Source organism: Nostoc sp. NMS4 (assembly GCF_017115095.1).
GTDB lineage: Bacteria > Cyanobacteriota > Cyanobacteriia > Cyanobacteriales > Nostocaceae > Nostoc.
Genome location: NZ_JABXKI010000273.1, coordinates 1 through 44,564 on the forward strand (window position 1 = coordinate 1; position 44,564 = coordinate 44,564).

At 42.3% G+C, this 44,564-nt stretch carries 36 protein-coding genes; 18 read left to right on the top strand and 18 right to left on the bottom strand.

Features of this window, described 5'->3' with window-relative positions; genetic code table 11:
* The first annotated feature begins 104 nt into the window (after positions 1 to 104).
* Positions 105 to 602, top strand: a complete 498-nt coding sequence (locus tag HWQ37_RS25355) for a hypothetical protein (RefSeq protein WP_292752505.1) — start codon at positions 105 to 107, stop codon at positions 600 to 602.
* 250 nt (positions 603 to 852) lie between these two features.
* On the opposite strand, the gene HWQ37_RS25360 is transcribed toward HWQ37_RS25355, so the two are convergent.
* The 5 genes from HWQ37_RS25360 to HWQ37_RS25380 all read right to left on the bottom strand — a co-directional run bounded on the left by HWQ37_RS25360 (position 853) and on the right by HWQ37_RS25380 (position 7,847).
* Entirely contained in the window at positions 853 to 3,366 is a 2,514-nt protein-coding gene (locus tag HWQ37_RS25360; RefSeq protein ID WP_292752507.1) for a S8 family peptidase, read from the bottom strand.
* Positions 3,367 to 3,385: 19 nt separating this feature from the next.
* Entirely contained in the window at positions 3,386 to 4,396 is a 1,011-nt protein-coding gene (locus tag HWQ37_RS25365; protein WP_292752509.1) for an AAA family ATPase, read from the bottom strand.
* A gap of 347 nt (positions 4,397 to 4,743) precedes the next feature.
* Entirely contained in the window at positions 4,744 to 5,247 is a 504-nt protein-coding gene (locus HWQ37_RS25370; protein ID WP_292752510.1) for a TniQ family protein, read from the bottom strand.
* Positions 5,247 to 6,083 (bottom strand): TniB family NTP-binding protein, encoded by an 837-nt coding sequence (locus HWQ37_RS25375; RefSeq protein WP_292752512.1) that lies wholly within the window; start codon positions 6,081 to 6,083, stop codon positions 5,247 to 5,249. The genes HWQ37_RS25370 and HWQ37_RS25375 overlap by 1 nt, the downstream gene beginning before the upstream one ends.
* Positions 6,084 to 6,086: 3 nt before the next feature.
* Complete coding sequence (locus HWQ37_RS25380; RefSeq protein WP_292752514.1) at positions 6,087 to 7,847, bottom strand: Mu transposase C-terminal domain-containing protein; 1,761 nt, start codon at positions 7,845 to 7,847, stop codon at positions 6,087 to 6,089.
* A gap of 740 nt (positions 7,848 to 8,587) precedes the next feature.
* On the opposite strand from HWQ37_RS25380, the gene HWQ37_RS25385 reads away from it, so the two are divergent.
* Entirely contained in the window at positions 8,588 to 8,767 is a 180-nt protein-coding gene (locus HWQ37_RS25385) for a DUF6364 family protein (RefSeq protein ID WP_292752516.1), read from the top strand.
* Positions 8,768 to 9,232: 465 nt separating this feature from the next.
* Here HWQ37_RS25385 and ftsH4 read toward each other — a convergent pair whose 3' ends face one another.
* Positions 9,233 to 11,101: an ATP-dependent zinc metalloprotease FtsH4 gene (ftsH4, locus tag HWQ37_RS25390; protein WP_292752518.1), complete on the bottom strand. Its 1,869-nt coding sequence runs from the start codon at positions 11,099 to 11,101 to the stop codon at positions 9,233 to 9,235.
* Between the two features lie 305 nt (positions 11,102 to 11,406).
* Positions 11,407 to 12,489, bottom strand: coding sequence for a peptidoglycan-binding domain-containing protein (locus HWQ37_RS25395; RefSeq protein ID WP_292752519.1), 1,083 nt, complete (start codon positions 12,487 to 12,489; stop codon positions 11,407 to 11,409).
* A gap of 474 nt (positions 12,490 to 12,963) precedes the next feature.
* Between HWQ37_RS25395 and HWQ37_RS25400 the strand changes: the two genes are divergently transcribed.
* Positions 12,964 to 13,569 carry a class I SAM-dependent methyltransferase gene (locus tag HWQ37_RS25400; RefSeq protein WP_292752521.1) on the top strand — a complete coding sequence of 202 codons (606 nt, stop codon included), beginning with the start codon at positions 12,964 to 12,966 and terminating at the stop codon, positions 13,567 to 13,569.
* A gap of 54 nt (positions 13,570 to 13,623) precedes the next feature.
* On the opposite strand, the gene HWQ37_RS25405 is transcribed toward HWQ37_RS25400, so the two are convergent.
* The gene (locus tag HWQ37_RS25405) at positions 13,624 to 13,962 is read right to left on the bottom strand and encodes a hypothetical protein (RefSeq protein ID WP_292752523.1); all 339 of its coding nucleotides are present in this window, start codon (positions 13,960 to 13,962) and stop codon (positions 13,624 to 13,626) included.
* 343 nt (positions 13,963 to 14,305) lie between these two features.
* Between HWQ37_RS25405 and HWQ37_RS34910 the strand changes: the two genes are divergently transcribed.
* The 5 genes from HWQ37_RS34910 to hetR all read left to right on the top strand — a co-directional run bounded on the left by HWQ37_RS34910 (position 14,306) and on the right by hetR (position 22,875).
* Positions 14,306 to 14,428 (top strand): hypothetical protein, encoded by a 123-nt coding sequence (locus HWQ37_RS34910; RefSeq protein ID WP_465249719.1) that lies wholly within the window; start codon positions 14,306 to 14,308, stop codon positions 14,426 to 14,428.
* A 55-nt stretch (positions 14,429 to 14,483) separates the two neighbouring features.
* Entirely contained in the window at positions 14,484 to 15,530 is a 1,047-nt protein-coding gene (locus HWQ37_RS25410) for a zinc-dependent dehydrogenase (RefSeq protein ID WP_292752585.1), read from the top strand.
* Positions 15,531 to 15,715: 185 nt separating this feature from the next.
* The gene (locus HWQ37_RS25415; protein ID WP_292752525.1) at positions 15,716 to 16,984 is read left to right on the top strand and encodes an inorganic phosphate transporter; all 1,269 of its coding nucleotides are present in this window, start codon (positions 15,716 to 15,718) and stop codon (positions 16,982 to 16,984) included.
* A gap of 815 nt (positions 16,985 to 17,799) precedes the next feature.
* Positions 17,800 to 20,220: an EamA family transporter gene (locus tag HWQ37_RS25420; protein WP_292752528.1), complete on the top strand. Its 2,421-nt coding sequence runs from the start codon at positions 17,800 to 17,802 to the stop codon at positions 20,218 to 20,220.
* A gap of 1,755 nt (positions 20,221 to 21,975) precedes the next feature.
* Positions 21,976 to 22,875 (top strand): heterocyst differentiation master regulator HetR, encoded by a 900-nt coding sequence (gene hetR / locus HWQ37_RS25425; protein WP_292752530.1) that lies wholly within the window; start codon positions 21,976 to 21,978, stop codon positions 22,873 to 22,875.
* A gap of 663 nt (positions 22,876 to 23,538) precedes the next feature.
* Here hetR and HWQ37_RS25430 read toward each other — a convergent pair.
* Complete coding sequence (locus tag HWQ37_RS25430; protein WP_292752533.1) at positions 23,539 to 24,189, bottom strand: hypothetical protein; 651 nt, start codon at positions 24,187 to 24,189, stop codon at positions 23,539 to 23,541.
* A 468-nt stretch (positions 24,190 to 24,657) separates the two neighbouring features.
* Between HWQ37_RS25430 and rpsD the strand changes: the two genes are divergently transcribed.
* Positions 24,658 to 25,266 (top strand): 30S ribosomal protein S4, encoded by a 609-nt coding sequence (rpsD, locus tag HWQ37_RS25435; protein WP_094349733.1) that lies wholly within the window; start codon positions 24,658 to 24,660, stop codon positions 25,264 to 25,266.
* A 59-nt stretch (positions 25,267 to 25,325) separates the two neighbouring features.
* On the opposite strand, the gene moaA is transcribed toward rpsD, so the two are convergent.
* The gene (gene moaA / locus HWQ37_RS25440) at positions 25,326 to 26,312 is read right to left on the bottom strand and encodes a GTP 3',8-cyclase MoaA (protein ID WP_292752536.1); all 987 of its coding nucleotides are present in this window, start codon (positions 26,310 to 26,312) and stop codon (positions 25,326 to 25,328) included.
* A 163-nt stretch (positions 26,313 to 26,475) separates the two neighbouring features.
* Here moaA and HWQ37_RS25445 point away from each other — a divergent pair, with 163 nt between their 5' ends.
* Complete coding sequence (locus HWQ37_RS25445; RefSeq protein WP_292752538.1) at positions 26,476 to 27,507, top strand: hypothetical protein; 1,032 nt, start codon at positions 26,476 to 26,478, stop codon at positions 27,505 to 27,507.
* A gap of 45 nt (positions 27,508 to 27,552) precedes the next feature.
* Here the strand turns inward: HWQ37_RS25445 and HWQ37_RS25450 are convergent, their stop codons facing one another.
* From HWQ37_RS25450 to HWQ37_RS25480, 7 genes are all read right to left on the bottom strand, one after another.
* Positions 27,553 to 27,783 carry a hypothetical protein gene (locus HWQ37_RS25450; RefSeq protein ID WP_292752541.1) on the bottom strand — a complete coding sequence of 77 codons (231 nt, stop codon included), beginning with the start codon at positions 27,781 to 27,783 and terminating at the stop codon, positions 27,553 to 27,555.
* Positions 27,761 to 27,898, bottom strand: coding sequence for a BrnT family toxin (locus tag HWQ37_RS34740; protein WP_363318186.1), 138 nt, complete (start codon positions 27,896 to 27,898; stop codon positions 27,761 to 27,763). The genes HWQ37_RS25450 and HWQ37_RS34740 overlap by 23 nt, the downstream gene beginning before the upstream one ends.
* 298 nt (positions 27,899 to 28,196) lie before the next feature.
* Positions 28,197 to 30,551 (bottom strand): two-partner secretion domain-containing protein, encoded by a 2,355-nt coding sequence (locus HWQ37_RS25460; protein WP_292752544.1) that lies wholly within the window; start codon positions 30,549 to 30,551, stop codon positions 28,197 to 28,199.
* Between the two features lie 358 nt (positions 30,552 to 30,909).
* Positions 30,910 to 31,230 (bottom strand): hypothetical protein, encoded by a 321-nt coding sequence (locus HWQ37_RS25465; protein ID WP_292752547.1) that lies wholly within the window; start codon positions 31,228 to 31,230, stop codon positions 30,910 to 30,912.
* A 606-nt stretch (positions 31,231 to 31,836) separates the two neighbouring features.
* Positions 31,837 to 34,299: a two-partner secretion domain-containing protein gene (locus HWQ37_RS25470; RefSeq protein ID WP_292752550.1), complete on the bottom strand. Its 2,463-nt coding sequence runs from the start codon at positions 34,297 to 34,299 to the stop codon at positions 31,837 to 31,839.
* A 168-nt stretch (positions 34,300 to 34,467) separates the two neighbouring features.
* Positions 34,468 to 34,794 carry a hypothetical protein gene (locus tag HWQ37_RS25475; RefSeq protein WP_292752553.1) on the bottom strand — a complete coding sequence of 109 codons (327 nt, stop codon included), beginning with the start codon at positions 34,792 to 34,794 and terminating at the stop codon, positions 34,468 to 34,470.
* 100 nt (positions 34,795 to 34,894) lie between these two features.
* Entirely contained in the window at positions 34,895 to 35,722 is an 828-nt protein-coding gene (locus HWQ37_RS25480) for a carbohydrate ABC transporter permease (protein WP_292752556.1), read from the bottom strand.
* Positions 35,723 to 35,903: 181 nt separating this feature from the next.
* On the opposite strand from HWQ37_RS25480, the gene HWQ37_RS25485 reads away from it, so the two are divergent.
* The 5 genes from HWQ37_RS25485 (at position 35,904) to folE (ending at position 40,733) form a co-directional block, all read left to right on the top strand.
* On the top strand, positions 35,904 to 36,602 hold the full coding sequence (locus HWQ37_RS25485; RefSeq protein WP_292752558.1) for an aldehyde oxygenase (deformylating): 699 nt from the start codon (positions 35,904 to 35,906) through the stop codon (positions 36,600 to 36,602).
* A 136-nt stretch (positions 36,603 to 36,738) separates the two neighbouring features.
* On the top strand, positions 36,739 to 37,758 hold the full coding sequence (locus HWQ37_RS25490) for a long-chain acyl-[acyl-carrier-protein] reductase (RefSeq protein ID WP_292752561.1): 1,020 nt from the start codon (positions 36,739 to 36,741) through the stop codon (positions 37,756 to 37,758).
* A 112-nt stretch (positions 37,759 to 37,870) separates the two neighbouring features.
* On the top strand, positions 37,871 to 38,851 hold the full coding sequence (locus tag HWQ37_RS25495) for an acetyl-CoA carboxylase carboxyltransferase subunit alpha (RefSeq protein ID WP_292752564.1): 981 nt from the start codon (positions 37,871 to 37,873) through the stop codon (positions 38,849 to 38,851).
* Positions 38,852 to 39,215: 364 nt separating this feature from the next.
* A complete protein-coding gene (locus HWQ37_RS25500) occupies positions 39,216 to 39,941 on the top strand; it encodes an SDR family oxidoreductase (RefSeq protein WP_292752567.1) in 726 nt (241 codons plus the stop codon).
* Between the two features lie 84 nt (positions 39,942 to 40,025).
* Entirely contained in the window at positions 40,026 to 40,733 is a 708-nt protein-coding gene (gene folE, locus HWQ37_RS25505; protein WP_292752570.1) for a GTP cyclohydrolase I FolE, read from the top strand.
* A gap of 43 nt (positions 40,734 to 40,776) precedes the next feature.
* Here folE and HWQ37_RS25510 read toward each other — a convergent pair whose 3' ends face one another.
* On the bottom strand, positions 40,777 to 41,421 hold the full coding sequence (locus tag HWQ37_RS25510; RefSeq protein WP_292752573.1) for a phosphoribosylanthranilate isomerase: 645 nt from the start codon (positions 41,419 to 41,421) through the stop codon (positions 40,777 to 40,779).
* Between the two features lie 121 nt (positions 41,422 to 41,542).
* Here HWQ37_RS25510 and psaK point away from each other — a divergent pair, with 121 nt between their 5' ends.
* The 3 genes from psaK to der all read left to right on the top strand — a co-directional run.
* On the top strand, positions 41,543 to 41,797 hold the full coding sequence (psaK, locus tag HWQ37_RS25515) for a photosystem I reaction center subunit PsaK (protein WP_292752576.1): 255 nt from the start codon (positions 41,543 to 41,545) through the stop codon (positions 41,795 to 41,797).
* 325 nt (positions 41,798 to 42,122) lie between these two features.
* Positions 42,123 to 43,319: a site-2 protease family protein gene (locus tag HWQ37_RS25520; protein WP_292752579.1), complete on the top strand. Its 1,197-nt coding sequence runs from the start codon at positions 42,123 to 42,125 to the stop codon at positions 43,317 to 43,319.
* A 329-nt stretch (positions 43,320 to 43,648) separates the two neighbouring features.
* The coding region (gene der, locus HWQ37_RS25525) for a ribosome biogenesis GTPase Der (RefSeq protein ID WP_292752582.1) at positions 43,649 to 44,564 on the top strand (916 nt) is incomplete at its 3' end.

A 44,564-nucleotide genomic window follows, 5' to 3' on the forward strand; every position in this document is an offset into this window, starting at 1 on the left:
TATTTTCAATCGACTCTACATTTATATTATGCAGCTTAAATGCCGATTAGCTTATTCTCGTAAAGTTCACCAGTAAATCGTTAGCTGTAATTGAACTGTCAATAGTGATTGAAGCTAGAAAACGACCCTCAAAACCTTTTGGTCGCCAAGCAATCACTCAACATTTACAGTCAGCAATGGTGCGGCGTTCTGCAAATTCGGCAATTTTTTTAAGTTATTCCCGTGAGGGATTAGCACAGGAAATCGGTGATTGGGCAGAGGGAGTTTCTGAGTCAGGTTATTGGATTGCAACAACTCATCCATTTTTAATCATTGCTATCCGCTTTTTGGTGATCCAGCAAAGGTTAAATAAATTGCGTAGCTTTGAATCAGAACTGGATGTGACTGCTGTTGAACAACAGATTCAGCAGATCCGCACAGCTTTAGGACGAATCAGAACTATCAAAAAATCCCTGACGGAAGTTGGTAAGGGCGTGGCTGTGATTAAAGTTGAGGCAGATGCGCTAAATGCAGATATTCAATCAGCGCTGAAATCAATTGAGCAAACCCTGAGTTTCGTTCCAACTGAAAGTATCGGCAAGCAGTATCACAAAAATATATAATTTTTCGTTACTAATAAAAGTACGTATAGCATTACTCAATGGCTAACCAATCTTTCTCTATCGCTTAAAAACTCTGGAATTACTACAACATCTACCCTGATGACTGCGTTAGCTAGAGAGAGGCGATCGCTTGATGGTGTAAAGTTTGGCTTGTCAAGTGCGATCGATCGCATCCTTAAAAACGAGTCAAGCTGTAATTACTGTGTCTTATAAAGTTATAGTACGCTGACTCCTATTACCGGATTATCAATTAAACTCTTCCTCGTAATCGTTCTTGCTCTCTATCGCTTCTCTGGTTAATCTGGAGTCTCATGCGATTGTATAAATTAACTTGAGGAGCGGAATGGCTAATGGAAGCTACTAAGGCATAACGTTGCATTTCGATTTCATCTGGATTTGCCCATTTACGGTTACAATTAACAACTAGAATCATGGGTAAATTATTATATTTTATGGCTCTGGGCGTTATTTCTACTTGTCCCCTTTGCACTGTTGCTTTCTTCCGAAGGGTGGAAGTTGGAGACAAGTTACAAACGATATTAGATCCTTTGTGTTTTTTCTTCAAGATGTCCAGTGAGATTTCGGCAAATTTATCAGGTACATCTGTTTTGCTAGCATCTACATAAGCATTCACGATACTTTCGCGATCAATTCCCTTGAAAAGGTTGAATTCCATCGTGACTCCTAAATATGAGTCTCCACGAGTGGGACGAGTTGGTGGATCAAATGCCAAGGTGATTGATAGTATGCGAGTACCTTCTACTTCAAAAAATTCAGGCGGTAATTGGGGAATTTCATAAATATGAAACTTACCTACTGGAATTAAGATATTGTCCTCTGATAGAACAACGTAATTCTCAGCAGAATACATTGCACGTTCCAAATCACTCTGCCCATAGCCATAGATTGCTAACTGGTTCTCGATTTGCTTTGTATTTTGACTCTGAGATTGTTTACTATTACATTGAAATTCAGGCGGAATTTCCTTCGGAAGAACCGCAGAGTTGACAATAAGCGCCCGAATTAGATTAGAACTAGCTTTTGGATATTTTGTAAAAAGTTGAGCAGCAAGGTTAGCAACACGAGGAGCCGCAAAGCTCGTACCACTACAGATGTGAAATAAAGAACTGTTGAAATCTTTGGATAGAGTTACAACAGAAACACCAGCTACACTATCTGGCAATACATTGACTTTAGGTAGACCTAAATTTTCTCGATAACTGAGGTCTAACACTAAATCTCCACCAAAGTCCACAACATCAGGCTTAATCATTCCATCTACGCCAAAGCCAGTTCTGGTAAATGGAGAAGGGTATCCTGATAAATTTGCGATCGCCTGACGACGAACATCAGAAGGTTCTGTAATACTACCTCGGCCAAATGATAAAGAACCTACGGTTAATGCAATTGCTGAAGTTGCTGGGTCGATAATTCGAGCGCTCTTGTTCAGCAGATAATTTGGGTACTCAGTCCGTAGTTGCTCATTTGACTGTGCCTCTTCATAAAAAGCATTACCGGCTGAAATTACAAACACAATGTTTTTATCTTGGTATTGATAAGCAATTTCATCTATTTTGGCGGCTAGCCGAAACTGCTTTAGACCATCTCGGTAAATTTGTTCATCATTACCTAGCGAGATATTGATGACTTTGCAGTTGGGATAGTGTTCAACAAAAGCACGAATGGCTTCATGAAGTTGAGTTTCTACGAGAATATCTTCATCATATTTGCCATTCTCATCTGTTACACGAGCAGAAAATAGCCAAGCCGTTGGCTCAAATGAAAGCTGTTTAATGCAGTTCTCAATATTTCCATAGATAGCAATTCCAGCGACACTTGTGCCATGTCCATGTACATCGTCAGGGCCACCTTGTATGACTTCCCGTTTCGCATCTGGGAATACTTCAGCCTCACCCAGTACCGGAGCAATCAATGGATGACCACGCAGTACGCCAGAGTCGATCACAAGAATGCCGCAATTGTCTTCAGGTGGAGGAACAACTTCGGGAAAACTAGAAATGGGCAGATTGTAATCACCTGTTCTCTCAAATCCAGGTTGGGGAGGGCGATCAATTTCCTTGACCATTTCCTCTAGCAGCAATAGTTCTAAAACTTCATGAGTGACTTTAATCCGAGCAATACATAGATATTCACCTATATATTTATCACTCATTCTCATAGGAGCAGTACCACTGGACAATTCCTCTAACACTTGGGCAATCTTGTCCAAGTAATTTTGCATTTCTTTGCGATCGCCTGTGTGCCAAAGTTCTAAATCTAAAGCGGCAACTTCACCAGCTTCTACACGCTTTATATCTAACAGATGACCAATGCGATCTTCTGGTTCGAGGGGAACTAGCTCATCGATTGCCCCTAAGTATTCATATTTTGGCCCATCTTTGATCTGACTATAATTTTCTAACCGCTTCTTGAATTCTGCTAGCTCATTGTCGGATGAGAAGACAACAATAGCTTTATTGGGTTCGCGTGCTAAAACATTTAGTCCTATTTGAGTTACCAAATTGTCTGAAAAAGTGTGTTTTTCAGCAACTTTGATCTTAAAAATCAATTTTGGGTCAAGACGGAAAGGGCTAATCTTTTGCTTAACAGGCTCAATAAGGCTAGAAATTTGACCTAATAGCTGCTTACCGTGTTCACTGACATCAGTACGTTTCGTACCACCAAAACCACCACCAGTAGCTCGTCGAGGTAATTCAATGTTTATTATTCTCGGTAATCTCAGGTGTTCAAACTGATTCCCCATTGTGATTCGACGTAAATAATTATTTGGAGTTTGCTATTATACTTTGCCTTTCTAAAAAACGCCCTATCGCAACCTCTAAATCATCAGCAGTCAAGGTACGTTCACCCCGTAAAATTACGGCTTTAATCGCATCAGAGCATATACGCTCAATATCTGCTCCAGTAGCATTCTCAAGTCGATCAGCAAACGTAGACAGATCAATAGCAGTATAACGGATAGCAGATAAGTAACGATTCAAAAGAACTGTCCGCAGTTCAACCGATGGATTATCAAAGAAAATAACTTCATCAAATCGTCGCCAAACAGCACTGTCTAGAAGTTTTTCGTGATTGGTGGCCGCGACAAATATGCTCTGATTGGTTGCATTATCGATGAGTTGTAGCAAACTATTGACTAACCGTTTAACTTCACCATGTTCATTTAAGTTATCGCGATCGCGGGCGATCGCATCAAACTCATCAAACAAAACAAGCCATTCTCCCTTTTCGATGTAAGTAAAAATTTTCTGAAGATTGGTTGCAGTTTCACCTAAGTAAGAAGAGAATACTGCTGTTAGGTTCACGTAAACCAGCGGCAGCCCCAGTGCGCTGGAGAGAACTTTTGCGGTTTGAGTTTTGCCACAGCCAGGTGGGCCACAGAATAGTAATTTGTTTTTGGGCTTGAGATTATAGGCTGCGAGTATGTCTTGCTTACGGTTTTCGAGGACGATTTCTTGCAGGGTATCAAAAATTTTTTCACTGAGGACAATGTGATCCCATGTCAGATCGAATTGTTTTACCTCAAGTAAGGCAAGCCCAGTATCCTTATCTTTAGGGGGTTCAGAAAACTGGTTCCAGGGAGCCTGGTTAGCAGCTAGGGGCTTGCTGTATCCATTGCCATTTTGGAGCAGCTTTTCCAAATCTCTAGCAAGCAGGATGTGGTTTTTATTCTTTTCTTCTTCAATAAGTTCCATAGCGGCAGCCAAAAACTCTTCTCTCTCATTGCGAGAGAAGCTTCTGAAGAGTTTTCTGAGAATTTCGCCACGTGCCATACTTTAGAACCGGAATTGGATATTTTATGTACCCTAATTTATTGTAGTAAATTTGTACTATTAAATAAAGGTTGGAAATGCAAAAGGCTATATATACTAGCACTGAAATATTACACCTGACAGAAATCATTCCTCAAGCTCTCTAATTAAGGCAGCTTTTTCTACGAGATTGCCTGCTTATTTTTGCTCCATCTTCTTTCTAGTTCACATTGCTTTCATAAGCAATGTATGCGACAAGCTGCTATGCGTCTACGCCTCATTCACCTTGCTCTTCATTTCAAGAGGCAAAGGGGGATCATGGGTGACTGACATTTGGAACAATGGTATTAGGCTTACAAGTTTGGCAGTCAATAATGCTTTTGACACTGTGCCATATCAGGAAACGTCATAAAACACCTTTGACACCAACCATCTACCCACAGTGCTGGAACCTTAAACCTAGCCCCACAGTTGGGACATTCTGAAAGCAAGCTTAACTTGTGGCGATCGCATCCCAGTGTCACCTTCAACTGCCACTCAATCTTGTGACAAGGCGACTCGGTATAACAAGCAGCACATAATCGAATAGGCTCCATTTTCATCCCCATACCAGGAGGTGGTAACATCTGCACTAACCTATCGACATCAACTCCGACTACAACAGCCAATGCTTCCAACTGCTGCCGAGAAGGAGGAGGATTAAACCGAAACTTTTCCCAACGCGCGATCGCACCCCCAAGTCCTGTGGCTTTACCTAACCCAGTAGGCGTTAAATCATTTGCGCGTCGAAAACGCCCTAAAAAGTGACTCAAACTTTCTCCCTGTAAAGGTTCTATTTGAAACAGCCAAGGTTGAATTTCTACAACTTCCATTACTTGTATTCTGCCGCAACTTCCTTCAGCGTCTCCAAATCAACTTTCTGTAATCCTTTCTTTAACGCCCGAATTGCTGATTCTCTCAAAATCATATCTAGCAAACCAATATAACCCCTCGTTGCCTCACCTAAAGTATTTAGCATCGTCTCGCTGTAAAGATTAGAAGCAACTGGCAGTTTTAAAATTTGTTTTTCCCAAATCTCCACAGTTCGCTGAAAATCTTCACCAGAAGACTTACCAAACCGATGACAGGCACGAAAACGATTGTAAACCTGTTCATCACGCTTAATAACTGCATCCAGGCGATCTGTTCCTACTAAGACAACAGATATTTCTAATTCTTCACCAATGTCCCGTACATCTCTAAACGTATTTGGTTTTAAGCGATCGGCTTCATCAATAATTAACGTCTCTACACCACAGGTTTTCATAACGCGTCTAGTTCGCTCTCGAATTTCGGCAACTGTTCCCTTTGTCATTTGATATTTCAAATGCTCAATGATTAACCTGAACAAATCCTTAGAACTACAGTCTGGATCAGCCTGGATGTAAGCAACAGGAACTATTGGGGGTTTACCCATCTGTTGTATTGGCTTATGTCTCAACCTGTAAGCATTGCAGGCCATAGTTTTACCTGTACGTGACTCTCCGATAATTCGACAACATTGACGAGCTTGACGCTTACTCTCTAGCCATTCATGCAGAATTTGCACTTGTTCTAATGGCACAAAACTTTTACGGTTTAATCGTTGAATTTCTGCTTGTAAATTGGCATCATTTTTGGGAATATCACCCAATTGTTGGGCAATTTCTTGGGCTTGTTTTGAAGTCATTCTCTACCACCCGTAATCTTCACGCATTTGTTCGTAATCAAATACCTCTGGCATCTGGTATTCTGTATCACCGTCAACAGATGCCACTTCAATTTCTTCCACTGGTTCAACAGGCACAGGTTTTTTAGCCTTTTCAACTACAGCTTGTTCTGCTTTTTGACGTTCTTTTTTAGTTTTCTTTTGAGTTTGGAATGTTTCGCGTTCCCGAACTTCTGCCAAAATTGACCGATTGCTCACAGCTTTACCCGCTTCCCGCACTTTACGGCTGCTAGCTTTTGCCTCATCTAAAGATAGTTCTTCTGTCTCCAAATCTTGAGCGTAAGCACGAGCAATAAATACCTCTTTATCCCCTTCTATGCTATAAACCAAAATCGTTGTGATGTCTCTGGGGTCATATCGCAATACTACGCTTTCTCCCGCATAACCCGCTAAATATTCACCCCGGTACATCAAGTTTTCAAATTGCAAATATCCCCCGCGTTGAATTTGCCGCCGTGCTTGCTTCATTAAGCAAATATCCAAATCCCTCTCGGAAAGTAAATCGAGGGAAGAAATTAAACCAGATTCCCAGCGTTGAAATCTTGTCTGGTCGCCCATTCGAGCATCAAGTCGCTGGTTATAGTTATCAACGATGTAACGCACCAACATTTGCTCTAACTGCCGCAACGTTAAGCAAGCTTCTTTTTCCGCTTCCTCTGGTCGCTCTTGAACGTTTGAACCTGTATATCCCTGTAAAGTTGAGAATAATTCTGTATTTAGAGTTTTAAACGGACGCTCAACACTACCACCTTCAGATGGGCGAAGCTCTTTCAGAGCCGCTTCGCTAACGCGCAAATGACAAACAAACCCTAACTGCACTCCTATTTGCTGTAAATGGTTAGAACGAAAATCTTTACCCCCATCCGTATAAAAGTGTTGCGGCAAACCAGAAGTACCCCATTCTTCATTAAGTCCATATTCTGAACCATATTGCTTGGGCAAAATTGCATGACGCAGCGCTAAAGCCACAACTTGAGAACTTGGTGCATCGTAGCCCAAGTTAATCCCCATAATGCAGCGCGAATAGCTATCAATAACCGTTGTTAACCAAGGACGACTAAGAATTTTGCCATGCTGATCTACTAATAAAACATCAACAAGGGTGTGGTCGCACTGCCAAACTTGGTTACTATGTTCTATTTGTAAATCTTTCCCATCACGGGTTTTCACTGATAAGCGGGAACCACGCCAACCCGGACTGCGAATACTTTTAGCTTGCTCAATTTTATCTATTAACGGTTGCAAAATTCGGTAAACCGTCATGTGGGAAGGAGGTTTAACTCCCAGTTCGTCTGCTCTTGCCTTCACTCTAATAAATACCTGCTGGCGAGTCATTCTTTTACTTCCCTTATTACCCTCCTTATAAGTTTTCAATACAAACTCTTGCCAGTCTTCATCAACTCGATGTTTCCCTTTATCCATCCGTTGATTTTGTACTAGGCCAACCAAACCTTCCTGTTCCCATTTATCTACCAGCCGTCGCACTGTACGTACTGATTTACCAAGCTTTTCTGCCGCTTCCTTGAGCTTTTGAGTATATGTAGTGCGTTGGCGCAGCCCGCCGTAGGCATCGCTATTTTCTAAAAGATTTTGAATCACCTCCATTTTCAGCAAAGCTTCATCTGAAAGTTTAGAAACTATAACGTTTGCTTCAGCAAGATCGTTGTTAACATCTGCGGAGCTTGCCCAAGTCGTAGAGGTTGTAGAAGATTCTGCATTTTCCATACAGTGTTTTATCAAAACATAGTTGTATTATACTATCAAATTGACAAATAATTTGTTAATTTATGAAAAGTTATGATTTTTCCAGGTTTTTGGGAAGTGACAATTAAATTGTGAAATATCTGGTATTTGACATCTAATTAGTGAATATCGGCTTAGAGGGGTATAACTGTCTTAAATAGGAAAAACCCTGACATAATCCTTGCTATGTCAGGGTTTTAGGTATTTAGAATATTTTGACAATATTTTGTTAAATTGACAAATAATTAGTGAATGTACATAATTTTCTCTCAGTTTAGATGATGAATTAGAAAAAAACAGGAGATTAGAGGCATTAAATAAAAGTAAATATAGTTTACTTAAAAATGAAGATTCCGTGAAGTACCCCTTTTTGCTTCGCTGAAAAAGGAGCTTACAATTTCAACTACAACAACGACGGTTTTATTCGTCTTTTGGGTTTCCCGTCTCATCCGCCGTTGCCTCTACTAGCCATCTAGCTTTTGGTCTTACACAGCGTCCACAGGCAGCCCCCCGCCTACCGCAGGGAGTTTGATTTTTGTTTCGTACAACACCGCTTGGATTCACGACAATAGTCAACCAGCTAACAGTATTCCTTCCCCAATCTCTGATGTTGCTGCGGCAAGTCTGACTACTTTGAAGTTAGCCTTTATGTTCCATGCAGTTGGGCGGGTCATCGACCATTTATATATTATCATAAATAGACATACGCTGTATGTCTATTTATGAAAAGTGGAAGATTGAATTTAAGGATATCTGAGAGGAGATTAGAAAAACTCAAAATCTATGCACAAAGCAAAGAAAAAACAGTTACGCAGTTGGTTGAAGACTGGATCGACAGGTTGCCTAGTCCCAAGATTGACGACTCCTTATCCACCTCACTCCCTAATCAATCTGACGATTGATATCAGTCGGGGGTGGAATCGTCGCCGTCCGCTCCCTATCCCCACCTTATGAGTACATTAAAGGTGGGGATTTCCGCGACACGTTAAATGAAAAGCAAATGGTGAGCCAGCGCGGTCTTGGGGGTTTCCCCCATGAGCGACTGGCGTTAGCGAGGAACGAGCGTCACCCGTAAGGGTCAAACTTGGGTCAATTTTGTAGAACCATGTCAAGATTTAGTCACGGATTTAATGAAATTAAGTCCCAATAAACGCAAGTATTATGAACGGGGTCTCAGGGCTATGAAGCTTATTTTATCAGTATCATAGCCTTTTTTGTCGCCCCGTCAGGTTTCAAACCTGATTTTTTTAATTACGTTAGCGTAGAGAGGCGTAGCCCATTACGAATCACGAATTACGAACTTGTACTGAGCGTACCCCTGCGGGGAAGCAAGCTACGCGTAGCGTCTCGTAGAGAAGTATTACGAATTACGAATTAGTTACGGGTTTAACCTGACTTAGCAAACTGTGCAGTTTTTCGCCTTCAATGACTTCTGTTTCTAACAATTGAGTAGCGATCGCTTCTAGCAAGTCTCGATTCTGTCTGAGAATCTCTAGGGCTTGTTCGTGGGCTGTTTCCACGATTTCCTTCACTTCGCTATCAATCGCTTTCGACGTTTCTTCACTCACTGCCCGCCGGGGATTAGCACCACCATTACCCAAGAACATTGCTTGTTGTCCTTGTTGATAAGCCAATGGCCCTAAGACTTTACTCATGCCATAAGCTGTTACCATCCGTTCTGCCAAGTCAGTTGCTCGTTGCAAATCGTTGGAAGCACCTGTGGTAATACTGTTAAACACCACCTCTTCGGCGGAACGTCCACCCAACAGAGTTGCAATCTGACCCCGCAATTCTGCTTCATTCATCAAAAAGCGGTCTTCAGTTGGTAACTGTAGAGTGTAGCCCAAAGCAGCCATCCCACGAGGGATAATCGAAATCTTTTCTACGCGACCATTTCCGGTTGTGAGCGCCCCGACCATTGCGTGACCAACTTCATGGTATGCAACAATCTTTTTCTCAGTCTCGTTCATCACGCGACTCTTTTTCTCTAAACCGGCAACTACTCGCTCAATTGCTTCGGCAAAGTCTTCTTGAGCAACCCTTTCACGGAAATTGCGCGCTGCTAATAATGCGGCTTCGTTCACCAAATTAGCCAAATCTGCGCCAGCAAAACCAGGGGTACGAGTAGCGATCGCTCTTAAATCTACATCATCTCCTAATTTTACCTTTTGAGCGTGAATCTTGAGAATTGCTTCACGACCAGATAAATCGGGACGGTCTACCAATACTTGACGGTCAAAGCGGCCTGGACGCAGCAATGCAGGGTCTAGTGTTTCAGGGCGGTTGGTAGCTGCTAACACAATCACCGTTGCATCCCCAGCCGCAAATCCGTCCATCTCAGTTAGTAATTGGTTGAGGGTTTGTTCTCGCTCATCGTTACCGCCGTAGAAGCCGTTACCACTACGAGACTTACCAATCGCATCTAATTCATCAATGAATATAATACAGGGAGCTTGTTTTTTAGCCTGTTCAAACAAATCCCGCACTCTAGAAGAACCCACACCGACAAACAATTCTACAAACTCGGAACCAGAAATACTGAAAAATGGAACTCCTGCTTCTCCTGCTACGGCTTTCGCTAACAGTGTCTTACCAGTACCAGGAGGGCCAACTAACAGCACACCTTTGGGAATCCTCGCGCCAATTTGCGTAAATCTTGCCGGAGTCTTCAGGAAATCGACAATTTCCACTAACTCAGTTTTTGCTTCTTCTACCCCGGCCACATCTGCAAAGGTGATTTTAGCAGATTCGCCTTCAACGTAAACCTTAGCTTTGCTCTTACCAATAGAGAGAGCGCCTTGAGGCCCACCGCCGCCGCCACCACGGGCGAGAAAGAACTGCCAAATACCAATAAAAATTAGTGGTGGAATTACCCAACTCAAGAGCGTTGTAAACCAAGTATTTTTAGGTGGCGGTGTAGCAGCGAACTCAACTCCCTTTTCTTCTAGCAGTTTGGGTAACTCTAAATCAAAGATGGGTGTAGTTGCAAATACCGACGGCGATTCGGCATTTTCTGCTTTTAATTGGTAAAGGATCTGGTTTTGACCAACGGAAACGCGGCTGACTTCCCCTTCCTGTACTTGATGAATAAATAAGCTATAAGGAACACCTGTAGGGCCAGAAGCAAATAAACCAGGCAAAAATAAATTTAGGAGCAGGAATAGTCCTGATACTGCCAGTAATATATTAGCAACGATCCGAAACCGAGGTGACTTAGGCTGTTCTTTAATTCCCATAGATGTTACTAATCCTTAAATAACGAAAACTAAATTGGACGTTAGAAGTGCTGAGTGCTGTTAGCGGTAGCGGGCGTTTAGCCCGTGCTGAGTGCTGAGTTAAGAGGCAGAAGTTCTTTAATTTTGAATCGCCTCTCATAATTTCTCCTCTTTAGCAATGTTTGCAGCATTTTTTTATTTATTTATGTAACTAAACTTAACAATTTAATTAATCTTTGGGAACTAACGAGCAAATACGGTTTACCGTACTCAAACAGTATGCAGAGATTGGGAGACGCAAAATATATGCGGTTACTTCTATGCTATTAATGTCCATCATTAGACCAATGGGGGCGATCGCTAGATAATTTAATCACACCGTAAGAGCGGCCAACCTGCCATAAAATAGAATTTTCATAACTCGTTCCTGGCTGATCGATACTAACTATAGTTCCATTAGCGTTTTTGATCTTTAAGGTTCCTGGCCAGGTAATTTCCCAATCAATTGCTAATCTTTGGGTATGACGAGAGGTAAGAACAGGTCGAAAAGCAATATTGTAAGCAGACACCATTTCTTTAGCAGCTTGGACAGAACCAGCATTGGTGTAATGCAGCCAATTAATATCTACATTCGGCATAGGTGGAACATCTTTGGCAGCAATTTCACCATTACTAATACGGAAAGCATAGTGCATTAAATAAGCCCGTTCTGAGGGGCGAAAAACCGAAGATATATTGATATTAGCTCCGGCATTTTTTAAGGCTTGCTCAAAAGCTTGGACTTTTTGACGGAAGGGAGAAGCTAAATCATCAATTAAGTCGCTGTCTGGGAAAAAATTAACCCAGGCTTTTCCACTCAGTCGTTGTCTTAATCTTTTGGCGTATTCAGTTATGTTGTCTAAAGCCAACTCCAAATCAATGCCAAGTTTGGTTTTTGTTGTATTAGAAAGCTGTTTAGCTAACTCGGCTCGAAAATTGATGTCTCTGATTTTATAAGTTTCAGCTAGTCCTTTTGTACTGTTGAGGCCAAAGTCACCATCAGCTACTAACGGCGGATTCAAACGAGCGATCGCTGTTAGACTTTGTTGTAAGTCTTTGACCTCATTTTCTCCAAAGTTAAGATAGGTTAAGAATTTTTTACCGGCATCGGTATAAATTGCAAAGTAAATTGCAAAACCTTGCTCTAGGGCTTTTTTATAAGTAGCATTATCGACAATTCCCGTTACTGTTAAAGCGTTACTAGTCTGATATTCACGAGTTGCTTGAGCTGTAATATTCCCAAAATCCCCATCAACAGCAGCAATGGGAAAGTCATAATCTAAAAGGAATTTCTGCCAAGCAGTTACAATCAGCCCTTCGGATTTTTTCTGGAGAGTAGGAAGTTGCAAAGCTTGAAGTTTAAAGCTCATAGTTTTTATGGAATGAAACAATTGTTTTTAGCTAATTTCTCTGTGACTCGATACACTCAGATCCCCGACTTATCAAAGAAGTCAGGGATCTTATTGTTCACAAATGATTTAGGACTGGTATAGATAGTGAAACCGAAACGGCTATTAAAAAATCTCTGGCTATGATTACCAAAAATTATACAACCATAGCGTAGGCAAAGCCCGCCGTAGGCATCGCACATCGCCCTATATTATAGATATCTCTATCTTTTTGTCATTTCTGTGATATCTTGCGGTCAGTCGCTACGCCTAATATGTTAATTAAATTCATCCTATCAGGTGAGTCTAATGGGTGAGGTATAAGAAATACAAAGTATTGTACCTTGAGGCTATAAAGGGTTATTTTACACACCATTTTATCGGCTCAAAATTAGGAAGTAGATAATGACTGTAAACCAAATTATTGGAGATTCAAAAAATTAGACTTTTGCAAACTTGTCCAAGCATTTCTTTGCCTGGATGATGGCTTCAAATAGCAGCAAACATGATAAAATTGTCAGCGACCACAAACGTTCTCTTTTTGATAATCTCCAAGGTAAAGTGTTAGAAATTAGCCCCGGAACAGGGACTAACTTGCCCTACTATCCTAAAGACATCCACTGGATAGGAATCGAGCCAAATCTACATAGGCATTCCTCTCTGCGAAAACAAGCAGAAAAACTGGGTTTAAACATCGACCTCCGCATTGGTAATGCTGAATGGTTAGATGCCGAAGATAACAGTATAGATACTGTTGTTAGTACATTGGTTTTGTGTTCAGTGCCGAATATAGATTATACATTACAGGCAATTTTAAGAGTACTTAAACCAGGTGGACGCTTCTTATTTATTGAACACGTCGCTGCACCTCAAGGAAGTTTATTACGACAAATACAAAACACAATTAGTCCAATTTGGAAAGTCATAGGTGATGGTTGTCATCCAGATCGAGAAACTTGGGCAGCATTAGGAAATGCTGGTTTTAGTAGCATCAATTATGAGCGTTTTGATGCACAATTGCCGATTGTTAGTCCTCATATTATCGGTGTAGCGACAAAGTGATAAGCTGTTTCACATTTAACTTGCATATATTGGGCGGGCGAGACGGCATTGGTGTCAAGTTAAAGCCTCAGCCCAGATGTAAAGCGACCTTGAGGCATTGCGCCGATGTCGTTGAGGAATGGCCTTGACCAAGCCTATAGAACGCTGATGTTCAACCAACCAAGGAATCAGTTGTAATTGTAAATTGTGCGATCGTGCGCGATGGAAAAAATACAAGCTGCGAAAGACCATTTCCACCGAAATACGTTCTAATACCATTTCACTAAAAGGATGATACATATAGTTAAATAGGAATAAAAAGGAAATAGTCCCTAATGTGTAAGGTTGTGAAAATAGAAATAAAAGAAACGGCTGAGGAGTTACATCAGCTACTGAAGCAACAAAAAACGGCATCAGGTAAAGAAAGAGTTCAAACCTTATATTTATTGTCAACGCGGCAATAGATGTATCGTATAAAGTAGTACATGATACAGTGCATTATCAAATGAAAGCGAAGTTAAAAGTCCCCAGACCAGTGGGGATAAAACATCAAGCAGAAGCGGAAGAAGAGTTTAAAAAAAACTGCCAGAATACCTTTGTGCTATTAAAAAACATTTAATAGCACCACTAGACCAATCTCGAAAAACCCGATATTGGTGTGGGGATGAAAGCCGTTTAGGATTAAAAACTGTACCAGGTAGATTAATTACTCTTAAAGGTGTGAAACCTGTGGGAGTTAGCCAATGGAAAAGAGATAATGGTATTACAGCGACAGTCTCAAAGTCTGAAAAAGCCACCCATGAGTTTTTTTGAGCTTCTAGAATTTCTCAGTAGAGAAGCACCAAGATTTACAAGCAGTATTAAATCTCAAACTTCATAGCCTAATGTTGACTGCTAATGTTACATCTAGTATCGTTGAGCGGGGAAAAACCAACGTGAAAGCACAGGTATTTAGAGGCGTTAATCAACTTTCTTACGAAGATATCCCGGTTCCAACCTTGGAATCAGATGAAGTGCTGGTACAGGTACGGGTTGTGGGGTTGTGTCAGTCCGATATTAAAAAAATTCGTTATCCACTGTATGAACCGCCGCGCATTTTTGGACATGAAACTGCTGGCGCGATCGCAGCAATAGGCAATAATGTCACAGGTTGGCAAGTTGGACAACGGGTAGCAGTGATGCACCATATCCCCTGTATGCGTTGCGCCTACTGCCTAAATGATAATTTTTCCATGTGCAATGTTTACAAAAATATTTCTACTACCGCAGGTTTTAATGCTAGTGGCGGCGGTTTTGCCGATTATGTCAAAGTACCAGGACATATCGTGGAAAATGGTGGGCTAATTCCCATCCCAGATAATATCAGTTTTGAAGAAGCGAGTTTTGTCGAACCAACTAACTGCTGTTTGAAGGCGGTGAAAAAAGCTCAAATTGCTCCCGGACAAACTGTGTTAGTTACTGGTGCTGGGCCAATTGGGTTAATGTTTATCATGTTGGTGAAGTATTTTGGAGGAAAAGCGATCGCTACTGATTTACTACCCTCTAGAATTGATAAAGCCTTGAGTGTCGGTGCGGAGGCGGCTTTTGATGCGCGCGATCCCGATTTAACCGCCAAAATTCATGCCTTAACTAGTGGACTAGGTGTTGATGTTACCTTGCTGGCTGTCCCCAGTGAGAAAGCTTTTTTTCAAGCACTTGATAGTACCCGCAAAGGTGGGAAAATCTTGTTTTTCGCCGAATTCCCTGATGAAGTGGAAATTCCCATCAACCCGAATATCCTCTACCGTCGGGAAATTGACTTGATCGGCAGTTATAGCTCATCTTATCGGCTTCAGAGTCTATCAGCCGATATTGTATTTAATCAAAAAATTGATGTACAAGCATTGATTAGCGATCGCTATCCATTAAAAGATTTATCAGCAGCTGTTCAACAAGCGATCGCACCTACACCGGATACTTATAAAATCTTAATTTATCCGTAAAAGACAAAAGAGGCAATACGGTTTGTTAAGGCAAGAGACGCGATAAATCGCCGTCTCTACAAAGATGGTGATTTATTGCGTCTTTATGATTTTCATCAAAAAACTTTATCCGAAACGTATTGGGATATGAGGGGGATAACGAATAATAATTGTTTAGTTACTCTCTTATCTCCCTTATCTTCTACATGTCCTACACCCTACTTTTCGTTGCTCTACTAGCCTTCTACGTCGCTTGGAATCTTGGTGCAAACGATGTCGCTAATGCGATGGGAACCTCTGTAGGTTCCAAAGCTGTTACTCTCAAACAAGCATTAATTATTGCTGGGGTATTAGAGTTTACGGGTGCTGTGTTGTTTGGACATGAGGTAACGGAAACCCTCGCCACCAAAATTGCTAATCCCGCCTTATTCGCAGCTACACCCCAAATATTCGTTGTTGGAATGGTAACGGTACTAATATCGTGCGGTGTGTGGTTGCAAATTGCCACATCACGGGGTTTACCAGTTTCATCTTCTCATGCGGTTGTGGGTGCGATCGCTGGATTTAGTTGGGTAGCTTTGGGAGTAAATGCAATTGATTGGTCATCAATTGGCTCAATCACCATTGGCTGGATTTTAACGCCATTAATTAGTGGTGCGATCGCAGCTTTATTTTACAGTCAAATCAAGCACTGGATTTTAGATCAACCCAATCAAATAGTCCAGTTACAAGAATGGATTCCCTGGTTGAGTACTGCGCTACTGGGAATATTCGGCGTGATTGTCTTACCATCCCTGACAGAACCGCTAACCAATTATGTAATCGAGCAAGTTGGTTTCAAAATCCCTGCTTACGACATCCCACTATTAATTGGTGCAGTAGCAGCAGTTGGACTCACAATCATTAGTTGGCGACAGTTAGCAGCAGAAGAAGTGTTTCTTACTTCCCAATCCCCAATCCCCAATCCCGTAGAAAAATTATTCGCCCGGTTTCAGCTGCTAAGTGCTTGCTTTGTCGCCTTTGCTCATGGTTCAAATGATGTGGGAAATGCGATCGCTCCTTTAGCTGCGATCGTTTATATCAATCGCACTGGTAGCGTACCTACCGATAGTATAACTATCCCCCTTTGGATTTTAATCCTTGGTGGTGCTGGTATTGTTGGTGGTTTAGCTGTCTGGGGTAAAAAAGTCATCGCTACCATTGGCGAAAACATCATTGCTTTGCAACCTAGTAGTGGATTTTGTGCCGAACTAGCTACTGCTACAACTATCCTCATCGCTTCCCGACTCGGTTTACCAGTCTCCACCTCTCACGCCCTTGTCGGTGGTGTCGTTGGTATTGGACTAGTGCAAAATCTCAACTCGATTAAGTTTCAAACACTAAAAGGCATTGCCGCCGCATGGCTAATTACAATCCCTGTGAGTGCTGCCCTTAGCGCTGCCATCTTCAGCATCGCCCGGATTTTATTCTTCTAAGAATTATTAATATTTTTCAAACTTTTTCCTCTACTGGAATTTACTCAAGGACTTCCAAATAAAAAAATATCCAATTAATTCTTGTGGGGTGGGCATCTTGCCCGCCTAGCTTATATGGCGGGCAAGATGCCCACCCCACAATATTGGATAATTTATTTCTTGAAGTTCCCTCAAAGCAAAACCCAGACTGCAAAAACGCCAAAAAAGCGTGCTTTTGCAGAATTGCTGCTCATTTATTAGAATGTTGTGCAGGGGGATAGCGTAACTTTGAATTTCCACAGAAAGACACTTTAATCTCCATTTAGAGAGATAAACTGTCACACAAGTTACATTCCACACAAATTTACAGCGAGTTTCGCAAGTCAGACAATTTTGTGGTCATGTCCAACGAAAAGTCGCTTTGCGCCTAAGCACAGGCATCTGCAAGTCTTTGATAATTATTATTGTCAGCAAAACAATAAATATTCATTTGTAGTGAGATTTCTTTAAAAGTAAAAATCTCCTTGGCAAATAATTTATAAAAATTAAACTGACCAAAAACAAAAAAGTCTCAGTTCAAGGGACTTGCAGACGTAGCCATCGCTCCCAAATTTCATGGTCAAAAACCTATCAATGGTGAAAAAACTCGGTTTAGTAAGCTGTGAGGCAAACTTGATGCTTTGCTAACCTGTGTCTAGTATGACAGAATTACGTTGAAATGCGGAAGTGCTGTTAAAATTTTTAATTTATCTGGCAAAATACAGGAAATTAGGATGACCGTCAATAAAGTGTACCGGAAGCAGCTTTATCGTCAAAGTGTTAGAGGTTAGAAGCTAATGGGGCGATTCGAGAAGCAACCAGAAAACCCAAGAGTCAGAGGGGAGCTATCTAGAGCAGCAGAAAATGCTCTTTGGGCTGTAGTTGAAGACTTAGAAAATCTTCAGCAAAATGTCCTCAGAGCTTTGCAAGAAGACGTAAAGCGGCTTCAGTCAGAAAAAAATCGGTTATCTGATGAAATTCAAAGCTTGGTAGAAGAAAAAGAGCATTTACAACAAGTGCGCCAAATCACTGAGCAGCAAGTGTTAATTCGGCAACTGGCAGAAGTTCTGGCAAAGCATATATCTTCACAACTGCAATCCTCTCTGGCAACTTTAGCGAATCAAAGCAGGGAGGGCAAATCTTATGAACAAACTGCACTGAAGTCTGCTGAAGTGAGCAGCAATGTAGTCGGTGAAATCAATGAAAAAGTCGAACACATGTTTGACAGTCTGGATGACACCGTTACTGTTACTTTTAATTCGCTACAACAAGAACTAAAAAACTATCAAAGTAATCTTTCCCAACAGCTGTCACGGATGTATAGCCAGCAGCAGCAAGGGGAAACGATTTTGACGGAGTTTGTTAATCGCCTACATGGAGAACTAGAAAAAACTATAGAAGAAGCTTCACGCAAACCAGCAACAGCAGGTATACCTACTGTTTTGCAGTTTACGGAACCCGAAAAAAATAGTAATAGTTCTTTTGAAACATCCCTACCACAGTTTGAGGAAGTAGTAAGAAATTCCCTTGAGCCAATTTCCCCGATCCCTAATAAATTTTCGCCAAGGGAAACGACATCGGAGCCGCCGATTATAAAAGAAAGCGCCGCGAATCCAATTTCTGTTCCCAGCAAGGATTTATCGCCAAGGGAAACGACATCAGAACCGCCGATTATAAAAGAAAGCGCCGCGAATCCAATTTCTGTTCCCAGCAAGGATTTGTCGCCAAGGGAAACGATATCAGAGCCGCCGGTTATTAAAGAAAGCGCCGCGAATCCAATTTCTGTTCCCAGCAAGGATTTATCGCCAAGGGAAACTGCATCAGAGCCGCCGGTTATTAAAGAAAGCGCCACGAATCCAATTTCTGTACCCAGCAAGGATTTATCGCCAAGGGAAACTGCATCAGAATCTACTACGGCTGTAGTTCCACCACCAAAAGATAATCCCACCGAACCAATTTCTGTCCTCAATCAGGAATCGCCGGAAAACGAAACGAAATCAGAACCGCCGATCGCATCTTTGCTACAGCCAAGAATAATCCGGCCTTCTCTAAAGAATCCTAATGAACCAATTTCTGTCCGCCGCAAGAACGTATCGCAAAGCAAAGCTGAATCCTCATCAACCACTGCGCTAGAACCAGAAGCACAAGCAAAACCTCCACAATCGCGATCGCCTAATTCCTCTGGCTTATCGACACTCCAAATCGGTTTCTTGTTGATTGTCTCATCAGCAGTGATATCGTCACTTTACAATGTAGCCATCAAGGTGATTTTTCACGAAGGTTCCCAGATTTTTGGAGTGCTAGAGGTAGAGCAATTGCTACCGCCGACTTTGGGCAATACTCTGTTAATTTTGACGCTGCGGTTTATGGTGGTAGTACCACTGATGGTACTTTTGTCGCCGATGTTGCATCCAAGACTGTGGCAAGACTTGGAAAACTTGTCCGCTTCAGTCCGAGGAAATGCCACACCTAGCAATGCAGCTACCAAGCAGATTTTAGTGTTGTCAATTGTGAGTGGGTGCTTTTTGTTTTTATCTCAGGTACTAATCTACATTGCGATCGCTCAAGTCCCAACTGGAATGGCGATCGCACTGTTCTTTATCTATCCGATGGTTAGTGGTTTATTATCGTGGTTTTTGTTTCGCGATCGCCCCACTCTATTCCGCATCGCTGCGATCGCCGCAATTTGCTGCGGTGAATTGTTAGTTTTATGGGGTTCTCCCAGCATCGGTATCGGTAATACTTCAATGGGAACCAGCACCGCCATTCTTTCCGGTGTGGCTTTTGCTGCCTATATAATTCTGACGCGAGTCTGTGCTAGCAAACTGCATCCTGTAACTTTTACTTTAATTAACTTCACTACCATGTTGTTGTTGAGCTTTATCTGCTTGATGCTACCTTTGCCAAGCAGTTGGAACTTGGTAATAGTTGACCCCTCGAAAATGCTGGAATTGGTTTTAAGCGCGTTTATTTTGGGTGTGCTAACTCTTGCTGGCTATTTGCTTAACAATGTTGGTATTAGTAAACTAGGAGCTTCGCGATCGGCGCTCATCGGTGGTAGCATCCCAGTTTTAACCGTGATTTTCGCTGGGTTAATTATTCAAGAAAATTTGGATATCGTGCAAATTCTAGGAGTGTTATTTGTAACCTTTGGCGCTGCTGCTTTCAGCTTTGAAACAATGCGAAATCAGGTTAAACCCTCTAGTCCCACGAATTAAATGGCGAGTTCAATCAGCTTAAGGGTGATGGGAGCTACTTTACCTCCCATCATCAATCTTGACACTAATACACCCCTTTGTAACTTCTCTAAATCATCTGTGACAAACAACATCCCCGACTTTTCAAAGGAAGTCGGGGATTTAAGTTTTTATAGTGCTGTATAGGTGCAGATAATACTTAATAGATCATCGACTTGTAATATATTTTTAGGGATTTAGCCTGATACAGGTAGGGAAAACACGTATATGTAAGCAGTATGAGTAGCACTGACTCCAGCAATTGAGTATGTAGTGGGAGCTTTAGCCCTTATCCTTGCGATTTATTAGTCGCTCACGGGGAAACCCTAGACGTTCGCGGACTTGCTATTGCCCTTGGCGCTACAAATCTTTAATTATTCACGCCCACTTATTTATTGGATTTCGTCAGATGGTATCTTTATTTCGGTCGTTTTCTACTAGTCTACTTAGTCTGCAATCGCCCAGACACCCAAAAAAAGAAGCTGACAGCAAAATTCAGAAGTAAAACACGCTTTCTACCTGGGTAAAAAACTTAGCTTGTGTACCTCACTTTCCTTGAAATCTGCTATATATCATACCTTGCTGCGGGTTATCCTCCTTTTATAGCAACAAACTCTCTACGTAATTCAAGTATCTCAAATATATAAAATAGCTAGTAAAAACATACTTAAAAGTAGCCAGCAAATTAGCGAAATCATGAAATTTTAAAATTCTTTCATGAAAAAAATATGAATTTATTGAAAAAAAACCTCTAGATAGTCATCACAAGGAATCCAATATGTTTTATTATATCTATGGCTAGTAACTAATGTTTCGGTTATTAGCACAAGCAATAAAGCCTTATGGGTACGCGATTCAGCCGAAATTAATCGCGGCTTTCTGTGTCAAATTATCAATACAAAAAGATAAATTAAACTTAGATTTAGTCGTCAAAATCAAAATATCATCAAACCTTGATTTCAGTAGATAGAAAATATTTAAATAGCCAGAATTTATCAACTCTAAAATAGATAAATTTATTTCAAAACCAAAAAATAGTGATATGATAAGGAACAATATTTGAAAAACAACAGGTATTTTGAAATTGGAATTATTTGCTCTACTTGATGTCTTCTATCTTCCCTCAAGCCAACGGCTGATACTGCCGAGACATCACTGGAGGTTGTGAACGGGATGATAGTTCACAACGAGTCTTATAGCTCAACCTCTAAATGTGGCTACACCTGGTAAGCAATTTGTTTTGAGACTATTCCCAATTATTTCTAGTCACTTGTGTACTACAAACAATTCACCAAAGCCGAAAAAAAGCATCTTTTTCTAGTAACAGATATCTCAGATGAAACGCGCAAACTAGTTTTTACTCCGAGTCGGCATAGTGCCATAATTAGGTGTAAGTAGCTTGACGTTGTTGCTCTTGAAAGATGAAAAAAACCAGAAAACTGGAAAGCTTTGTAGGTTAATTGCAACATAACTGACAGTTGGGAGATAAACCGCCATTAAGCTGGATTTGGTGGTGTCTCTAATTTTCCGGTTAGATGCAGATACAGTTATAGTTACAACTAACGACTCTGCTTTTGTACCAGGAAATATGCGAAAATGGTAGTTTGTGCTACCACCGATATCATCGTTATCGCATACTAATATAGTTTGAAGTAAAGACAGCTTTCAGCCAGGTGTATACTACCTATTTTCATTCGATTAAAAATTGTGTAAACGTGCTATTCAATTGTCTGTAATATGAGTAACGACATAGATCTGATCAAACGTCTTGGCCCCAGTGCGATGGATCAGATCATGCTTTATCTGGCTTTTAGTGCCATGCGGACGAGTGGGCACAGGCATGGGGCATTTTTAGACGCAGCCGCAACAGCAGCAAAGTGTGCAATTTACATGACCTATCTAGAGCAGGGACAAAACCTGCGAATGACAGGGCATTTGCATCACTTGGAGCCGAAACGAGTAAAAATTATTGTAGAAGAAGTCAGACAGGCACTAACAGAAGGCAAACTGTTAAAAATGCTGGGTTCTGATGAACCCCGCTATCTAATTCAATTGCCTTATATCTGGCTCGAAAGATATCCTTGGCAACCGGGGCGATCGCGCGTTCCAGGTAGTAGTCTGACAAGTGAAGAAAAAAGACAAATTGAGCAGAAACTGCCCAGTAATCTGCCTGATGCCCAGTTAGTTAGCTCCTTTGAGTTTCTGGATTTGATTGAGTCTTTACACAAGCGATCGCAAGAAGACTTACCAATCGAACACCAAATGCCTTTGAGTGAAGCATTGGGCGAGCATATCAAGCGCCGTCTGCTTTACTCAGGAACGGTAACACGTATTGATTCTCCTTGGGGAATGCCCTTCTACGCTCTTACCCGTCTTTCTTACACCCCAGCAGACGATCAAGAACGCACTAACATCCTAGTAGAAGATACCGCTCGGTATTTCCGCATGATGAAAAATTGGGCAGAACGGCGAGGAAACGCCATGCGCTTGCTGGAAGAACTTGATATACTGCCAGAAAAAATGCAACAGGCTAAGGATGAATTGGATGAAATTATCCGTGCTTGGGCAGACAAATATCACCAAGACGGTGGTATTGCAGTGGTTTTACAGACGGCTTTTGGTGAAAGAGAAGACTAGTAGCGCTACGTAAAATTTAAAAAGCCTATAAAGTCAGCTTTTCAATGATTTTGTCCCTTGCTTAATAGTCGGGGGATAGTTGGTCTATCTACACTGTAAGACTGTACTAAGTATCTAGGCATAAATAAATTAAAGTTTGTAGTAAGGACTTTAGTCCTGATAATCCTTGCTCTGAGCGATAAATCGCTTACTACAAACTAAAAATTTATTTTATATTTAATTATGTCCACCTACTTAGTAGTACAAAAGTAACAAAATTGCTGGTGACTTTTGTGTTGTAAGTATTTAGTTAGTTGGCATAATTTGTAAGCAGAAGGCAATTATGGCAGATTTTATATAAAAAATTTAAGAAGAATCCAGAATTCAGAATTCAGAATTCAGAATCAAGACGCTCTCTACGTTCGCGCAGCGTGTCGAAGACAGACGCTAAAAGCGTAGCTTGCAACTATTGCAGAGTACGCGGACTTGCTTGCCGCCGGCGCTATCCGCTTTTTCGGTCAGAATTCATTCTGACTCCTGACTCCTGACTCCTGACTCCTGACTCCTGACTCCTGAATTCTGTTTGATAAAAATTAATAAGTGTCTAAATCATAATAGGGTGGACATTATAATCTCCACCCTACTAATTAAGCTGTTTTCTCAGTCAATTACAAAAGACTGTAATTAATTCGTGCCGGGTTGTGTTGGAACAACAGGTTGCGTTGGAACAGTCGGTTGTGTTGGAAATGGAAGAGTCTCGTTACTTGGACTCGATCCCGCAGGAATTATAGTTGGTGTTGTAGACGAAGATGAAGCACCAACAACACTATCATCAGCACTGATACAAGTATCTAGCGCTTGAATGGCGGGAAAGTCAATTTGACTACGCAAGCCAACCACACACTGGCCAAAGCGCACGGGTAACAAACTACGTCCACAGCCATCTAAAACTGCCGGATTAGCTTCTTCCTTAGTACTTAAGCTGACACCAACTACACAGGTTGCTAACTCTTCAGGTCGCCGAGCCTTCCCACAAGAAGAAAGCGCATCTGTCGCGGAAATTTGGGTTTGCTTTTCAATTTTCACCACGCAAGCAGCCAAATCCTTTGGACGCAGTGCAGCTGCACAACCAAGTGAAGCCGCTTCTGCCGTTACACCCGCTTTTAGGAGACGACCTGCACAGACACTATAATCATTGCTGTAGGAAGCAGCGATCGCTGTGTTTGGTAAGATCGTTGCCAAGCATCCAGCTATAGCCAAAACTGGTATTGTTAAATTTCTGGAGGTGGAACTGGCTTGTTTGTTCTTACCTCTATTAACCGCTTTATTGCTCATTGACATTGCCATTCTCCAAACACCCAAAGTTATGCTAACTCAAATATCTTAAAAATCCTCTGTAATCTAAGAATTTCGGCGGTAGTAAAGTATAGATATAATTAATTATGTCGAAAGTTGTGTTAATATAACTGTTTGAAAGATAAGTAGGCAACGTAAAAAGTATTTCAGAGTAAGAATACTGCGTAAACCAATCTGATGATTGAGTAGCCTACAAAACTAAATAAACACAAAAAACTTATTGGCAGGAGTACGGCGGGACACGTCGGAATTCAGGCTTGGAAGCTATTGTGTCGGTTTTACCGAGTTAAAGCAACTAGCGCAAAAGTTGATGCCTCTACATTGGTAGGATACGTCATACCAAGGCAAGCAGCCTCACAAAACCAAGAATCCCCTGATTAAAAATCATGGGAATGTCAAAATAGAATGTTTGGGTAAAGTTTAAACAGGATTAGATTAAGGAAACTCATGTCCCGATACAGAGGGCCACGCCTCAGAATTGTCCGTCGCTTAGGCGACCTACCAGGATTAACTCGTAAAAGTGCTAGACGCGCTTATCCACCTGGTATGCATGGTCAGAACCGTAAGAAGCGCTCTGAGTATGCTATCCGTCTAGAAGAAAAGCAAAAGCTCCGCTTCAACTACGGTTTGACCGAAAAACAATTGCTGCGTTATGTGCGGAAAGCCAGACGTGTTACTGGTTCTACCGGACAAGTGCTACTGCAATTGCTAGAAATGCGCTTGGATAATACCGTTTTCCGCTTGGGTATAGCCCCAACTATCCCAGCAGCTCGTCAACTGGTAAATCACGGTCACGTAACTGTTAACGGTCGTGTGGTGAATATTGCCAGCTACCAATGCCGTCCTGGTGAAGTAATTGCCGTCAGAGATCGGGCGCAATCCCGGAAGTTGGTAGAAGCTAACTTGCAATATCCCGGCTTGGCTAACCTTCCCAGCCATTTGGAGTTTGACAAAAATAAGCTGGTTGGTAAAGTCAACAGCGTTATTGAGCGCGAATGGGTGGCATTACAAGTTAATGAACTACTTGTGGTGGAATACTACTCACGACAAGCTTAATCGTCATTTGTCTTTAGTCATTTGTCCCTAGTTATTTGCAAAGGACAAATGACCAACTACTAACCGCCAATTTGCGACATGGTACGAGTATATGTACCCGTAACGCCCGAATCGCGCCCTTTAAAGTTAATTTCTGGCTTGATTCCAAGTAAATGTCTGACTTGCTCTTGTAATTGAGCGGTGCTGACACCAGAACGTAGGGCAGTTTTTAAATCTATTTGACCAGTTTCATTTAATAAACAGGGACGCAGCCAGCCATCGGCACCCAGGCGCATCCGGTTACACCGATCGCAAAAACATTCTGACATCTGACTAATAAATCCTAGTGTCCCCTTCGCACCAGGTATTTGAAAGACATCGGCAGGGCCAGCACCACGAACTTGTGATTCTGTCAAGCCCCAGCGATCGCAAATACGTTCTCGTAAATCGGCTGAAGATACCCAACCGCGATCGCCAAACAAATGCACATTACCAATGGGCATAAATTCAATAAATCGAACGTGCCACTGTTTATCAATTGTCAGGGCGGCTAAATCGAGAACTTCGTGGTCATTAACGCCAGGAATCACCACTACATTCAGCTTCAGGGGGTCGAATCCGACCTGATGGGCTGTTTGAATCCCCTGCCAAACTTGTTGCCAACGAGAGCGTCCCTGATTACCAATAATTTGATCAAAAATGTCAGGATCAAGAGAGTCCAGACTAATATTAATTCGTCGCAAACCAGCATTATAAAGATTTTGTGCCATCGGAGCCAGCAAAAAACCGTTGGTAGTCATTGAGATATCTTGAGTTTGGGGGAGAGTTGCGATCGCACCTACCAAATCCACCACACGCGGACGTAATAAGGGTTCACCCCCAGTCAAACGAAATCGGGTAAAGCCGACTGGAATAAATACCTCTTTAATTAAAGTCAGTAGTTCTTCATCACTTAACAACTGTTGCTTGAGAATATAGTCCAGTTCTACTCCCTCTGGCATACAGTACTGACAACGAAAATTGCAGCGATCGATTAAGCTAATGCGGAGGTAGTCTACCTGGTTCATCGTTTTACTTTTATTCTCTCTGATTAATTAAAGACTTGACAAAAGTGGTTTACCCCTTCCTACTATATTTGTTGTAACTCAAGATACCGCACCACCTACTTAGGTTAGAATCTACAGATTATGGCATAATAAGCCGATCGCATCCACTCGTTAGTCATCAATCGTGCAAGACACCGACTCCATCAACGACCTTGCTGCTGCTTTACTACAGCCAGCCGATATCAGCTTTGAACTGCCCGATCCAGAAGATGAACAGATTCTAGAGTCAGATTTTCAACAGCAGCTAGAAATAGCTTGGCAGGTATGCGATCGCTTTGATTTGCAAACCGAAATCTGGCGGGGGCGAATTTTACGGGCGATCCGCGACAGAGAGAAAGTCGGTGGTGACGGACGCGGTACTGGCTTTTTGCGATGGCTAAAAGAGCGGGAAATCAGCAAAAGTCAAGCATACTCCTGGATTCAACTGGCCAATAGTGCCGATACTCTGATTGAAGATGGTAAACTTGACCCCGGATCTGTGAACAACTTCAGCAAACGGGCATTTGTCGAAACCTCCAAAGCAGTCCCCGAAGTGCAACAGATGGTGAGTGAAGCCGCCCAAAAAGGCGATCGCATCACTAGGCGCGAAGTCCGTCAACTCAGCGATGAATGGACGGCCATGTCCTCAGATTTATTACCTGAATCCGTCAAAGAAAAAGCAGCAGATAACACCCTTCCCCCGCGCTACATTGCCCCTCTGGTGAAGGAAATGGAAAAACTGCCAGAATCGCATCAAAAGTTTATCCAAAAGGAAATTGCTGCCAATCCTGATGTGGATACCCTGAAACAGGTAACAACTGAAGCGCGTAACTTGGCGAAATATCTCAAAGGTGCGGCTCAAGTCCAGGCCTTAACCCAGGAAAATGTTGATATTGAAACAGCCTTAGAAGAAGCCCAAAGAGTCGGCTGTTTGAGCATTGCTGCTGATTTGGTAAATCAAGCATCGCAAATTGAACAAACGATCGCTAAATTGTACATGACTTGGAAACGCATCGGTAATTTAGCAGATCGATTATATGTAGATACTGGCGCAAGTACACCCAACTTGCGATCGCTCCTTACTTGTTTGGAACCTCTGGGTGGTGAAATTATGGAATTGCAACTGAGTGGTGCGACTGAACACACTATTCGTTTGCAAATTCAGGAGACGAATTAGAGAATAGGCAATAGCGATGTCTACAGCGAACTACGCCTACGCAATTTATCTTTCAGTCTTTGGAATTGCTGAGAGTAAGGCACGGAGAGCGTTGTTAACAGCTTCTGATGTTTTGAATATTTCAGCAACATCAGCATCGAGGGTAACTGTTAAAGGAGCTTTTTCTTGCTGACTGGCAAAACGGTTAGGCAAGGCTTTGCGATAGTCAAAGTTATACTCTGGAAGCAAGTCATCGTCTGCATTGTTGCAGAATTCAGAAGCCTGTGAATTCTTCATAATCTCTTCGTTCTTTCTTGGTTGCTAGACGTGCGCTAATGATACGGATAAAGTTTGCTCTTGCTGTAAAACAGACCAATAATAGGCGATTGTCTTGGTCATGTCCGATGATGATTTCTCGACGTTCACCAACAGAGTGCCATTCATCATGGAATAGTAAGCTAGAGAGTCGTTAAAGACAGTCTTAGCCGCTTCAAAGCTGATACTGTGCTTGTTGAGATTCAAACTAGCTTTTTGGTTATCCCACTCAAATTCTAAATTCATGCCCTGATATGAGACTACTCTACTTGCAATGAAATCCTAATTTGTGGGAAGCAGAGCGATCGCAACAAGAGCAGCAATTGCGTAGGCGTAGCCAGCCGTAGGCATCGCGTTTGGCCGCGAAGTTACGAAATATCGCCATATCTCAAATTTTAATGAGCAGCGCAAGATGTAGCGGTGAGCGAGGAATTATGGGGCGTTGCCGTGGGTACTTGAGCAACCAGAACTATGTTCCCATTGGCATCCATTACCCAGCTTTGGGCTTCGACAATTTGAGTAGGTTCATTGACAGAATTAACTTTCTGTGATTTTTCTTCTGTGTTTCGCTGTGCCTGAACAACATCTCTTTTCTGAATACCGCCAGCACGATTCTGACTCTCAGGAGGGAGCGTGATCCAATCTGCCAGCACTGCATCATCAGCTATCAATGGCTCTGTGGGATCGGCGACTAGTCCTCCACGCCCAGTCTGAATAAATGAACTCCTTCCTATTTTTCCACCAGAATTACAACTAGCAGCAATTTGCCGCGAAGCATCAACCAAATTTACGGGTAGTTCCACTAATCCTTTACTGGGGTCAGCATCTGGTGAGTTGATTTGTACAGTGCCATTTAATGAAGGGTTTTGCTGAGAAAATGCCGTGATGTCACTTGTTGCAAGTTCACTTGGTTTTAGTTTATCTGGATCTTTAGTGTTTAACAGCCTCTCTAGGTCTGTACGGGTGCGTGGCACAAAACCAAAGATGTTTTTAGCGGTGATTGTGATTTTACCACCAGAGCCAGAGAAGCCGTTGGCGGTGATATCATTGTTTCCGTTGTTTCCGAAGGGAGTGGCGACTAGGAAGCCATTAGGTGCATTGATGGTGATATTACCGCCAGTTTTATCACCCCCGGCATTAGTGGATATTTGACTATTGCCGCGCATCAATAATAAGTCTCCCACCTGTAACCCAATATCACCACCCCGATTTGACTCACTATTAGACGTGAGTGTTCCTTCGTCTAGCAAGATAGAACGAGCAGTTACGTTTAGTGCGCCTGGTGTCCCTGGGTTACTTGCATCTCCTAAGTAGACTGCATTATCTGCAACTTTAACGCTCACACTTATTTGACCACCATCTCGGACAATCAATTGTCCTGTGGTGATATTGATTGTTCCTGCATTTCCGTAATTTAGAGTCGAAGCAAACAAACCACTAGAGTCATCTTCTACTGAGCTTCCGGCTATCTCGACTGACTTCAAGGCGTTAACAGTTATGTTCCCTCCTCTTCCTTCAGATGGAATCACCTGGGAGTTATTGACTACTCCACTAGACTCTGCTGTTACTCTTGCCCCATCTTTAATACGCAATCTCCCAGTGTTGATTGTAATGTCACCCGCCTTTCCTTCACCTACGCTTATACCAATAAATCCAGTAATAGTATTTGGCAGGGTACTACCAATTAGCTCCACGGAGTCGGAGGCATTCACTGTCAAATTTCCTGCTGCACCCTTGCCTCTAGTAGAAGTAGCTACTCTTGCACCATCCTGAACAATTAATTTCCTAGCAGTAATTGTTAAGTCTTTGCCATTTGTGCTACCTGTAGTTTGATTTATTAAGCGCACACCCTGACCAGTTATGTTAATGAAGTTGCCCTGTACCTGGATATTACCACCACCCTCACCACTAGCATCTATCTGAGATGGAAACTCTTTACCATCAGCAATTCGCTGGATTATTTGAATATTTTGGAAATTTTGGACACCTTCATATCCCAAACTCCAGCCTTGATCTGTTGGTTTCAGGCTAACTAGACTATTACTAGCAACACTTCCTAGATCAATTCGTCCCGATGCTGCTGTTAAATTTCCGCCCTCTAGGGTGATATCACCGCCAACTAATGCTAAGGTTTTACCCCGATTCACTTGTAAACCAACTGCTTGCCTGAAGATATTAGTTGTGATGCCATCTGGATTCTTTGCTTGCGATTGATTGCTGATAGGAGCCGCAGTTGCTGCAAATTGTAAACCAATGGGAACACTTACTGTCAGCAAGGGTGTAGTTAGGGGTTCTGTGGCGCTAAACTTTGTACCATCGGCAAAGTTTAAACTACTAGCTGTACTTGCAATAAATGAACCACCGATATCTAAAGAAGCACGACTACTAAAAATAATACCGTTGGGATTAATTAAAAACAGGTTTGCTGGACTCTTAGCTTTAAGTATGCCATCAATATTAGAAATGGACTTACCCGTTACCCGGCTAATAATGTTCTGAATACCCTCAGTATTTTTAAACTCAGCTATAGCCCCATTGAGTACAGAAAACTCTTTAAAACTGTGGAACAAGTTGCTTTCTAATCGGGTTCCACCCTCAATAATTGTAAGATTACCCTGTGTTGTAACTTGAGAATTATTAGGTAGAGTGCCATCTGGTGAAATTTGAGCAATAGTAGAAGTTCCAGAAAAAGCTATTGCCCCACCTATTACAATTCCTAACCCTTTAAACCAGCCAGACAAAATACTCATAATTAATAATAAACTCCTTTAAAAAACTACAATTTGCCAAATGAATTATAGTTGCGTTACACATCTATTTTAATAAACTACAATATTAAAATCATCGATATAGTTTTTGGTATTTGGTATTTGCTATTTAGTAGATATGGTAATATTTATTATTCTAGATAATATAACTTAAAGGCACAACTAGGTTGTGCCTTTAGAAAAATCTTTACTCCAATTCGAGAAAAACAGTATTTTTAACCTAAATGCTGATAATTTTGCTCATATTTAGCAATATTGTCAACTTAATTATTGAGAAGACTACGGATTAATTTACGTCTGCTTATCTTGGTATTAAATGGACAATACTGTTAAGGATTGATTAATGGCACGGGCAATTAACAAAATCGTTTATATCATTTGACCAACAAGTGCAACCCGATAGCCTAATATCTTTACCTGGAATTACTAGTGAAAATTTTGCAACTTGTTCATCTTCACCAGCACTAATAGATTGGAGTTTAGTTAGATCAAGTGTGTACTGAAATTGAAGAACTTCTTGTCTTGATATACCGTAATTCTTGAGTATCTTACCGAAGTTAGTATTCTTCAGAATCTCATGCATTTCCTGCTGAATCTCGTCTTGTAATTGCTGTAATTTTTGAGAATCAATGACTGTTTGCTGTGAAGTTTGAGATTCCATGAATTTTGATCTCCTTGAAAATTGGTAAATGTGTAAAATTATCTTGTGATGTACTAAATTACCGTGAGTTCGATTAGTGCAGCTTGGTAACGAAGGAATCAAGTATACAGAGTCTAGAGTCGCACAAAAGCATTAGGTTTTTAAAGCTCTTGTGAACTCTGATAATTATGACTTCAACTTAGCTAGTAATAATTACGCACGGTGTAACAAAACTTCATATATTTCTGTTGGATTTCTTTAAAGGATTCATGAATCTGGCTACTGACTATTGATGACTCAAGAGGATTGAGTAATTGTTACCTCCTCAAGTCTCAGACTCTGCTTACGGTTTGGATAAGTCCACAGGCTTTATTAAGGCGATCAAGTTGATTACAAAGCAGCGATGTCTATGGTGGGTTACGCCAATGCACTGATTTAAGCTGATGTGCAGCTAAATTGTATAAAACGAAAACGTAAAATTATTGTAGTGCGGGCATCTTGCCCGCATCGAATATACAAATTAAATACGCAACAGCTTAGTGGAAAGGGCGATGAAGTCATTGCAAAAAGGCGATGTCTGCGACGACTACGCCAACACACCAAAAAAAGTTATGAGAATCCCAAATTTTAATTACCAGCGCAAGATGTAGCGACAAGTGAGGAGTTATGGGGCGTTGCCGTGGGTACTTGAGCAACCAGAACTACGTTCCCATTAGCATCCATTACCCAGCTTTGGGCTTCGACAATTTGAGTAGGCTCATTGACAGAATTAACGTTCTGTGATTTTTCTCCTGTGTTTCTCTGCACTTGAACAACCACTCTTTTCTGAATACCTTCAGCACGATTCAGACTCTCAGAAGGGAGCGCGATCCAACCTGCCAGCACCGCATCATCAGCTATCAATAGCTCCGTAGGATCGGCTTGTATTCCTCCACGCCCAGTCGCAACAAATGAACTCCTTCCTATTTCTCCACCAGAATTACAACCAGCAGCAATTTGCTGCGAAGCATCAACCAGATTTACAGGCAATTCCACTAATCCTTTACTGGGGTCAGCATCTGGTGAGTTGATTTGTACAGTGCCACTTAATGAAGGGTTTTGCTGAGAAAATGCAGTGATGTCACTTGTTGGTAGGTTATTCGGGTTTATGTCTTTTGGATCGAGCTTCTCTACCTCTGCACGGGTGCGTGGCACAAACCCAAAGATGTTCTTAGCGGCGATCGCAATTTTACCACCAGAACCAAAGTTGGCGTTGGCGGTAATATCGCTATTTCCCAAAGGAGTGGCGACGAGAAAGCCATTAGGTGCATTGATGGTGAGATTACCACCAGTTTTATCATCTCCAGCATTAGTAGAGATTTGACTGTTGCGACGCATCAGTAATAAGTCCCGCACCTGTACCGCAATGTCACCGCCCTTACCTGACTCACTATTAGATGTGAGTTTTCCCTTATCCAGCAGGATGGAACGAGCGGTTATATTGAGTTCTCCTGCTAGACCTAAATTGGGTACACCCCCTTGATAGTTGACATTCTTTCGAGCTTCACTGCTTACAGTTATTGCCGCCCCATCTTTGATCAGCAATTGCCCTGTAGTTACGGTCAAGTTGCCGCCATTGCCAATCCCTTGAGTCCCAGCAAACAAGCTACTGAGCCTAGAACCATTTGCTGAAGTACCTATTAGTTCTACAGACTCAGAGGCGTTTACCGTCAAGTCTCCTCCATTTCCTGTAGCTGGTGTAAATTGGTTAGAAGAACGCTCAAGTCTGCCCTCAGAACTTGTTGATATTCTTGCCCCTCCCCCGATACGTAACTTTGCAGTGTTAATTATTATGCTGCCAGCATTTTGAGCGCCATAAGTTGCACTAAATAATCCACTGGATATTAAATCACTACCATCTGGTAAGGGAGAAATCGGGATACCTGCGATTAGTTCTACGGAATCTGAGGCGTTTATAGTCAATTTCCCCGCCAATCCCGAACCGACATTGAACATTAAGACTTGCGCTCCATCTTTGACAATCAACTTTCTGGTAGTGATATTTATATCTCCAGAGTTTCCAGTGTTGAAAGTTCCAGTAGACAACAACGCATTTAGTCCAAGTTCTACAGACTCGGAAGCGTTCACTGTCAAATTTCCTCCTGGTTGCGTTCCCAAGGTAATAGCCAATATATCTGAACTGTCAGTTACCAGCACGCGCTTACCTTGTAGGTGGATATTACCACCACCTTTGCCACTGGTATCTACAATAGATGGAATCCCAGCTTGCTGTCTTAGTTCGATGTTCTGGAAATTTTGAACACCTTCATATCCGAATGCCCAACTTTGATTCGTTGAACTGAGACTGACTAAACTATTGCCAGCAACACTTCCTAACTCAATTCTTCCCCCACTTGCTGTTAAATTTCCGCCCTCTAGGGTTATATCACCGCCTATAAGAGCTAAGGTTTTGTCTTGCTGCACCTGTAGACCGGCACCTTCTCCAAGGATATTAATTGCATTATCGGGACTTGCTTGGGATTGATTGCGAATGGGAGCCGCAGTTGTTCCAAATTGTAAGCCTATGGGAACACTTAATGTCAGCAGAGGTGTATTTTGAGGAGATGTCGCACTAAAGTTTGTACCATCAGCAAAGTTCAAACTACTCGCCGTACTAGCCACAAATGAACCGCCGATATTTAAAGAAGCATTAGACCCAAAAACAATGCCGTTAGGATTAATCAGAAAGACGTTGGCTGTGCCGTTAGCTTTGAGAATGCCATCTATATTAGAAACAGAATTGCCTGTTACCCGACTGATGATGTTCTGAATATTTATTGCATTGTTAAAGTAGGCTGTCCTTCCCGCAGAGACAGAAAACTCTTCAAAGCTGTGGAACAAGTTTGTACCACGAACTGCCCCACCGTCTATCTGGTCTATAAGCTGACCATCGATTAGCTTTGGTGTAATGATTGAACTTTCAGATCCAAGTGTGGCATCTTTTTGAACTTGAGCTAAGGCAAAACTCTCAGCAAAAGTGAGTACTTTAGCAATTACTAAAGTACTCACTATTCCTAACTTCCCGTGGCAGCTGCTTCGATTTTGAGACATTAAAAACTGGCGCTCAAAAAATAAGAGTTTATTAAAATACTGTTTTTTGCTAATTAGTTATGTTAGTACACTGATGTTATCTCTGTAGTCTAACTATTACATAAAAGCGATGTTTAGTATTTTGACATTCACTAGAATAAACTCTTTACAGCCCGAAGATTAAATTATTTAGCAGTTACAGCCTAAAGGACTGCCAGTTGATGGGCAAGGGATACACAATGCTTTTTTCACTAATACAATTTCTGGTATTGAAGCTGTTGAAGTTTCTGCCAATAATGCATTGGGTTGCTGTTCATCAACTGCATCATTAGATTGGAGTTGATTGGGGTCGAGATTGCACTGCCAATGAATTCTCAAGACTCTATATTCTAATAAGCCATACTTTTCCAGCACTGAATGTAAGTCAGCATTTTCTAGGCTTTGATCCATTTTCTGCTGAATCTCTTCTTGTAACTGCTGTAATATTTGAGGGTCTATGACTTGTTGAGAACTCATGATTGTTTTCGTTCCTGAGAGGATGTGTATAATTATTGCTTCAATTTAGTTAGCAATGATTACGCTCAGTGTCATAAAAGTTCATGTTTTCGTTTCTTTGCTAATTCTTAATCCCCGTCGCGGCAATACCCTGAAGAAATTGACGCTGGCCGATGAGAAATAATATCATTACTGGAACTGTCGCTATTGTCACTGCTGCCATCATCAAAGGCCAATTATTCGTAAATTGCTCTTGAAACTCAGCTAAGGCTAGTTGCACCGTTCTTAATTCTGGTCGTGTCGTAAATACCAGAGGCTTAAATAAATCATTCCACTCACCGATGAAGGTGAACAAAAACAACGTCACCAACGCCGGACGCGCTAAAGGTAACATCACCCGCCACAAAATTTGTAGTCGGTTCGCCCCATCGATAGCTGCGGCTTCCTCTAACTCCACCGGAATTGTCTGGAAATACTGACGTAATAAGAAAATCCCAAAGCCGCTAACCGCAGTGGGTAAAATCAGCGCCCAGTATGTATTTATCAGGTGTCCCCACTTCAATACCAAAAAGATCGGAATCACCAATAACTGAAAGGGAATCACTAAAGTTGCTAAAACGACTAATAGCAGTGCTTGTCGTCCCCGAAACTTCAATCGTGCTAGGGCGTAACCAGCTAAAGCAGAAGTGACAATCTGAAACGCCGTCACAGCGATCGCTACCAAGGTAGAATTAGCAAACGCCAGCAAAAATTTTCCCTGTTGCCACGCAACGCGGTAATTTGCTAAAGACCAGTTATTTTTGGACAAATTTTCTGGGCTGGTGGCCGTCGGTGCAAAGGAGGTGAGAAAGACCACAAACAACGGTAGTAAAACGATAAATGCCCCTAGCAGTAAGATTACTAGGCTGAAAAAATCGCCAGATTTTAGATTCCAGTGTGATTGGGACATAACTTAAAACTGCAAAGCATTTATTTTGCTAGAACTACAGCATCGCCTTCGGCAACAGTTAATCTATAAACAAAGTCTACTTGTTAAGTTAAATTAAACCACAGTGATTGTTACCCTCAGTTCATAGGGTAAATTCAATCCTGGTGTCAAATAATTCAGGTTTACAGGGGTAAAGATAACCATGCAGCAGCTTACAGACCAATTTAAAGAACTAGATTTCAAGAGCGAAACATACAAAGATGCTTATAGCCGAATTAATGCGATCGTGATTGAAGGGGAACAAGAAGCCCATGAAAATTACATCACATTAGCCGAACTGCTGCCAGAATCTCATGATGAATTGATTCGCCTCTCCAAGATGGAAAGCCGACACAAGAAAGGATTTGAAGCTTGTGGGCGCAATTTGGAAGTCACCCCAGATTTGCCATTTGCCAAGGAATTTTTCTCTGGACTACACCAAAATTTCCAAACAGCCGCCGCCGAAGGTAAGGTGGTCACTTGTCTATTGATTCAGTCTTTGATTATCGAATGTTTTGCGATCGCAGCATATAACATTTACATCCCCGTTGCCGATGCTTTTGCCCGCAAAATCACCGAGGGAGTAGTAAAAGAAGAATACAGCCACCTCAACTTTGGCGAAGTTTGGTTGAAAGAACATTTCACAGAATCCAAAGCAGAATTTGAACTTGCAAATCGCCAGAACCTACCCATAGTCTGGAAAATGCTCAACAAAGTAGAGGGTGATGCCCACACAATGGCAATGGAAAAAGATGCTTTAGTAGAAGATTTTATGATTCAATACGGTGAAGCATTAAGTAACATAGGTTTCACGACTCGTGATATCATGCGCTTGTCAGCCTACGGACTCATAGCCGCTTAGAAGAGTGCTGAGTAACGAGTGCTGAGTGCTGAGTAGTTCAAATTCAGAACTTCAGAACTCAGGACTTAGGACTCAGGACTGCTGAACCACCTCATATTCCACGACCTCAAGACAGCATAAGCCTAATAATCACTACATGTTTGGTCTAATTGGACATCTGACTAGTTTAGAACACGCTCAAGCGGTAGCTCAAGAATTGGGATACCCAGAATATGCCGATCAAGGGCTAGACTTTTGGTGCAGCGCCCCACCACAAATTGTCGATACCATTATTGTCACCAGTATAACTGGGCAAAAAATTGAAGGACGGTATGTAGAATCTTGCTTTTTGCCGGAGATGCTGGCTAGTAGGCGCATCAAAGCCGCAACGCGCAAAATCCTCAACGCTATGGCCCATGCACAAAAGCATGGCATTAACATTACAGCTTTAGGCGGATTTTCCTCGATTATTTTTGAAAACTTTAAGTTAGACCAGTTTAGCCAAGTCCGCAACATTAAACTAGAGTTTGAACGGTTCACCACAGGAAATACACATACTGCCTACATTATTTGTAAGCAGGTGGAAGAAGCCTCAAAACAACTGGGAATCGATCTTTCAAAAGCCACTGTTGCTATATGTGGGGCAACTGGGGATATTGGTAGTGCAGTTACTCGCTGGCTAGATGCGAAAACAGATGTCCAAGAACTTTTGTTAATCGCCCGCGATCAAGAACGCCTCAAAGAACTCCAAGACGAACTGGGGCGAGGGAAAATTATGGGTTTGACAGAAGCACTGCCCCAAGCTGATATTGTAGTTTGGGTTGCTAGTATGCCCAGAGGCGTGGAAATTGACCCGACCACTTTGAAACAACCCTGTTTGTTGATTGATGGTGGCTATCCTAAAAACTTAGCAACAAAAGTTCAACATCCTGGTGTATATGTGTTAAATGGTGGGATTGTAGAGCATTCCCTGGATATTGACTGGAAAATTATGAAAATCGTCAATATGGACGTACCAGCCCGCCAGTTGTTTGCTTGTTTTGCCGAATCAATGCTGCTGGAATTTGAGAAGTTATACACGAACTTTTCGTGGGGACGGAATCAGATTACCGTAGACAAAATGGAGCAGATTGGTAAGGTATCAGTGAAACATGGATTTAGACCTCTGCTGGTTTAGTCATTGGCCATTAGTCATTTGTTATTTGCAAAGGACAAAGGACAACTGACAAAGGACAAAGGACAAAGGACAAAGGACAGATAACCTATAACTCGTAATTATAACCCCTACGATGGCAACTACCGAGCGTAAACCGCTACTGTTAGATTTTGAAAAACCCCTAGCAGAACTAGCAACCCGAATCGATCAGATTCGGCAACTTGCAGAAGAAAATGGTGTCGATGTTTCTGGTCAAATTCGTCAACTAGAAGTACGCGCCAAGCAACTACGTGAGGAAATTTTCACTAGTCTATCACCCTCCCAGCGATTGCAAGTCGCTCGTCATCCGCGTCGCCCTAGTACTCTCGATTACATTCAGGCTATTAGTGATGAATGGATGGAATTACATGGCGATCGCTGTGGTGGTGACGATCCGGCTTTAGTTGGTGGTGTTGGTCGGCTGAGTGGGCAACCTGTGGTGATGTTGGGTCATCAAAAAGGGCGCGATACTAAAGACAACATTGCCCGAAACTTTGGAATGCCTTACCCTGGCGGCTATCGTAAAGCCATGCGGTTGATGGAACACGCCAATAAGTTTAGTATGCCGATACTAACCTTTATTGACACGCCAGGAGCTTGGTCTGGGGTAGAAGCAGAACATCAAGGTCAAGGAGAAGCGATCGCTTACAACTTGCGGGAAATGTTTTGTTTGGATGTGCCAATTATCTGCACAGTTATCGGTGAAGGTGGTTCTGGTGGCGCACTCGGTATTGGCGTAGGCGATCGCCTACTCATGTTTGAACACTCCGTTTATACCGTCGCCACTCCCGAAGCCTGTGCCGCCATTTTGTGGAAAGATGCTGGTAAGGCTCCCCAAGCCGCCGTCGCCCTAAAAATTATTTCCCACGACCTGAAAAAATTGGGAATTATCGACCAAATACTGCCTGAACCCACTGGTGGCGCTCATTCCGACCCCTTAAAAGCCGCCACTACTCTCAAGCAAGTGCTAATGGAAAATTTAGACGAACTCAATCGTTTAACTGCCCCAGAACGCCGCCAACTGCGCTATGAAAAATTCCGCAAAATTGGTGTTTTTACAGAAGTTGCCCACTAACAGCACCGCATAATGATTGATTAGTAAAGTAGCAATGCTATAATTGCCTATGTGCTTAAAGATTTTTAACAATCTAGCCATAGGCATTTGCATATTTGGGAATTCTACTCAATTTGATTGAGTGGGTTTTGTATTATGTAAATAATCTAAATTTGAATGTACTATGTACCGCGTGGTTTTCCAGGCAACAATTTGTTGTCTTTACTGCTGAAACCCACAACATGGTAACTGTTGTGCTGCATCATAGCATCTACTTAATGAAAATCATCAGATTTTTAGATTCCTTTAATCTATGCCAAACCGAGAAGTGTGAATAATGGGGTGGTGATAGGCTTTGGGAACTGCCAAAAAATTGGGAGACACCATGAGTGTTCAGCAAAAACGACGCGCCCTGATTACTGGGGCAAGTAGTGGAATTGGGAAAGCAACCGCTTTAGCCTTTGCGAAAGCGGGAATAGATGTCGCCTTAGTTAGCCGTTCTTTGGATAAGTTGGAGGCGGTAAGAGAAGCATTACAGCATACTGGGGTGGAAGCAAAAGCTTACGCTGTAGATTTAGCGCGGATCTCCGAAGTCAAAGAAAAGATCCAAGCGATCGCTCTTGACTTTGGTGATATAAACATTCTGGTAAACAATGCTGGCATCGCCTATACAGGCACTTTGAGCGAAACTCCCCTAGAGGACTGGCAGCAGGTAATTGACTTGAATCTGACTGGCGTGTTTCAGTGCATTGTGGGGATTTTACCTTCAATGCGCGATCGAGGCACAGGCACAATTATCAACGTCGCCTCAATTGCCGCCAAGCAACCCTTTGCCGGTTGGGGAGCATACAGCGTCAGCAAAGCCGGTTTGATAGCCCTCTCTCAAACCCTGGCACAAGAAGAACGCAGCCACGGCATTCGTGTAACAGCTATCTGTCCCGGCGCAGTCAATACCGAACTTTGGGATACAGAAACAGTCCACGTTAACTTAGACCGTTCCAAAATGTTAACCCCAGAAATTGTGGCTCAGTCAATTCTCTACACAGTTCTGTTACCACAACAGGCAGTGATTGATGAATTGACCCTGATGCCCAGCGCTGGCGCACTCTAATTAGTCTTTTGTCCTTTGTCTTTTGCAAATGACCAATGACCAATGACTAATGACCAATGACAAAACCATAACCAAGACTGAATCATGACTATTGCTAGTTCCAACGGTTCCAATAGCTCTCAATCGCCTCTGATTCCCGACTTGGCAGAAGCCATAACTCCTAGACCCGATCGCAATACTCATAACGGGCGAAAAGCAGATGTGTTCTCGCCAACAGAGGAACAGATGGAGGAAATGAAGGATGCCGTGCGGACACTAATACTGGGAGTTGGCGAAGATCCCGAACGCGAAGGACTTCTGAAAACACCCAAACGAGTAGCCGAGGCAATGCGGTTTCTTACTAGTGGCTACAACCAATCTCTTGAAGAACTCGTTAACGATGCCATCTTTGATGAAGGGCATAGCGAGATGGTACTTGTTAGAGATATTAACTTCTTTAGTCTGTGCGAACACCACATGCTGCCATTTATGGGTAGAGCGCACGTTGCCTATATCCCCAACCAAAAAGTTGTCGGACTGAGTAAGCTAGCCCGGATTGTTGAGATGTATTCCCGTCGCTTACAAGTACAAGAGAGGTTAACTCGTCAAATTGCCGAAGCAATCCAGACTATTCTGGAACCTCAAGGCGTTGCCGTAGTAATGGAAGCTAGCCACATGTGCATGGTGATGCGTGGCGTTCAAAAACCAGGTTCTTGGACTGTCACTAGCGCAATGGTTGGTGTGTTCCAAGACGATCACAAAACCCGTGAAGAATTTTTTAACTTAATTCGCCACCAACCAGCGTTCTTTTAAGTGCTGAGTGCTGAGTTGGGAGTTAATTCACAACTCATCACTCCTAACTTTTAAGTAACTCAATGTTCTTGAGACTGTGAAATAGGAGTGCTACTTTATCTAAATCCTTATCTCCTGGTGTCCGTTCCACACCACTAGATAAATCAACGCCGCTAGGATTAACCTGATTTAGGGCTTCCACAATATTATCGGCTGTTAGTCCCCCTGCTAAAAGCCAAGGACAACTAGGGCTAAATTCTTTTAGCATCTTCCAATCTAAAGTTTTGCCTGTACCACCCAATTGTTGCGGATGGTAAGCGTCAAGTAGCAAAGTATCCACATATTTTGTGTAATCAGCTGCTGTGTCAAGATGCTCAATATTACGAATTCTCAATGCTTTAATAATTTCAATATTGGGTAAAACTTGACGTAATTGGTAACAAAAATCTGGTGATTCATCTCCGTGTAACTGCACACCAGTCAACCCAGAATCAGCAACTATCTGACTAATTTCAGCGATACTAAGATTGGCAAAAACCCCAATTGTATCAATATTTGCCGGGAGTTCTGCCACTGCTGCCCGAATTTGGGATGTAGTCACGTAACGAGGTGAGTTTGGTACACAAATAAATCCTAGTGCCGTTGCGCCTAGAGAAGCGATCGCTATAGACTGCTGTGGTTGAGTAATGCCGCAAATCTTAACGCGCATAAATATTTAACAAATTTAAACTAATTATCAAAAAAGTCTAAACTATCTCAAAAAATTTTGGGCCTTGTAACTTTATAATCTTGTAGGCTTACACTTACTTTTCGATTCAGGAGACAAAAGCTTGATTTCCTCTATTTTACTAGCAGTAGCTGCATCTGTTCCCCCTACACCTGTGTGGAATCCCACAGTAGGAATCATCATCAGCATCAGTAGCTTAGTAGTTGTTTTACTAAGTACTAAGATTGAAAAACCCCTAGTTGGCCCCAAGTTCCCTATTCTGCCAATTAGTATTCCCACATTCGCTGCTGCTATGGCTTTTGGTCATATTATCGGCATTGGCATCGTTTTAGGATTGACTAACATCGGTCGTCTGTAGTTTTGTGATGGCAGAGGTGTTACTTGTAACCCCGCTATCAATGCAAAACTCCTAAAAATGATTTTGGGTTGGGGAGTGGGAAAAGCAAGGGTGCAGGGAGCAGGGAGAAAAGTTTTCCCCTCTGCCCCCCGCACCCCCCTCTGCCTCTTTTCAATGCCCCATGCCCAATGCCCAATGCCCAACAGTCATTAATTGTCTATTGTAGAAATAAGAGTATTTCGTCAGTTGTTAATACCGAATTGATGCTCAATATAAATGTGTATACGAATATGCATAGTATTTCGGTATAAAAAGTACTGGCGATATCTAGTTTTAGGGCAGTGTAATGCAAACAAATTGGAGAATTGGGTCATTATTTGGAATTCCCCTATTTTTAGACCCGTTATGGTTTGTGATTTTAGGGTTGGCAACTCTGAATTTTGGGGTAGCTTACCAGGAATGGGGAAGTGTTATAGCTTGGAGTGCTGGAATAGTTATGGCACTGCTACTATTTGGTTCGGTGCTATTACATGAATTGGGTCATAGCTTGGTAGCCCGATCGCAAGGTATTAGAGTTAATTCAATTACCTTATTTATGTTTGGCGGGATTGCTGCCATTGAAGAAGAATCTAAAACTCCTTTCAAAGCTTTTCAAGTAGCGATCGCTGGGCCTTTGGTGAGTATAATCCTATTTGCCCTGCTCCGTGTGGCAGCTTTTGTCATACCTGATACTAATCCCCTCAGTGTCATGGTCGGAGATTTGGCGAGAATTAACTTAGTGGTGGCTCTATTTAACCTAATTCCCGGCTTACCTCTAGATGGGGGGCAAGTGTTAAAAGCAGCACTATGGCAAATTACAGGTAATCGTTTTCAAGCCGTACACTGGGCTGCAAAGGCGGGGCAAATATTAGGTTATACTGCGATCGCTTTGGGATTTATTGTCGATTTTATCACCAGAGAGTTAGTAACTGGTTTGTGGATTGCGTTGCTCGGTTGGTTTGCTGTCCGCAACGCCAGCAACTATGACAACATGACCACACTGCAAGAAAGCCTACTCAAGGTCGTGGCCGCCGATGCGATGACCCGTGAGTTTCGGGTAATTGATGCTGACCAGACATTGCGATCGTTTGCCGATTTATACCTGTTAGAAACCACTCCCTCACAGGTTTATTTTGCCGCTTCTGATGGACGTTACCGGGGTCTAGTTTCCATTGACGATTTTCGTTTAACCCAAAGGGGTGAATGGGAAACCCAAACTTTACACAGCATTGTACATCCCCTCACAGAAATACCTACCGTTACCGAATCAACATCGATCGCTGAGGTAATTAACAAACTAGAAAATGAGCAGTTACCTCGAATTACCGTCCTTTCTCCGGCTGGTGCTGTCGCTGGTGTAATTGATCGGGGAGATATTGTGCTAGCGATCGCCCAAAAGTTAAATTTCCAGATAACCGATGCTGAAATTAAGCGCATCAAGTCAGAAGGTAGCTATCCGCCTGGGTTACAACTGGGAGTAATCGCCAAATCAACTACAAATTAAACCGTCATACACTCGTCATAGGTTTGCAATAGATACGTCAAAAGCGTATGTGATATTTAATTTGGTATTTGGTTACAAAATGCTTTTTTTGGGTAAAAGGTAGGACTTCCTACCTTTTTTATTTTTAAAAGCATGACATAACTGAATTAGATGCGCATTGGGCATTGGGCATTGGTTATTAATTCTTCCCCCCTGCCTCCCCTGCCTCCCTCATCCCCCCAGTCGCCAGTCTGGACGCGACCTGTTGAAAAATTAAATTAAAACTTCCAGTTTAAAGTGAGTAAAATGTAGGAACGTGATATACTACACCTCTCACTTACCCTGGTTTTATGGCACTGCCAATTGTTGCAATTATCGGACGCCCAAATGTGGGCAAATCCACCCTGGTTAATCGACTCGCCGGGGAACAAACGGCGATTGTCCATGATGAACCGGGAGTGACACGCGATCGCACTTATCTTCCAGCTTTCTGGAATGGTCGGGAATTTTTAGTGGTAGACACTGGTGGTTTAGTTTTTAATGATGATACCGAATTTTTACCACTGATTCGCCAACAGGCAATGACAGCCCTTGCAGAAGCCTGTGGCGCTATTTTTGTCGTCGATGGTCAAACAGGCCCCACATCGGCAGACCAAGAAATCGCCGAATGGATGCGCCAACAACCCGTACCTGTGCTACTAGCTGTAAATAAATGTGAATCCCCAGAACAAGGCTTAATCCAAGCTGCCGATTTTTGGGAATTGGGATTGGGCGAACCTTACCCCATCTCCGCGATTCATGGTAGTGGTACAGGAGAGTTACTTGACGAGTTAGTTAATCACATCCCTGCTATTGAAGACATTCCAGACACGAATGAAATCAAAGTAGCAATTGTGGGCCGCCCGAATGTCGGCAAATCGAGCTTACTCAATTCTTTTGTTGGGGAAGAAAGGGCAATTGTCAGCCCCATTTCCGGCACAACCCGCGATGCTATTGATACCGTCATTGAACGAGAGGGACAAACTTACCGCTTAATTGACACCGCCGGTATTCGCAAAAAGAAGCACATCGAATACGGCACAGAATTCTTTAGTATTAACCGGGCTTTCAAAGCGATTCGCCGTGCTGATGTGGTTTTATTAGTAATAGATGCTGTAGATGGAGTCACCGAGCAAGACCAAAAATTAGCTGGGCGGATTATCGAAGAAGGCCGAGCTTGCATCATCGTCGTTAATAAGTGGGATGCTGTCGAAAAAGACTCTTACA

What these genes read in the sequence shown, in the direction of transcription:
- HWQ37_RS25480 (WP_292752556.1), bottom strand. Translation starts at nt 35,722, where the DNA reads ATGTCCCAATCACACTGGAATCTAAAATCTGGCGATTTTTTCAGCCTA.
- HWQ37_RS25500 (WP_292752567.1), top strand. Translation starts at nt 39,216, where the DNA reads ATGAGTGTTCAGCAAAAACGACGCGCCCTGATTACTGGGGCAAGTAGT.
- HWQ37_RS25395 (WP_292752519.1), bottom strand. Translation starts at nt 12,489, where the DNA reads ATGAGCTTTAAACTTCAAGCTTTGCAACTTCCTACTCTCCAGAAAAAA.
- HWQ37_RS25360 (WP_292752507.1), bottom strand. Translation starts at nt 3,366, where the DNA reads ATGGGGAATCAGTTTGAACACCTGAGATTACCGAGAATAATAAACATT.
- HWQ37_RS25420 (WP_292752528.1), top strand. Translation starts at nt 17,800, where the DNA reads ATGGGGCGATTCGAGAAGCAACCAGAAAACCCAAGAGTCAGAGGGGAG.
- HWQ37_RS25510 (WP_292752573.1), bottom strand. Translation starts at nt 41,421, where the DNA reads ATGCGCGTTAAGATTTGCGGCATTACTCAACCACAGCAGTCTATAGCG.
- HWQ37_RS25470 (WP_292752550.1), bottom strand. Translation starts at nt 34,299, where the DNA reads ATGTCTCAAAATCGAAGCAGCTGCCACGGGAAGTTAGGAATAGTGAGT.
- moaA (WP_292752536.1), bottom strand. Translation starts at nt 26,312, where the DNA reads ATGAACCAGGTAGACTACCTCCGCATTAGCTTAATCGATCGCTGCAAT.
- HWQ37_RS25485 (WP_292752558.1), top strand. Translation starts at nt 35,904, where the DNA reads ATGCAGCAGCTTACAGACCAATTTAAAGAACTAGATTTCAAGAGCGAA.
- HWQ37_RS25450 (WP_292752541.1), bottom strand. Translation starts at nt 27,783, where the DNA reads ATGAAGAATTCACAGGCTTCTGAATTCTGCAACAATGCAGACGATGAC.
- folE (WP_292752570.1), top strand. Translation starts at nt 40,026, where the DNA reads ATGACTATTGCTAGTTCCAACGGTTCCAATAGCTCTCAATCGCCTCTG.
- HWQ37_RS34910 (WP_465249719.1), top strand. Translation starts at nt 14,306, where the DNA reads ATGGTATTACAGCGACAGTCTCAAAGTCTGAAAAAGCCACCCATGAGT.
- HWQ37_RS25385 (WP_292752516.1), top strand. Translation starts at nt 8,588, where the DNA reads ATGAAAAGTGGAAGATTGAATTTAAGGATATCTGAGAGGAGATTAGAA.
- HWQ37_RS25460 (WP_292752544.1), bottom strand. Translation starts at nt 30,551, where the DNA reads ATGAGTATTTTGTCTGGCTGGTTTAAAGGGTTAGGAATTGTAATAGGT.
- hetR (WP_292752530.1), top strand. Translation starts at nt 21,976, where the DNA reads ATGAGTAACGACATAGATCTGATCAAACGTCTTGGCCCCAGTGCGATG.
- HWQ37_RS25490 (WP_292752561.1), top strand. Translation starts at nt 36,739, where the DNA reads ATGTTTGGTCTAATTGGACATCTGACTAGTTTAGAACACGCTCAAGCG.
- HWQ37_RS25430 (WP_292752533.1), bottom strand. Translation starts at nt 24,189, where the DNA reads ATGAGCAATAAAGCGGTTAATAGAGGTAAGAACAAACAAGCCAGTTCC.
- rpsD (WP_094349733.1), top strand. Translation starts at nt 24,658, where the DNA reads ATGTCCCGATACAGAGGGCCACGCCTCAGAATTGTCCGTCGCTTAGGC.
- HWQ37_RS25375 (WP_292752512.1), bottom strand. Translation starts at nt 6,083, where the DNA reads ATGACTTCAAAACAAGCCCAAGAAATTGCCCAACAATTGGGTGATATT.
- HWQ37_RS25475 (WP_292752553.1), bottom strand. Translation starts at nt 34,794, where the DNA reads ATGAGTTCTCAACAAGTCATAGACCCTCAAATATTACAGCAGTTACAA.
- HWQ37_RS25465 (WP_292752547.1), bottom strand. Translation starts at nt 31,230, where the DNA reads ATGGAATCTCAAACTTCACAGCAAACAGTCATTGATTCTCAAAAATTA.
- HWQ37_RS25365 (WP_292752509.1), bottom strand. Translation starts at nt 4,396, where the DNA reads ATGGCACGTGGCGAAATTCTCAGAAAACTCTTCAGAAGCTTCTCTCGC.
- HWQ37_RS25405 (WP_292752523.1), bottom strand. Translation starts at nt 13,962, where the DNA reads ATGCCGTTTTTTGTTGCTTCAGTAGCTGATGTAACTCCTCAGCCGTTT.
- HWQ37_RS25370 (WP_292752510.1), bottom strand. Translation starts at nt 5,247, where the DNA reads ATGGAAGTTGTAGAAATTCAACCTTGGCTGTTTCAAATAGAACCTTTA.
- ftsH4 (WP_292752518.1), bottom strand. Translation starts at nt 11,101, where the DNA reads ATGGGAATTAAAGAACAGCCTAAGTCACCTCGGTTTCGGATCGTTGCT.
- HWQ37_RS25380 (WP_292752514.1), bottom strand. Translation starts at nt 7,847, where the DNA reads ATGGAAAATGCAGAATCTTCTACAACCTCTACGACTTGGGCAAGCTCC.
- HWQ37_RS25415 (WP_292752525.1), top strand. Translation starts at nt 15,716, where the DNA reads ATGTCCTACACCCTACTTTTCGTTGCTCTACTAGCCTTCTACGTCGCT.
- HWQ37_RS25520 (WP_292752579.1), top strand. Translation starts at nt 42,123, where the DNA reads ATGCAAACAAATTGGAGAATTGGGTCATTATTTGGAATTCCCCTATTT.
- HWQ37_RS25495 (WP_292752564.1), top strand. Translation starts at nt 37,871, where the DNA reads ATGGCAACTACCGAGCGTAAACCGCTACTGTTAGATTTTGAAAAACCC.